General features: G+C 42.8%; 43 protein-coding genes and 2 pseudogenes. 32 read left to right on the forward strand and 13 right to left on the reverse strand.

Annotated elements, in window-relative coordinates:
- From FD12_RS14145 to FD12_RS03800, 5 genes and pseudogenes are all read left to right on the forward strand, one after another.
- Positions 1-2,256, forward strand: a 2,256-nt coding sequence (locus FD12_RS14145; protein ID WP_056981754.1) for a DUF5776 domain-containing protein, incomplete at its 5' end; no start/stop codon positions are given.
- A 77-nt stretch (positions 2,257-2,333) separates the two neighbouring features.
- Positions 2,334-2,609, forward strand: a pseudogene (locus FD12_RS14385) (helix-turn-helix domain-containing protein).
- A 315-nt stretch (positions 2,610-2,924) separates the two neighbouring features.
- Positions 2,925-5,915: a Cna B-type domain-containing protein gene (locus tag FD12_RS14290; protein ID WP_056981756.1), complete on the forward strand. Its 2,991-nt coding sequence runs from the start codon at positions 2,925-2,927 to the stop codon at positions 5,913-5,915.
- 231 nt (positions 5,916-6,146) lie between these two features.
- A complete protein-coding gene (locus tag FD12_RS03795) occupies positions 6,147-7,514 on the forward strand; it encodes an ISLre2 family transposase (RefSeq protein ID WP_056981757.1) in 1,368 nt (455 codons plus the stop codon).
- 28 nt (positions 7,515-7,542) lie between these two features.
- Positions 7,543-7,962, forward strand: a pseudogene (locus FD12_RS03800) (DUF5776 domain-containing protein); the annotation flags it as partial.
- A gap of 100 nt (positions 7,963-8,062) precedes the next feature.
- Here the strand turns inward: FD12_RS03800 and FD12_RS03805 are convergent.
- On the reverse strand, positions 8,063-9,271 hold the full coding sequence (locus FD12_RS03805) for an MFS transporter (protein WP_056981762.1): 1,209 nt from the start codon (positions 9,269-9,271) through the stop codon (positions 8,063-8,065).
- 373 nt (positions 9,272-9,644) lie between these two features.
- Here FD12_RS03805 and FD12_RS03810 point away from each other — a divergent pair, with 373 nt between their 5' ends.
- From FD12_RS03810 to alsE, 7 genes are all read left to right on the forward strand, one after another.
- Complete coding sequence (locus FD12_RS03810; protein WP_186825973.1) at positions 9,645-11,384, forward strand: ABC transporter ATP-binding protein; 1,740 nt, start codon at positions 9,645-9,647, stop codon at positions 11,382-11,384.
- Positions 11,385-11,699: 315 nt separating this feature from the next.
- Positions 11,700-13,190 (forward strand): BglG family transcription antiterminator, encoded by a 1,491-nt coding sequence (locus FD12_RS03815; RefSeq protein WP_054746909.1) that lies wholly within the window; start codon positions 11,700-11,702, stop codon positions 13,188-13,190.
- Positions 13,187-13,630 carry a PTS sugar transporter subunit IIA gene (locus tag FD12_RS03820; protein ID WP_056981766.1) on the forward strand — a complete coding sequence of 148 codons (444 nt, stop codon included), beginning with the start codon at positions 13,187-13,189 and terminating at the stop codon, positions 13,628-13,630. Before FD12_RS03815 ends, FD12_RS03820 begins: the two co-directional genes overlap by 4 nt.
- A gap of 6 nt (positions 13,631-13,636) precedes the next feature.
- Positions 13,637-14,086, forward strand: coding sequence for a PTS sugar transporter subunit IIA (locus FD12_RS03825; RefSeq protein ID WP_056981767.1), 450 nt, complete (start codon positions 13,637-13,639; stop codon positions 14,084-14,086).
- 14 nt (positions 14,087-14,100) lie between these two features.
- Positions 14,101-14,433, forward strand: a complete 333-nt coding sequence (locus tag FD12_RS03830) for a PTS fructose transporter subunit IIB (RefSeq protein WP_054746913.1) — start codon at positions 14,101-14,103, stop codon at positions 14,431-14,433.
- Between the two features lie 14 nt (positions 14,434-14,447).
- Positions 14,448-15,548: a PTS fructose transporter subunit IIC gene (locus tag FD12_RS03835; protein ID WP_056981769.1), complete on the forward strand. Its 1,101-nt coding sequence runs from the start codon at positions 14,448-14,450 to the stop codon at positions 15,546-15,548.
- 14 nt (positions 15,549-15,562) lie between these two features.
- A complete protein-coding gene (alsE, locus tag FD12_RS03840) occupies positions 15,563-16,252 on the forward strand; it encodes a D-allulose 6-phosphate 3-epimerase (protein ID WP_054746915.1) in 690 nt (229 codons plus the stop codon).
- 132 nt (positions 16,253-16,384) lie between these two features.
- Here alsE and FD12_RS03845 read toward each other — a convergent pair whose 3' ends face one another.
- Entirely contained in the window at positions 16,385-18,436 is a 2,052-nt protein-coding gene (locus tag FD12_RS03845; protein WP_056981772.1) for a BglG family transcription antiterminator, read from the reverse strand.
- Between the two features lie 141 nt (positions 18,437-18,577).
- Between FD12_RS03845 and FD12_RS03850 the strand changes: the two genes are divergently transcribed.
- The 6 genes from FD12_RS03850 (at position 18,578) to rpiA (ending at position 25,350) form a co-directional block, all read left to right on the forward strand.
- Positions 18,578-19,045, forward strand: coding sequence for a PTS sugar transporter subunit IIA (locus tag FD12_RS03850; RefSeq protein ID WP_307725454.1), 468 nt, complete (start codon positions 18,578-18,580; stop codon positions 19,043-19,045).
- Between the two features lie 39 nt (positions 19,046-19,084).
- Positions 19,085-19,390 carry a PTS sugar transporter subunit IIB gene (locus FD12_RS03855; protein ID WP_054746925.1) on the forward strand — a complete coding sequence of 102 codons (306 nt, stop codon included), beginning with the start codon at positions 19,085-19,087 and terminating at the stop codon, positions 19,388-19,390.
- A gap of 29 nt (positions 19,391-19,419) precedes the next feature.
- Positions 19,420-20,793, forward strand: a complete 1,374-nt coding sequence (locus FD12_RS03860) for a PTS ascorbate transporter subunit IIC (RefSeq protein ID WP_054746927.1) — start codon at positions 19,420-19,422, stop codon at positions 20,791-20,793.
- Between the two features lie 34 nt (positions 20,794-20,827).
- Positions 20,828-22,801 (forward strand): transketolase, encoded by a 1,974-nt coding sequence (gene tkt / locus FD12_RS03865; RefSeq protein WP_056981774.1) that lies wholly within the window; start codon positions 20,828-20,830, stop codon positions 22,799-22,801.
- Positions 22,802-22,827: 26 nt separating this feature from the next.
- Positions 22,828-24,561: a phosphoenolpyruvate--protein phosphotransferase gene (gene ptsP / locus FD12_RS03870; RefSeq protein WP_056981776.1), complete on the forward strand. Its 1,734-nt coding sequence runs from the start codon at positions 22,828-22,830 to the stop codon at positions 24,559-24,561.
- Between the two features lie 105 nt (positions 24,562-24,666).
- A complete protein-coding gene (rpiA, locus tag FD12_RS03875; RefSeq protein WP_054746929.1) occupies positions 24,667-25,350 on the forward strand; it encodes a ribose-5-phosphate isomerase RpiA in 684 nt (227 codons plus the stop codon).
- Between the two features lie 322 nt (positions 25,351-25,672).
- Here rpiA and FD12_RS14350 read toward each other — a convergent pair whose 3' ends face one another.
- From FD12_RS14350 to FD12_RS03900, 6 genes are all read right to left on the reverse strand, one after another.
- Positions 25,673-25,762 (reverse strand): putative holin-like toxin, encoded by a 90-nt coding sequence (locus tag FD12_RS14350; protein ID WP_021353390.1) that lies wholly within the window; start codon positions 25,760-25,762, stop codon positions 25,673-25,675.
- Positions 25,763-26,169: 407 nt separating this feature from the next.
- The gene (locus FD12_RS03880; protein ID WP_054746933.1) at positions 26,170-26,790 is read right to left on the reverse strand and encodes an orotidine 5'-phosphate decarboxylase / HUMPS family protein; all 621 of its coding nucleotides are present in this window, start codon (positions 26,788-26,790) and stop codon (positions 26,170-26,172) included.
- Positions 26,791-26,814: 24 nt separating this feature from the next.
- Positions 26,815-27,888, reverse strand: a complete 1,074-nt coding sequence (ulaG, locus tag FD12_RS03885) for an L-ascorbate 6-phosphate lactonase (RefSeq protein ID WP_056981778.1) — start codon at positions 27,886-27,888, stop codon at positions 26,815-26,817.
- Between the two features lie 21 nt (positions 27,889-27,909).
- Positions 27,910-28,194, reverse strand: a complete 285-nt coding sequence (locus FD12_RS03890) for a PTS sugar transporter subunit IIB (protein ID WP_054746938.1) — start codon at positions 28,192-28,194, stop codon at positions 27,910-27,912.
- 154 nt (positions 28,195-28,348) lie between these two features.
- The gene (locus tag FD12_RS03895; protein ID WP_056981780.1) at positions 28,349-29,671 is read right to left on the reverse strand and encodes a PTS transporter subunit IIC; all 1,323 of its coding nucleotides are present in this window, start codon (positions 29,669-29,671) and stop codon (positions 28,349-28,351) included.
- Positions 29,658-30,131, reverse strand: coding sequence for a PTS sugar transporter subunit IIA (locus FD12_RS03900; protein ID WP_054746942.1), 474 nt, complete (start codon positions 30,129-30,131; stop codon positions 29,658-29,660). The genes FD12_RS03895 and FD12_RS03900 overlap by 14 nt, the downstream gene beginning before the upstream one ends.
- Before the next feature lie 178 nt (positions 30,132-30,309).
- Between FD12_RS03900 and FD12_RS03905 the strand changes: the two genes are divergently transcribed.
- The 9 genes from FD12_RS03905 (at position 30,310) to aguA (ending at position 40,639) form a co-directional block, all read left to right on the forward strand.
- The gene (locus FD12_RS03905) at positions 30,310-31,158 is read left to right on the forward strand and encodes a MurR/RpiR family transcriptional regulator (protein ID WP_056981782.1); all 849 of its coding nucleotides are present in this window, start codon (positions 30,310-30,312) and stop codon (positions 31,156-31,158) included.
- A gap of 188 nt (positions 31,159-31,346) precedes the next feature.
- Positions 31,347-31,832: a glutathione peroxidase gene (locus FD12_RS03910; RefSeq protein ID WP_056981784.1), complete on the forward strand. Its 486-nt coding sequence runs from the start codon at positions 31,347-31,349 to the stop codon at positions 31,830-31,832.
- Positions 31,833-31,847: 15 nt separating this feature from the next.
- On the forward strand, positions 31,848-34,415 hold the full coding sequence (locus FD12_RS03915; RefSeq protein WP_056981786.1) for an FtsX-like permease family protein: 2,568 nt from the start codon (positions 31,848-31,850) through the stop codon (positions 34,413-34,415).
- A gap of 215 nt (positions 34,416-34,630) precedes the next feature.
- Complete coding sequence (locus tag FD12_RS03920) at positions 34,631-35,731, forward strand: hypothetical protein (RefSeq protein WP_056981788.1); 1,101 nt, start codon at positions 34,631-34,633, stop codon at positions 35,729-35,731.
- Between the two features lie 141 nt (positions 35,732-35,872).
- Positions 35,873-36,928 carry a hypothetical protein gene (locus tag FD12_RS03925; RefSeq protein ID WP_054746946.1) on the forward strand — a complete coding sequence of 352 codons (1,056 nt, stop codon included), beginning with the start codon at positions 35,873-35,875 and terminating at the stop codon, positions 36,926-36,928.
- Positions 36,929-37,157: 229 nt separating this feature from the next.
- Positions 37,158-37,688, forward strand: coding sequence for a TetR/AcrR family transcriptional regulator (locus FD12_RS03930; protein WP_054746948.1), 531 nt, complete (start codon positions 37,158-37,160; stop codon positions 37,686-37,688).
- Entirely contained in the window at positions 37,688-38,752 is a 1,065-nt protein-coding gene (locus FD12_RS03935; protein WP_054746950.1) for an ABC transporter permease, read from the forward strand. The genes FD12_RS03930 and FD12_RS03935 overlap by 1 nt, the downstream gene beginning before the upstream one ends.
- Before the next feature lies 1 nt (position 38,753).
- The gene (locus FD12_RS03940) at positions 38,754-39,446 is read left to right on the forward strand and encodes an ABC transporter ATP-binding protein (protein WP_056981790.1); all 693 of its coding nucleotides are present in this window, start codon (positions 38,754-38,756) and stop codon (positions 39,444-39,446) included.
- Positions 39,447-39,562: 116 nt separating this feature from the next.
- The gene (gene aguA, locus FD12_RS03945; RefSeq protein WP_371862800.1) at positions 39,563-40,639 is read left to right on the forward strand and encodes an agmatine deiminase; all 1,077 of its coding nucleotides are present in this window, start codon (positions 39,563-39,565) and stop codon (positions 40,637-40,639) included.
- A gap of 268 nt (positions 40,640-40,907) precedes the next feature.
- Here the strand turns inward: aguA and FD12_RS03950 are convergent, their stop codons facing one another.
- The gene (locus FD12_RS03950) at positions 40,908-42,746 is read right to left on the reverse strand and encodes a heavy metal translocating P-type ATPase (protein WP_056981794.1); all 1,839 of its coding nucleotides are present in this window, start codon (positions 42,744-42,746) and stop codon (positions 40,908-40,910) included.
- Between the two features lie 175 nt (positions 42,747-42,921).
- Positions 42,922-43,785 carry an aldo/keto reductase gene (locus FD12_RS03955; RefSeq protein ID WP_054747004.1) on the reverse strand — a complete coding sequence of 288 codons (864 nt, stop codon included), beginning with the start codon at positions 43,783-43,785 and terminating at the stop codon, positions 42,922-42,924.
- A 216-nt stretch (positions 43,786-44,001) separates the two neighbouring features.
- On the opposite strand from FD12_RS03955, the gene FD12_RS03960 reads away from it, so the two are divergent.
- Genes FD12_RS03960 through ppx form a run of 3 tightly spaced genes read left to right on the forward strand, consistent with a single transcriptional unit; the run spans position 44,002 to position 48,667 of the window.
- Positions 44,002-45,543 (forward strand): Ppx/GppA phosphatase family protein, encoded by a 1,542-nt coding sequence (locus tag FD12_RS03960; RefSeq protein ID WP_056981796.1) that lies wholly within the window; start codon positions 44,002-44,004, stop codon positions 45,541-45,543.
- Complete coding sequence (locus FD12_RS03965) at positions 45,540-47,720, forward strand: RNA degradosome polyphosphate kinase (RefSeq protein ID WP_056981799.1); 2,181 nt, start codon at positions 45,540-45,542, stop codon at positions 47,718-47,720. The genes FD12_RS03960 and FD12_RS03965 overlap by 4 nt, the downstream gene beginning before the upstream one ends.
- Positions 47,720-48,667, forward strand: coding sequence for an exopolyphosphatase (gene ppx, locus FD12_RS03970; protein WP_056981801.1), 948 nt, complete (start codon positions 47,720-47,722; stop codon positions 48,665-48,667). The genes FD12_RS03965 and ppx overlap by 1 nt, the downstream gene beginning before the upstream one ends.
- A gap of 140 nt (positions 48,668-48,807) precedes the next feature.
- Here the strand turns inward: ppx and FD12_RS03975 are convergent, their stop codons facing one another.
- Both FD12_RS03975 and FD12_RS03980 read right to left on the reverse strand, forming a co-directional pair.
- Positions 48,808-50,958, reverse strand: coding sequence for a YhgE/Pip domain-containing protein (locus FD12_RS03975; protein WP_225427357.1), 2,151 nt, complete (start codon positions 50,956-50,958; stop codon positions 48,808-48,810).
- Positions 50,959-50,988: 30 nt separating this feature from the next.
- Complete coding sequence (locus FD12_RS03980; protein WP_054746955.1) at positions 50,989-51,681, reverse strand: hypothetical protein; 693 nt, start codon at positions 51,679-51,681, stop codon at positions 50,989-50,991.
- 129 nt (positions 51,682-51,810) lie between these two features.
- Here FD12_RS03980 and FD12_RS03985 point away from each other — a divergent pair, with 129 nt between their 5' ends.
- Positions 51,811-53,976: a YhgE/Pip domain-containing protein gene (locus FD12_RS03985; RefSeq protein WP_056981803.1), complete on the forward strand. Its 2,166-nt coding sequence runs from the start codon at positions 51,811-51,813 to the stop codon at positions 53,974-53,976.
- A 325-nt stretch (positions 53,977-54,301) separates the two neighbouring features.
- Here FD12_RS03985 and FD12_RS03990 read toward each other — a convergent pair whose 3' ends face one another.
- On the reverse strand, positions 54,302-54,709 hold the full coding sequence (locus tag FD12_RS03990; RefSeq protein WP_056981804.1) for a Spx/MgsR family RNA polymerase-binding regulatory protein: 408 nt from the start codon (positions 54,707-54,709) through the stop codon (positions 54,302-54,304).
- Between the two features lie 344 nt (positions 54,710-55,053).
- Between FD12_RS03990 and FD12_RS03995 the strand changes: the two genes are divergently transcribed.
- Positions 55,054-56,172: an aminotransferase gene (locus tag FD12_RS03995; protein WP_056981807.1), complete on the forward strand. Its 1,119-nt coding sequence runs from the start codon at positions 55,054-55,056 to the stop codon at positions 56,170-56,172.
- The last annotated feature ends 83 nt before the right edge of the window (positions 56,173-56,255 follow it).

A 56,255-nucleotide genomic window follows, 5' to 3' on the forward strand; every position in this document is an offset into this window, starting at 1 on the left:
GGTGGCACTGATGCTCAGCATAATGCTTGGCTTCATGACAATGTCAATTCAGCCTGGACGACGCAAGAGGCTGCGGACGCCATTGATCCAACGGCCACCGGTAAGATTGATGAATGGATGCCAGATAAGGACTTACAGGCGATTGTTTTGAAGCAATTGCAAAATGATAAAGTTGCTGTAACTTCCGTTGATCAAATTACAAAACAGATGTTAGAGGACCACCTAACTATCATCTATACGGCCGTTAATCCAAGTAGTCAAATGAACAGTAAAGACATATTTCAACATTTGTTGAATGTCCAGTCATTAACTGGATTACAATATGCAAAGAATTTAACGTCAGTATCTTTCCATAGTTATCTTGGAGCATTTGAGCAACACGATTTACCATTCAGAAATGGTTATTTGAGTGATATCAGTAGTTTAGGATTGTTAACCAAAATGAATAGTGTTGATATTCAGAGAAATAATGTTCATGATATTAGTGCTGTTTCCAATATGCAACTGGGATCTGGAAGCGGATTTAGCTGGAACTCAATTACGGATGTATCGCCACTTCAAAAGTCGAAGGATACTATCGGATCGGGTATATCTCTTACTGCAATGATTTATATGCTACCAAGCATTACATTGAATGCAAGTGTTTCAAGTTATACGATGTCATCATTTATCATAAAAAATATTGATGGGGCTAACGTCCCTATTACTCCCTATTACTATGATACCTATCAACAGTCTCTCAGCACAGCATTTGCGAAAAAATATATTAGTACAGCTGAGGGTGGGGCAAGTAATGAGCCTGTCCAGGAAGTTAAATGGACAGATTTGGCCAAAGCTGGTAATTCTGGGTATTTAACAACTTATTGGAGGGACACTCTGTTTGGACTTCCTACCTCTCCATACGAGGGTGTAGTGGTTCAACCATACACACTTGATCCAAACGTTGGGAATCTGACTGTTAGATTCATTCAAAAGAACGTAGATGGTGATAGTGAAAAGGACCTTTACCCACAGCAAACTTTATCCGGAGCTGATGGGGCGTCATTTAACTTGAAGACGAACACTGATATTCAAAACATTATCCAGTATCTTGAACAAAAGTATGGGTTCACTGGTTACACAGTTGATGGTAATGAGTCGGGTAATTACAGTAAGACAGCTACGCCAACTGTTAAATATATTTTTAATAAAGAACCTGCGGCTGCCCAACCAGTAACCGTCAATTACGTTGATGCCGCTAATGGAAATTCAATTGCGACAAGTAAGCAGTTTACCGGTAAAATTGGTGATTCTTATGATGTGGGGTTAACGTCAAGCTACAAGTTAGATGTTTCAGGTTACACTTTTAAAGATATTAAGACCGGATCTGATCCGGTTACAGGTAAATTAGATAATACTCCGAAGACGGTAACGTATGAATATACCAAGAATAGTACGCCAGTAAACCCGGTAAACCCAATCAACCCCGTTAACCCTGTAAATCCGGTTACCCCGGTTAGCCCAACACCGACTCCAACGCCGACTCCATCAACTCCAACAGTAACCACGCAGCCTTCAACCCCAGGCATTGCCAAAAAGGGTGAAGCCGTTTATGCTTTGAAGAAGATCTACATGTATAGTAATAAAGACTTCAAGCAGAGCGAACAAGTTGCGAGTTATGCCAAGAAGCCGCGGATTAATCGGCCGATGTTTGTGGTCACCGATTATGCTAAATCTAAAGCTGGTAACTTACGGTATGTCGTTCGCGATGTCAACCACCACAGCAAGACCGCTGGCAAGAAGGGCTACATCACCGCTGACTATGCCTTTGTTCGCCCAGTTTACTACCACAGTTCTCACAAGACATTGACAGTCATTAATCCACGTGGTGTCAATGAATATAAGAACAAGAACTTGACTGGTAAAGTTAAGAACTTCAAACAAGGCACGCAACTCAAGGTAAAGGGCTTTGTTAAGCATAACTTGACCACTCGTTATCTCTTGAGTAATGGTCATTACATTACTGGAAACCGCAAACTTGTGATTGCTGGTAATCAGAAACAACCTAAGCAAATCAAAGTTAAGAAAGCCATTTACCGCTACAACAATGCTAACTTTGGCAAGCACAACAAACTTATCAAGAAGGGCACCGTGTTGAAAGTGAAGAAGTGGGAATACTCACATCCATACTCAACCACGACCTTTGGTGCTAAACGTTATGCAGTTGCTGGCGGTTATGTAACTGCCAATAGCAAGTATGTGAAAGTAATTAAATAGACTCAATAGTCTTAAACCGACGGGCAAATTGCCTAGTCGGTTTTTGTTAGAAAAAATCTAGAGGAGAAATGAGTTGTATGCCAAAAACAGTAAAAATTGATAAGTATCCATGAATATACCGCTACTCCTAAAGATAAGGCTGAGTATGAGCAGGGAAAAGCTCGGCTTATGGCAGCTTATAAGTTCATGAAAGCTTGTGAGGACGCTGGTCTGACACAAAGAGAATTAGCTGCTGCCGCAGGAGTTCCCCAACGGACGGTTGCCCGAGTTGAGTTGGCAGATAATACTAGTTTGGACACTTTAGATAAATTAGCAACAACTTAGGTAAGAAATTAGACATCTCTTTAACCTAGTGTAGGCTGACTTATAAGCTTGAATTTGAGAATATGTCGCTACCGATAGCTGAAACTTGGTTATGGTGGCGATTTTTTTGCGTTAACATAACCTATTTGATTCAAGGCTTTAATTTTTCATGGCAAGTGAGCAATATAATTAGCTAATTGCTTAACTTAGTCATTATAAATTAGTAGTTTACACATTAATCACTAAAAAGTTATAAAAACAGTGCGTCAATGTTGCAACAAATTGAGTGGGTTGATATATTGATTGTGGTATCAAGGGGATGCCCAGAAAGTTTTATTGTCTCACGCAATTAAGGGGGAGGTACTATGAAAACCTTTTGTCAGCAGACCCAACGGATACGGCGTTTATTGATATCCGTTGGGGTTGCGATTGTGACATTGCTACTATTGTTAGGAGGGGGAATGACACTTGCCAGAGCTGAGCCGGTTGCTGAAACGACTCAGTCTAGCCAAGTGACAACTGGTGAACCGGCGGCCACACAGCAAGCCGTTGAGCAAACGGTGAATGAAACGAGCCCACCGGCAACTCAGCCGACAGCCGAGCCTCAAGTTGAAGCACAAGCATCGACGCCGGCTCAAGCTGAAACACCAGTCGTTCCGACCGAACAAACCAAAGAACAATCAGCTCCTGAAGCATCGGCAACACCAACCGCTCAACCAGCTGATCAGACAGACGTTTCTCAATCAGAAGCGCCAGTCGACGTTGAACCGGTCAGCGAAACGCCACAAGCCGCACCTAAGCAAGTGGTTAAAGAAGCAGCGGATCAAGTAACCAACCAATCAGCACCAACTGCGACTCAACCAACTCAGGATAAAAATACGGTTGGCAGCAGTGAAGTACCAACAGTGAAACCTGCAGCATCGCAGAAGGCACCGGCTGCTCCCGCAATGAAAGCCAAAGCAGCTCTTGCGGCAGCGGAAGTAACTGTTACGAACGAACAAGAATTAAATGATGCCTTGAATAACGCACCAATTGACGGCACCGTTCAGACGATTACCCTTGGTAGTTCGTTCCAAACAGTTAAAGGATTTTTCATCAAACAGGGTCAAAATGTGACCTTTGTAAACCAAGGTGATCCCGTTCAAATCGATCTCGGGTCCCAGATTAAGGTTGAAAAGGGCGGAACATTGACCTTCAAGGGAAATCAAAAAGATGGCATTTTAATTGTGCCAGCTAAAGATTTCCAGGTTCCTCGAAATAATAAGCTTGGTGCAACTTATGGCGCGCTTTGTATCGATGGCACCGTTGAAATGACCAACACCACCATCAAGAATTTTACGATCACACCGCCACCACCATCTAGTAATGATGCGGTTGTGACCGTCAACGGCGGTAAGTTGACAATGAATGAAAATGCGATCATTACGCATAATCATTTATACGTGGAGACTGACTCCGGTAGCTTGGGGGCTGGCGGCATTTCCGTTACTAATGGCGGCACGGTTATTATGAATAAAGACAGTTATGTAACTCATAATTCAACCGAGTGGGGTATCCAGAATTCTGCAGGTGGGATTTCCGTCCATAAAGGATCCCAGTTAATCATCAACGGAGGCCATATTGACAATAATGCTGGTCCGGACGCTGGCGGAATTGAAGTGGGCTACGTTAATGAACCTAAGTGGAATAGAGATACACTTTCCACCGTCATCATGAACGGTGGTTCTGTGGACGAAAATATCTCTTGGAATCATTCTGGTGGTATTTTCATCAATGGCCATGCCGACGTGACAATTAATGGCGGTTCAATCAGCCGAAATCAAACCGGCTTGATTGGCCTTCAACCAAATCCATATGCCTCAGGAGGTGCCATTGTTGTCCATCAAGGCAATGTGCCAGACGGAAGATTAACGGCCGAAGAGTATAACAAGCTCAATCTTGCTAAATTAACTATCAACGATGCGATCATCGATGGGAACCACGCTGCAGCCGCAGGTGGCGGGATTTACGTTAATTCGAACAACGTCACAATCAATAAAGCCACGATTACCAATAACGTTGCCGATATTTATGGCGGCGGGATATATGTTAGTACCGCAGAATATACCCTGCATCTTGGTAACAGCTTAATTACCGGCAACGAAGCAACTGACGGCTCACCCCGAGGAACAATGATCGCCGGCTCTGGTGGTGGCATTTGGTTCTGCCCAACTGGCGATGCCGAAATCTACGTAACAGACGGCACGGCAATCTATGGTAACAAGGCCCTCAACCAAGGCGATGAAGTGTTGAGCGAAGCGAAAGCTGAAGGCGAAGTGACCACACTTGCCAACAGAATGCTCGGTGGTGGCGGCGTTAAATGGTATCATGACCGGGATGGTCAATCAGAAACAGATCCAGTTAATGTTGACCACGAGACTGCCTTTATTGGCCTGAAAAATGTCACCAGTGATGCCGCTAAAGCAATTGCTGCTAGTTTGGCAACTGTCCTGATCACAGGAAACAAATCACCTCGAGGCGGCGGGATTGGTTCCAATGGCTCAGTTATTTTCGGTAACCAGCTTGTTGGGACTAAGACGATTAAGGTGACTAAGGACTGGCAAATCGAAGGATCGACTACCAAGCCTGACAAAGTCATCATCAACATTGTTCTAGACGATCCTAAGAGCCCACAAAATGGCGGGATTGTTGATTCGATTGAATTGGACGCAAACAGTCATTGGCAAGGTGCCTTTGAAGGGTTGCCAACCAATATTCAATATAAAGTGACTGAAAATGAAATTGAAGGATTTACACCGCTGTACGGTGAATTGAAGGACTTAGGTAATAATGTCTTTGAAATAACTGTGACTAACAAGGCAGGCAAAAAAGACCCGACACCAGATAAGCCCGGCACACCTGACAAGCCAACGACACCACCAGACACACCAAATGTACCAATCGTTCCGGGAACACCTCCAGTAACTCCCGAAACACCAGCAACACCAATTCCAACGCCAGTGAACCCAACCTCAGATACATCAACGCAAGTGACTGAGCCTAGTGATCCAGAGGTGACGGCAACTGAGAATAAAGTGGATGAACCAGCAAAAGTTGTTGATGAAAAAGATGATGCTGTCACACCAAAGCAACAAGTAACTGACAATAAGGTGAATTCACCGGTTGATTTGAGTAAGGACCCTGTAGCAGTTGCGACACCTAAGCAAGCTGTTTCAACTGCCAACCCGGCAGCCAAACAGACTGTTGCGACCTTACCACAGACGGGTGATCAAGAATCACTCAGCATCGTCTTACTGGGAATCTTGCTGCTCATGGTAGCCCTCGGCGGCATTGGCTTGAATAAAAAGTTTAACTAGATAGACGAAACAATATCCCTTCAGGATAAAATGAATTGAAATGCCCGCCAGTCGTAACAGATGATAACCATCACGACTGGTGGGTATTTTTTCCAAAGTTAGTGTAAAGTTTAACTCGGTAAGACCTCCGGCCTTAACAAAATAAAAGAAGACCGTTAATCTTCTAATTGAGTCACCACAAACAATTAGGAAAGAGGAACGGTCTTCCATGTCACAATTGTAGCAGTTATTTTGAATAGTTTAAAGTCTCATCAGTCATTTTTAGAAGCTGAACAAGATATTATGATTCAGGTATCGCAGCTGTTTACGAAGGCTTTTGGGACAGCATTAGAAGAATTGGATCGAGAGCTTTGTTTGGAGCAGAGTGATCAACCGATCCTGCATCGAGATCAACGAACTATTCAGCTAGTTTGTGGCAACGTTAGTTACCGGCGGCGATTAGTTGAACAGGAGGATGGTCGTCACAGTTATTTACTTGATGAATATCTAGGATTAAAACCGCGGGTTAGATATTCAGATTTATTGATTCAACGAGTTTCCCAGTTAGCTTCTAAGGGTGTCTTAAGGTCAGTGGCCGAGGCCGTTTCAGTCTTAACGCCAGTTTCAATGAGCCATCAGACGGTTTGGAAAATTACCCAGGTAGCGGGTCAAGCGATTGATGAGATTCGGATAGCGGAAGCCGATTATCGAGAAACGACAGTGGCTGAACGGAAACAGTTACCTGTCCTTTTCGTTGAAGGCGATGCTTTTATGATTAAGGGTAAAGGTAAATTCCCTAAGCAGCTGATGGTCCACCGCTTTCAAGTTTATGAAGGGGTTAAACTCAATGGTCAGCGTCGTCGTTTGATCAATCGCCATGTGATTAGCAGTTTGAGCCATTCAACGGTGTTAAAGGAGCTTAAGGCATACTTGGATCAGCATTATGATTTAAGTAAAACTAAGTTAATTACCGGCAGCGATAACGGTAGTGGCTATACGCCGAGCGTGTTTGATGATATTGCCGGCATGGCCCAAAGTCACCAACATATTTTGGACCGTTATCACCTGAACCGTAAGATTCGAACGCGGCTAAGTACTTTGCCTAAGCAATTGGTCAATGGGTTAATCAAAACGATTAATCATGGTCATTTTAACCAGATTCCAGCTTATTTGGATACCGCTGAGAGTTTGGCAGTTGATCGGGAAGCGTTAGCGGACGTGCAACTGTTACGAGCTTATTTCAGGCGAAATTGGCCGTCGATTGAGCCATTAGGGAATCCAGGCTTTGCGCACGTCGTGCATAGCTTGGGGAGCTGTGAAAGCAATCATCGCCGGTATACTTACCGCTTGAAGCATCAGGGGCGTAGTTGGACTAAAGCTGGCCTAACGGCCATGCTTAGAGTGATTGATGCGCAACAGAACAATGATTTAGAAGCCACGTTAATTAAGCGCCCAGATTTTGCCAAACCATTAGCACCGAAAATTCCGCGACTAATTCCCAAATTATTAAAGCAAGTGAAAACGACTCATCAGGGAATTCACCACGGATCAATTGTCGCCGACGCGGCATATTCATCGCCCATTGGGCATTTGGCTCAGATTTTTAACAACTCAATTTGAAGTTACCGAGTAAAACTTGACACATACGCACGCGCAAGTGACCGTTATTTCTCCTAAGGGTGTTAATGCATACAACCATAAGAATCTAACGGGGAAGGTTGCCAACTACAAGCAAGGAACGGTGCTCAAGGTTAAGGGAATTGTTAAACATAATTTGACGACTCGCTACATTTTGACAAACGGCAAATACGTCACGGCTAACCGCAAGCTCGTTAAGATGGGCCGCCACGCCCACGTCACAAAGGTGCGGGCTAAAGCGGCGATTAATCGCTACCAGGATGTTAACTTGACCAAGCGCAACCGCCATCTTAAAAAAGGAACAACCTTGAAAGTTCACCGGTATGAGTATTCCCAACCCACTAATCTGAGCCAACATGGGACGCTCCGATATCGGGTTGCTGGCGGCTATATTACTGGTAATGCGAAGTATGTAAAGGCGATTCGATAATAATCAACAAATAATTTGAGGAATCCCCCTAAAGCTTTTGATTCTGGCTTTGGGGGGATTCCTCATTATGGCTTTGCACTTGTTAATGAAATTGAATCACTTATTTATCGACTACGGGATTAACATCAGTAGATTTGGCAGTATGATGTCGTTTGATCGCTCGGTTCGTCAGCATCACAAACAGCATTGCCAAGGCTGCGTAAACGGCACCGCCCAAGCTGATCTTATCTAAGCCAACCAGGCCGGTCATGCTGGAAGCGGTGGCGGATCCAAGCGAAATGCCGAAATTGAAGAAGATGGAACTGAGGGATGACGCCAATACCAATGATTGCGGGTAATCCGATTCTGCCGTATTCAGAAAATGAATCTGGATTGGAGAGTTCATAATCGTGACAATTAAGGTTAAGACGAGCAGGATGCCAAAGCCGGAAACCTTGTTGAGGAGGGCAAACGGCATGAGCAGCAACAAAATAATGTCCACCGTGTAAAATCTGGGCATCAGCCGTAACCCATTCGGCCGGGCAGCGACTGCCCCAGAGAGTCGGTTGCCAAAGATGCTGACAATTCCAAGGACAAACAGCAGCCAATTTAAGCTGGTAGTACTGAAACCAAGCAAGGTGGTTAATAGCGGCCGAACATACGTGTAGTAAGCGTACATCGTTGCGGCCATGAACAGCGTGGAAAAGATAGCAAAATAAATGCGGGGATCCAGCAGGAGGGTCAGCTGATTTTTGATTGAACCTTGAGTTTGTTTGAGGTTGCGGGGCAAGATGAAGACTAACAGGATAAAGGTAATGATGGTTAGCACGGAAATAACATAAAAGGCATAACGCCAACCGAGACTGGTACTGACAGTTACCCCAATTGGGACACCAAAGACCGAAGCGATGCTGAAGCCGGCGAAAATCCAGGAGACTAAGCCAGCTCGTTTATCACGCGGAGCAATCGTGCTGGCAAAGGTCATGACCAGAGAGATGATTGAACCAGCTGTCGTAGCGGTGATCATCCGCGAAATGACCATAAATAGATAATTAGGGGCCAAGCCACTCAGCGTATTACCAATAAAGAAGACGACAATCAATGATAATAAGGTCTTATAGCGACTGTAGCGGCTGGTCAAAACGGTTACGAAGGGGGTGCTGATTGCGTAAACTGTCGCAAAGATGGTGACCAAGTAACCGATTGTTGACAACTTGACGTCAAAGGTGCGGGAGAGATCAGATAACACCCCGACAACAATAAACTCGTTGCAGCCCAGCATAAAAGCAACGAGGACGAAAATGATTGATTGTAATTTGAAACGGCTCATATGTAAATTTCTCTCCTTATGTTAGCTATAAAACGAATTGCACACCGTATTAAATATTAGCATAGAAGATGAGGACAGGGAAGATTAGTTTTTGATGTGAACTAACGATAAAATGAGCGGATCAAAGCGATTAGAGATCGGAGTGTAAGTCGCCTCGAACGGAAATTCCGGTTTGGGGAATTTTTGTTCGAGGTGCTTGCATGCAGATCTCTGCTTTGAGGAGCTGTCCTAACTTGAGCAATTCCTTTGACAGAGTACCTATAACCGTGATGTAATTGATTGTCTTAAAGTTTATCGAATTGTTCATTAAGGGGGCGGGGGCGTGCAAACTAAATCAAAAGCCGCAACAACCAACGATGATAATGCCATCACGATGACAGCGATGTTCAAATTTGTCTTCGGGACCGTTCTCAAACGGCCGTGGATCTTGGCACTCAATGTTGTTGTCCTAACGGTGTTATCGTTTATGGACTTCTTGTTGCCGCAATTTAACCAGTACATTATTGATCATGTCATCCCGAATAAGGATACGGGGCGGTTGGTCATTGTCGTTGGGTTATTACTATTAACCGTGACGATTTCAGGAATTTTCACGTACCTTTCAACATATTTTATGGGGGTGATGAGTCAAGGGGCCATCACGAATCTAAGAAATCAGTTGTACCAATATCTGATTCGGTTGGATACGCACTTCTTTGAATCCAGTAAGACTGGTGATCTCATGGTGCGGCTCACTTCTGATATCAATAACCTGCAAAATTTGATTTCGCCCAACATGCTGTCACTGATTGGGAGCTTATTTACCTTTATCGGCGTGTTGGTCTTCATTTTCTACGTCAATTGGATCATGGCACTGGCGGTCAGTTTAACCTTCCCGTTGATTTTTCTAGTGGTGCGGATTTTTCGGACCCGAATTCGAAATTCTTACCAGAAAGCTCGGCAATCCCAAGCATTGATGACCAATCAGCTGCAAAATACCTTGACCCAAATTCAATTGATTAAGAGTTACACAACTGAAGACTTGGAATCCAGCCGCTTTAGTAAATTGGCTAACCAGAATAAGGATAATATCATTGAAGCAACCCGCAATCAGGCGATTTTCTCGCCACTCATTACTTTTATTCAGTATTTGGGAACGGCGATTGTCTTGCTGCTGGGAACGCTGTTTGTTTTCAAAAGTCAGTTGACAATTGGTCAGTTGGTGGCGTACTTGAGCTATGTGAGCATCCTGCAAAGCCCAATCAGTGCCTTCTCCAGATTACTGAATCAATTCCAGCAATCACTTGTGTCATATGGGCGGATTGTCCATATTATTGGACTGAAACCAGAGATTGTTGACGCGCCGGATGCAGTTAGTTTTCCAACAATCAAGGCTGGCGTCAAGTTTGATCACGTGACCTTCGCGTATGCCTCGGAGGATGCTGAAGATCCGCATAAGGCAGCAATCCAGGACGTGACGTTTGATGTTCCCTTTGGTAAACAGACCGCGTTGGTTGGCCATTCAGGAGCTGGTAAGTCGACGATCACTGACCTGCTTGATCGCTTGTATGACGTGACTAGCGGCCAGATCTACTTTGATGGGGTACCAATTAATCACATTAAATTAAAGTCGTTGCGGCAAAATATTGCCATCGTATCTCAGGACATTTTCATTATCGACGGGACGATTGCGGATAATATTCGGTATGGGACGCCCGGAGCGAGCGATGAAAAAATATGGGATGTTGCCAAGTTGGCCGATATCGATGACTTTATCCATGGCCTGCCAGAACAGTTGCAGACCCAAGTGGGTGAACGGGGAATCAAATTATCCGGCGGCCAAAAACAACGAATCGCAATTGCCCGGGCACTACTAAAAGACGCCCAGATTGTCGTTTTGGATGAAGCCACTGCCTCACTGGACAATGAATCCGAAAAGACCATCCAGCACGCCCTAGAAAATCTGATGGAACAACGAACGTCACTCGTGATTGCCCACCGGTTGTCCACGATTCATAATGCCGACCAGATCCTCGTCGTCGATAATGGCAAGATTGTCGAACGGGGAACGCACGATGAACTGATGCAGATGAATGGGTATTATAAGCAGTTGTATGAGGCGCAGTTTGAGTAGGGGTGCGTGCAATGTAGTATTCTCGTACGGAATTCAATTGAACTAGATGTTCTGAAAAAAGCCCCAGAGTTGCACTAGTTGCGGCTTTAGGGCTTTTAACTTTAGATAATCAATCTTGGATAGACTGATTATCGCATGTGAATTTCTAATTAAATAATTGAAATTTAGAAGTATCTGGATCTCAATTATAAGAGTGGATAAGATGTGATGGCGGACTTTTGTGAAATATGCAAATTGTCCATTACTGTGGACACAAGACGAGAAAACGGTTACATTGAAATGAGCTAAACTTATTAAGTGAAGGGAGGGATAAAGATGGTAAAGGTAAAATTAGATCGTGAAATATTGAATTTGCTGGAGCAAACAGCAAATTTTATGACAGCCAAGGAACTATCAACTAAATTAAATGTTTCGACCAAAACGATTTATAGAGCAATTAATCAAATTAACGATAAAGTTGGAGATCCCAAATTAATTGTCGCTTCAAAAGGAAAAGGAATCCAATTGAATCAAGATCGTTCAACTGATCAATTAACTCAGATGCCAAGTGCCAATTTATCCGCAATGAATTCGTTATCCCCTAGTCGCCGGAGGGAACAAGTTCTCCTACGATTACTATATGTATCATCGCGTGCAATCAAAATTAGTTCAATTTATGAACGATTTTATGTAAGCGATTCCGTAATTAATAATGATGAGAAGGTGATGGAGGACTGGCTTAAGAAGTTCAATTTGACATTGAGAAGAGCTAATAGGGAAATATCAATTTTAGGTGCAGAAGCTGATGTAAGGCGTGCCATTTCAGCCTTAACTGATGTTAGTGGTGTTATTGATTTTAACAATATATTTAGCAAATCAAATGTCTCTTTGAACCAACGAGATGTCAACTTCGTTATTAGGTTGGTCAGAGAGGCAGAAAAAGACTTGGGAGTAGATATTCCTTATCCGTATGATATTAATATTTTTTCTCATATTTATATTTTGATTAATAGGTATAAGAACGTTGGCCATAATGGTGCGATGCCCGAGGGAATGCAAGAGTCAAAACAAAATTACAATTTTGATTTATTGCACTGTGCCCAAAATATCACTCGAAAGATTGAAAAATATGCAAACATTAAATTGCCGTTGTCTGAAACATTATATATTTACGAATATTTAGAGTCTTCTAGAATTTATAATTTTGATGAAACTACCGAAAAAATTCCCTTTAAGGTGTTATCAATTGCTGAGGAATATATTTCAAACGTTTCAAGAATTCTAGATCAGAATATTGAAAAAGGTGATATTCTACTGGACCTTGTAAAACACATCAGGCCAATGCTTAACCGACTTACGAACGGTATCTACGCTAACAATGAATTACTTGGACAAATCAAGAATGAATATCCAAAAATTTTTGACGCCGTTCAGCATACTTCTCACCTCATTTCGAATAAATTTGACCTACCCGAGATTCCTGATGGCGAGAGTGGATTTATCTCGATTTACTTTGCACGAGAGATTGAGGACAAGCGTCAACCAACCCGAGTGTTAATTACCTGTACAACGGGCGTTGGAACTGCTCAACTGCTCAAAGTTAAGGTTAATAAATCATTCCCGAATTTTATTATTGATGATGTTCTCTCGATTGGTCAGTATGAAGAGAATAAGTTCAACTATAAAGATGTGGACTTCATTATTTCAACCGTTCCTTTTAAAAGTGATTCTAAAATTCCAATTATTGTTGTGAGTGCGCTATTCACACAACGTGATCAAAACGCAATTCGGGAAACGATTAACTCGTTAAAAGGGGCAAAGGTATGAAACTAATGAACGAAGATTCTGTTATCTTTGCTGAAAAACAATACACCAAGCGGGAATTGTTCGAATCTGTTTGTAATCAGTTAGCTAAATCCAGGGTATTATCTGATGCTTCTGAAGTGGTCAAACAATTACTTGAACGAGAAGAAATATCGGATACCCGAATTGATGATTTAATTGCGATGCCTCATTGTGAGAGTTCAGCCGTTATTTTTCCCAAAATCATATTAGTGAATTGCAGAAAATTTCCGATTTTTTGGGATCATGACGTGATGGTTACCGGGATTGTGTTCTTGTTTATCCCCACGAGCGATTCCGATGAAATTAAGGAAATACCACATTTTGTTAAAAAGTTAGCGGATCCAAATGTCACAAAAGAATTGTTTGAATCTAACAACCGAACACAATTTATCGCAGATGTACACTTATTTGAAAGAAGATGATCATTGATGGATGTTAAAAGCTCAATCAATCCAAAAACAATTGTTGTAAATAGTAATGCACAATCAAAAGATGAAGTATTAAAAGAAATTGTCCATTATTTGTATGAAGCGGGAAATGTGAATGATGAATCCGAATTTTTGAAAGCTGTTTATAAGCGTGAATCTCAAGGAGTAACTGGTATTGGTAATGGAGTCGCAATTCCTCATGGACAGAGCAGCAGTGTTATTGATCCTGGTGTTGCGATTGTTACTTTGAAGCATCCAATTGCTTGGGAAAGTTTGGATGATCAAAAAATTAAAATTGTTGTATTATTCGCAGTTTCGGATAATTCAGAGGGTGCTAAATTACACCTGCAACTTTTAGCGCAATTTGCGAAAAAGCTTGGAAATGACGATGTTTTAGAATCGCTGAAGTCAGCCGAAGATGTTCAAGAAATCACTGAAGCATTTGAATAGAGGAGGAAATTAAAATGAAAATTGTTGGTGTATGTGCTTGTACTGTTGGGATTGCCCACACTTATATTGCTCAAGAGAAGCTCGAAAAAGCAGCTGAAAAGCTAGGCTATGATATCCATTTGGAAACACAAGGAACAATTGGGACTGAAAATCCATTAACTCAAGAAGAAATTGATAGCGCTGACATTGCAATCTTAGCCATTGACGTAAAAATCAAGGGAATGGAACGATTCCAGAATATCACTAAATTAACCGTTCCAACTGATATAGCTATCAAATCGCCAACTAAACTGATTGAAAAGTCAGTTGAAGTTGCCAAATCACGAATGAGTGGTACGAAAGCATAATGGAGGAATGAGCTATGAAGAGTTTTGTTAAGTCATTGCGATTAAAAAATCATTTGTTAACAGCCATTTCGTTCTTAATCCCGGTTGTGTGTGGAGCAGGATTTATGATAGCCATTGGGTTAGCTATGGGTGGCAACTCATCAGCAGATTTAACCAAGAGTTTCACTTTCTGGGATGCTTTGGCTAAGCTTGGGGGAACAGGGCTTGGAATGCTTCCAATGATTATTTCGACTGGGATTGCTTTTTCCATTGCTGATAAGCCTGGTATTGCACCCGGACTAGTTGTTGGTCTTGCTGCTGAAGCGATTGGTGCAGGATTTATTGGTGGACTGATTGGTGGATACATGGCCGGCTGGCTCGTTTTAGCAACAATCAAGTATGTAAAATTACCAAGTTGGGCTAATGGCTTAATGCCGATGCTGATTGTGCCATTCATTGCATCCTTTATTGGAAGTATCATCATGGTATACGTCATTGGAAGCCCAATTGGCTGGCTCACAGCAGGATTGACCCACTATCTTAGCACGCTTAACGGAACTTCTAAATTGTTCTATGGCCTGATGATTGGCGTCTTAGCAAGTGTTGATTATGGTGGCCCGATTAATAAGACAGTGTTTGCCTTTGTATTAACAATGCAAGCTTCAGGCGTTAATGAACCCATCACTGCATTAATTCTTGTAAATATGGCCACCCCTCTTGGTTTTACGGCGGCATACTTCTTTGGAAAAATGTTCAGAAAGACTATCTACACGAAGGTTGAAGTTGAGACCATCAAGACCGCATTTCCAATGGGAATCTTTGAAATTGTCGAAGGAGTTCTCCCGATTGTATTAAATGACATTGTTCGTTGTGTTGTTGCGACAGGAATTGGTGGAGCAGTCGGTGGTGCAATTTCAATGTACTTTAGTGCAAATAGCAAAGTTCCATTTGGTGGATTATTAGCAATTCCAACAATGACAAGACCAATTGGATTTATCATTGGCTTGGTCGCAAATGTCATCGTAACTGGCCTTGCATTAGCATTACTCAAGAAACGAGTAACGGCAGAAGATGAAGAAAAAGAAGATACAGCGACAGAAGCTGATCTGAACATGGATGACATTCAAATTTCTTAGTGGAGGGATAATTTATGAACGTAAAATTTTCACCATCGTTGATGACAATGGACTTGGATGATTTTAAAAATCAAATTGACTTTTTAAGTGATAAAGTAGATTCATTTCATGTAGACATTATGGATGGCCATTTTGTCCCCAATTTGACCCTTTCACCCTGGTTTATTGAACAAGTTAAAAAGATTTCTGACACCCCAATCTCCTCTCATTTGATGGTTGAGGACCCATCGTTTTGGGTAGACGAATTAATCAAAGTTCATAGTGAATACATCTGTTTCCCTGCTGAACGGGCAAACGGGATTGCATTCCGATTGATTAACAAAATTCATGCAGCGGGCTTGAAAGCAGGGGTTGTGTTAAATCCTGAAACTCAAATTGATCAGATTAAGCCGTACTTAGAGGCCCTCGATAAGGTCACAGTCATGACAGTGGATCCAGGATTTGCTGGTGAAAAGTTCATTCAAAGCAGCCTTCAAAAGATTCGCGATTTACGAACCGTTAGAGAAGAGGGCGGCTATAACTACCTGATTGAAATGGATGGATCATCAAATCGACGATCATTTAAGCGTATCTTTGATGCTCAACCAGATATTTATATTGTTGGAAGAAGTGGCTTGTTCGGCCTAAGTGATGATATTGAAACATCTTGGAATATGATGACACAAAACTTCCTCGATGCAACCGGTGTGAGTGTAATGCAATAGTTGTAGGCAAAAAGGTAAGTTGAGTGATCAAAAAAGTGATCCGCCATTATAAATCCCTGAAATACAACTTTATTCCCGGGATTACTAATGATAGATCACTTTTTTGCGTTCTCGGAGTGTCTTTTTAGCCCACTATTTATTGGCTGTTTCCAAAAGATCACTTTGCTTTAGAATTTTGATGAGTTCCGTTTCACTTGAAGCCTCATACAAGTTATCTAGCCATTTTTTATCCTGTAATTTTTTCATTAATAATCCTAAATAGGACAGATGCCGTTGCTCGTCAATTGGGGCTAGACCAATTATGAGTTTGATTTTTTTACTTGGATCCACCAAATCAAAAGGCTGCTTGAACATAGTGAAACTAATTCCCAATTTATTCACTCCATCATTTGGGGATGCATGAGCTAACATAATGCCATTTCCTAGAGCCATATATGGACCGTGCTTTTTTGTTAAGGTAATAATTTTATTAACATACTTCGGTTCAATCTGACCATCTTTTTGCAGAGGGGCCATTGAGTACTTAATGGCTTGACCCCAATCCGCATTTTGATCAACAAGTTGAACATCATTTGGAAATAAGACAGTTGAATCTTCTGTATTGTTCTTAATGCTTTGATCTTTATGGCTGACGCGTGAGATATAAGTTTTTAAAGCATCTTTTAACCCATCTGGGTCAACGATTCTCGAATATGTGGAAATAATATCCATCAATGTACCAACATTTATTTGGGGGAGCGTATCGTCAGTGATTAGATTCGTGCGAACTAATGCTTGATTAATGGTATTCCATTCCGTATCGGATGGGAGTGCTGATACGTGAATAATGGGAATTTCTTTCTTGGGGTGCAAATGAATGGTACTAATCACGAGTTGAACTTTATCAAGGGTACTATTTTCGTATTGAATCACATTCATTGGGCCAGAGAAATTGACGGTTGGGTAGGTTGTTTTGAGCTTTCTTAATAGCAATTGGGACGTTCCAATTCCACTTGAGCACACAACAAGAACTTGTCCGGAGCTTGAAACCGTTGAATATGCATTTCTCAAGACACCACCAAAGTACAATGCAATTAAGGCAACTTCATCGTCAGAAATTTTTTTCTTGAGAAATGCTTCAAATGGTTGAACGGCAATCCTTGTTAGATCAAAGGTTTCTTGATAACTCACTTTAATTTGATCAAGACTGGGATGGCGGTAATTAATATTGAATTTAGCTCGATAATAAGTCGAAAGTAAGTGGACAGTTAAATTGCTTACTAACGAATTCTCGTTTGGATTAATAGAAACACCTGCTACCTCGTTAAACCTTTGAATAATCGAATTTGTAATTGGCTTTAGGGTTTTAATCAATGGATCGTCCCAATTTACAAATGAAAATTGGCGTGAATTTACAATCCGGGTTAAATACTCTGCTTCAGAACGATTATGAACACCACTATCTTGGAGTAAGCTGTTGGCCCAAGTAAATGCAAGTGAAAAATGGGAGTCTGGATTTTTATCAACCAAGTTCATACTTGGATTTTTGACGCGTTTCAAATACCAAGTGAGATAACATTTAAGCATCACTTTTGCATCATCAGTTAATGAATTGCCAGTTATTTTCTCCAGTAGTTCCAACTGCTTCGGCACAATAGGATTAATTGCGATTTTGGTCTGTTGTTCATATATCTGAATAAGATCATCTGAGTTTTCATAGACCCATCGTCTTTTGTCCAGTTCTTCACCTTTGACGGTTTTCCCTTTATTGGTGTTAATAATTTCCAAGTGTTGTTTCTTTAAAGTATCTTCAACTGACGACAAGTCTCTGATGATTGTATTTTTTGAGACTGATAAATATGATGAGAGGTAGGATAAAGACGAATAATTCCGAGAAATTAAAATGAACGGAATGATTAAGGTTCGCTGAACAAGCGTCAAGCCATTAAATACCGGTGCTTCTCGAACGGTTTGGAGTTCCTTTGCGGTTTCTTCAGGAAGATAATAACCCATATTTTGAATATTCGTAATGCCAAATAACTCATGACTATCCAATTCCTTATTGACTTTATTAATTAAATAAAAAACACTTCGTCGTGATAAGTGCAACTTATCCATCAAATCGGTTGCTGGGATGAAGGAATCAGATTCCTCTAAAATATTTAAAAGCTCGTTACCATGTTTGTACTTACTAAATTTAATCATTGTTATAATCTCCGCTCAAATAAATTAGCTGTTACAATCTTGCACTTTTTATGATGCTATTATTGCACTTGTGAAGAGATGAATCAACAGATATACTCTTCATTGTAATCAAGTAAAGATTTAGACGACTATTTTTTGGAGGTGAGAAGTTTGCTATCCGATTTATTGAATGCGCATACAATACAGGTTGAAGATGGAAGCGCATATACTTGGGAAGATGCTATTCGCAAGGCGGCCCAGCCATTAATTGATCTGAAATTTGTAGAAACTGCTTATGTTGATTCAATGATTGACGTTGTTAAAGAAGAAGGCCCATATATCAATATTGGACCCCAAGTTGCACTTGCTCATGCGAGACCAAATGATAGTGTTCACAAAATTGGATTGTCACTATTAAAGACGAATTCATCAGTAGATTTAGTAAGTGAAGATCATCCTGTGAAACTCTGGTTTGTTTTAGCTGCAACTGATAGTAATAGCCATTTGAGCGTGATACAACAATTGATGACCGTACTGACCAACAACGATATTCTTAATAAGCTGTTGGAAGCACCAACTGTAGATGCTGTGATGGATGCCTTAGATGAGGCTGACGAAGCAGAACAGTAATTGATAATTTGATACTTGATAAATTTAGGAGGAACAATTATGAAAATTTTAGCTGTTTGCCAAAGTGGTTTAGGAACAAGCTTTATGGTTCAGATGAATATCCAATCAATATTGAAAGATGAAAACGTTGATACCAGTGATATCCAAGTAGATCATTCTGATGTTGGTAGTGCTTCAGCTAACGCAGCCGACTATTTCTTTGTAGAATCAACACTTGCTAATGCTGTAGGTTCACTTCCAAAAGATAAAGTTGTTCTACTGAAGAGCTTAATTGACAAGAATGAAACTAAAGAACATGTTAACGATATTTTAGATAGAGAAAACATTAAATACGATGCTAAGTAGGCTGGCAGTCGTTATGGGGGTCCTAAGTTATGAAGGCAATATTAAATTTATTTGTTAGTATTGCGACTCAACCAGCCATTCTGGTTGCCTTGATCGCGATGCTAGGATTATTACTTCAAAAGAAAAAGAGTACAGAAGTTATTCAAGGAACAATCAAAACATTTGCAGGTTTCCTTGTTCTGATCGGTGGTGCTGGAATTTTAAGTAATTCCCTAACACCTTTTGCCTCAATGTTCAAGTTTGCACTGCATGTTCAAGGGGTTGTACCAAGTAATGAAGCCGTGGTTGCCATTGCTTTAGTAAAGTACGGAACAACAACTGCATTGATTATGTTAGTAGGTATGATCGTTAATGTCTTGTTGGCAAGATTTACACGATTCAAGTACATTTTCTTGACTGGACAAGCAATGCTTTATGTTTCATGTTTGACAGCCGTTATCTTAGTAAGCGCACACCTTGGCCGAGGATGGGAAACGATCGTATTAGGTGGAATTTTCGAAGGTACTTTGCTTACTGTAACACCAGCTCTATGTCAGCCATTTATGCGTAAAATTACCGGTGGTGATGAAGTTGCCATGGGGCATACAGGTAACATTGGCTATGCTATTTCTGGATTGATGGGCAAGTGGTTCGGAGATCCTAAGAAGAGTACAGAAGACCTAAACATTCCAAAGAGCTTAGGGTTCTTACGTGATTCAACCGTTTCAATCACATTGTTGATGGGAATTGTTTATATTATTTTAGCTATTATAGCTGGTCCACAATTTGTTGAGAAAAACTTGAGTGCCGGAAATAACTATATTATTTACGCGATCATTCAAGCTGGTACATTCGCAGCCGGATTTGTTGTTGTGCTTCAAGGTGTACGTATGATTTTGGGCGAAATCATTCCAGCATTTCAAGGAATTGCTCAAAAACTTGTACCAAACTCAAAACCAGCTCTTGATGTTCCTATCATTTTCCCATACGCACCAAATGCTGTTTTATTGGGATTCTTCGTTAGTTTCATTGTTGGTACCTTATCAATGTTTGGCATGATTGCCATGGGAACTACTGTTATTATTCCTGGAGTTGTAGGTCATTTCTTCTGTGGCGCCGCAGCCGGTATTTACGGGAACGCTGCTGGTGGTCGTCGTGGAGCGATCATCGGTGCAACTGTTAACAGTTTGATTATTAGCTGGTTGCCATTGTTTATTCTTCCAGTTCTTGGTGGGTTGAAACTAGCAGCATCGACGTTTGCCGATACAGATTACTTGATCCCAGGGATTTTACTAGGAAACTTAGGTGGATTCGGTAAAATTGCGGTTGTTGTTGGAATTTTAGGCTTCTTCGCTTGCGTTCTTATCCTCAGCGCAATTCTTACTCAGAGAGCAAAATCTAAAGCAAAACAAGCACAAGATTAATGCACCAACATAACGGACAATAGGAGGTAATTTAATGAATTCGTCGAATGAAATGAAAGCGGTGAATGCAATACGGTTCTTAAGTATTGACATGATTGAAAAGGCCAAGAGTGGTCATCCGGGGTTGCCCATTGATGCCGCCCCAATGGCATATGTCCTTTGGGAGAAGCTGATGAACTTTAATCCCAAAGATCCTCAATGGTTAAACCGTGATCGATTCGTACTTTCAGCAGGACATGGTTCAGCTTTGCTCTACAGTTTGTTATATTTCAATCAATATCATGTTTCTATTGATGATATTAAGCAATTCCGTCAGCTAGGTTCACTAACTCCAGGACATCCAGAATATGGTCATACTGAAGGGGTGGATGCTACCACTGGCCCGTTAGCCCAAGGGCTTGGGATGGCTGTTGGAATGGCAATTGCCGAACGTCATCTGGCCAACTTGTACAATCGTCCAAGTTATAAAATTATTGATCATTATACCTATGCATTGGTAGGTGATGGTGACTTGATGGAAGGCCTGAGTCATGAAGCTTTGAATATTGCTGGAGATAAAAAGCTTGGCAAGTTGATTGTCCTTTATGATTCAAACGACATTTCATTAGATGGCCCATTAAGCCTAAGTACTGAAGAAAATGTTGAAGAACGCGTTAAGGCAGCCGGTTGGGATTATAGCTATGTGAAAGATGGCAATGATTTGGAAGCGCTTGAAGCTGCGATTAAATCTGCAAAGCGAACTGACCAGCCTTCGTTCATTGAAGTTAAAACGATCATTGGTTATGGAACACCACTTGCTGGAACCAATAAAGTTCATGGTGCGGCAATGGGGCCTGAAAACGTTGAAAAAACGCGAGAAAACTATGGTTGGGATTTAGCACCCTTTGAATTCTCTCAGGATATCTATGATATCTATGATAATTATGTCAACTTAAAGAGTGTTAACTACAGTGACTGGAAAGACTTATTTGATAAGTATTCTTATGAGTACCCGGCAGAAGCCGGCCAACTCAAGGCCAAAAAGCTCGATACCAAGAGCATTGAAACATCTTACAAACCAGGAAATGAAATCGCTACCCGGGTTGCTAGCTCAGAATTACTGCAACAGATTGCTGATAAGAACCCGCAATTCTGGGGTGGCGCAGCCGACCTATCTTCATCCAATAAGACTTATCTGACGGATGATGGCGATTTTACAGATGAGAATCCTAGCGGACGAAATATTTTCTTTGGTGTTCGGGAGTTCGGAATGGGGGCTGCAGTTAATGGAATTAACCTCCATGGGGGAAGCCGGGCATTTGGAAGCACTTTCTTCGTATTTAGTGATTACATGAAAGCTGCCATTCGACTGGCCGCTATTCAACACTTACCATCGATCTTCATCTATTCTCACGATTCGTTAGCTGTTGGTGAAGATGGTCCAACTCATGAACCAATTGAACAATTAGTTGGTTTACGAGCCATCCCGAATGTTAATGTGATCCGGCCAGCAGATGCCAACGAGACGGTGGCTGCTTGGAAGGTCATTGGGGACACCACGGATAAACCCAATATATTGGTAACATCACGGCAGAAGTTACCTGTATTAAAAGAAACGCTTAATGCACCAGTTGATAAGGGTGGTTATATCCTGTCAGATTCGAACAGCACCACTCCAGATGGGATCTTAATTGCCAGTGGCTCCGAGGTTCACCTTGCATTAGAAGCCCAAGACAAATTGAACGAACAAAACTTTGATGTTCGAGTTGTTTCGATGCCAAGTATTGAGCTATTTAATCGTCAGTCACAAGATTATAAGGATTCGGTTCTGCCGCCAGATGTTGAACATCGGGTTGCGATTGAAATGGGAACCAGCTTCGTTTGGTCACAATTTACCGGCCTTAAAGGTGCAATTATAGGTGTTGATCGATTCGGAGCTAGTGGAAAAGGCCCACAAGTTGTTGATAGCTATGGCTTTAACACTGAAAATATTGTTAAAACGTTCAAAAAACTATGGAATAAATTTTAAATAATAGCTTAGAAAGGGGGATCATTATGTCTAAGACAATTAGTGGCATTGCTGCCAGTGATGGAATTGGTATTGCTAAAGCTTACCTGTTAGTTGACCCGGATTTAAGTTTTGAAAAGCAGACGATTTCCGATGTTGATGCTGAGATCAAACGAATTCATGATTCCTTTAATGCATCAACCGCGGAATTACAAAAGATTAAAGAAAATGCGAAAGCAAGTCTTGGCGATGAAGAAGTCGCCGTATTCGACGCCCACATCGCCATGTTATCCGACCCAGACATGATCAAACAAATTGAAGATGAGATCAAAAATGATAAGGTGAATGCAGAACAGGCCTTGACTGATGTCACGACTAATTTTGCTGAAACTTTAGCAGCCATGAAGGATAACAAGTATATGCAGGAACGGGCGGCTGACGTCAAAGACGTTGCCAAACGAGCTTTGAGCCACTTGCTGGGTAAGGAATTACCCAACTTGGCCTCGATTAACAGCCCTGTAATCATCGTTGCCCATGAAATTACGCCTTCGGATACATCACAGATGAACAAGAAGTACATCAAAGGAATGATCACTGATATGGGTGGTCGAACGAGTCATTCGGCAATCATGTCACGAACCTTGGAGATTCCAGCTGTTGTCGGTTCTGAAACCGCAACTTCAGAAATTTCCAATGGTGACCAACTCATTCTTGACGGTCTGAACGGGGTTGCGATTGTTGCTCCTTCTCAAGAAGAAGTAAATGATTATGAGCAAAAGGCTAAGCACTTCGCTGCTCAACGGGCAGAATGGGCTAAGTTAGTTGATGCCCCATCCGTTTCTAAAGATGGCAAAGAGTTTGAAATTGCTGCTAATATTGGGACTCCGGCAGATATGGACGATGTCCACAAAGCTGGTGCTGATGCAGTTGGGTTGTTCCGAACCGAGTTTCTTTATATGGATAGCGATGCGTTACCAACCGAAGATCAGCAATTTAATGCCTATAAAACAGTTGCTGAATCCATGAATGGCAAGCCGGTCGTTATTCGAACGATGGATATTGGTGGTGACAAACCATTGCCATACCTGCCATTACCAGAAGAAATGAACCCATTTTTGGGCTACCGGGCCATTCGGATTTCCTTGGATCGGCAGAATATCTTCCGAACTCAGTTGCGTGCTTTAATTCGGGCATCCAAGTATGGCCAAATCCGAATTATGTTCCCAATGATTGCAACGCTTGACGAATTCCGAAAAGCCAAGAAAGTCTTTATGGAAGAGAAACAAAACCTTCAAAAAGATGATCCTAAAATTGGTGACGATATCAAGCTTGGTATCATGATTGAAATTCCAGCGGCAGCGATCTTTGCTGATCAATTTGCCAAGGAAGTTGATTTCTTCAGTATTGGAACCAATGATTTGATTCAGTATTCATTTGCTGCCGACCGTGGTAATGATGCAGTGTCATATCTGTATCAACCATTGAATCCAGCATTATTGAGATTAATCAAGCACGTCATTGATTCAGCTCATGCAGAAGGTAAAATTGCTGCAATGTGTGGTGAAATGGCCGGCGACCAACGGGCATTGCCACTCTTGCTGGGCATGGGGCTTGATGAATACTCAATGAGTGCCAGTTCCATTTTAAGGTCTCGAAGCCAGATGAGAGGCCTGACGACAGACGAATGCGCCGCAATTGTTGACGAAGTCCTCGCTAAGTGCCAAACAGCGGACGAAGTTGAAACACTTGTGAACAGCCGCCTATCGGGTGTTACCCAGTAATATTCAGCAACAGTCATACCAGCAAGAGGTTGAAACAAATTTGAATTCAATTAGAATTTGTTTCAACCTCTTGTTGTACATAAAAAAGCAAAGGAGAGGTTCAAGATGACTCATCAAGATGAATTAAAAAAATTAGTTGGTGAAGAAGCTGTCAAATTTATTGAAAATAATACGGTAGTTGGATTAGGCACGGGATCAACTGTTAAATTCATGGTTGATGCACTGGGCAAACGAGTAAAAGATGAAGGGTTATCAATCATTGGAGTTCCGACCTCTGAACGGACTAAACAGCAAGCAAACAGCTTAGGAATCATAACTAAGGGAATTGATGAAGTCGACCACATCGATTTAACCATCGACGGTGCCGATCAGATTGACAAGAATTTCCAGGGAATTAAAGGTGGTGGCGGCGCTCATTTGTGGGAAAAAATTGTTGCCATCAATTCTGATAAAAATATGTGGATCGTTGATGAAAGTAAAATGGCTGATCACTTGGGTTCGTTTCCGCTGCCACTTGAAGTAATTCCTTATGGTAGTCAGCAGCTCTTTAAGCGCTTAAAAGACAAGGGTTATTCCCCTGAGTTTCGGATAAAGGATGGTCATCACGTCAAAACTGATTCAGATAATGATATTATTGATTTGCACCTGCATGAAATTGATCATCCTCAAGAAATTGCCAACACTTTAGATCACATGACAGGGATTGTGGAACATGGTCTGTTCCTGGACATAGTGAATACAGTAATTGTCGGGCATGAAGATGGACCAGAGGTTTTACATGCAAGGTAGTGGGATAAAACTTACAATAAGTTCAGCGCTCAATTAACCCCAAACGCATCAAATAACATTTATCAAGAGGTCAGTAATCATGACCAAAATCGGCTCAAAGATTTTGCTAACCATAATGCAGAAGTCAAATAACCAATGCCAGAATCTGATCTAGGCATGAAACGTTAGCCAGTTTTAATTAGGTATGCTACAATAAAGAAGAAAAAGGAAGCCTTGGATTAACAGGGCTTCCTATACAAGCCGCTTCAAAGGCGGTGGCATTAGCTAACTAAACGATACTGTCGTCCCGTAACTCGCCAAAGTTATGATCGGGGCGGCTTTTTTATTTGTGGTGCTTGTCGATATAGCTGAGTAGCGCGATTAAAAACGTGCCAAACAGCAACATCAATGAGAGTGTCTGGAAGACGCTCATTGACTGTGAAACCTTCCTGAAGATTATTCCATGTTCCCATGGGCCTCACCTCGCAAGGGAAAAGACAGCCACCGCCCTTAAAACTTCCTGCTTGATTTATTATACAGAGGATTCATCACATTAACCATCCTAATCAACGACGCAATACTCATACCAACCAATTAATATCTAGATGTTTAATATAATAATTAAAAAAAGATAACCAACTATATATAATCAAGTGATATTCCAGATACGAAGTGGCTAAGACATTAGTCAGCAAACCGTCTATAAATACAACTTAATTGATCATTCTTATATCGACCAAGCTTGCGATAAATAGCTGATCCCAGAATTTAAGCAAAAACGGCAATGCATCCAAGACTAGAGGATACATTGCCGTTTTCACTTAAATTAGATTTAAATAGTTACTTAACAATATTTAAGAATTGTTTCAATTTTTCTTCTGGATCAGGATCGTTGGTGATCGAGCCACCAACGATAATCGTTTCAACAATTCCTTGTTTCTTTAAGTTTGCAGCAGCTTCCAAATCAATCCCACCTGCTATTGCAATGTGTTTAACTTTTGGATGATTTTGGACAAATGTCGATACCATTGCAGTTGCATCAATGGGAACGCCGAGATCGTTGTTATGGTGTAACAAGTAGATTGCAGAATTGAATTGATCAATTTTTGCGATTTGTGATTCAGATACATCGGTTAAGTCAATTACCATTCTTTGATGTAATGAGGTTTCATTCGAACAAAGCTGAATTGTTTTTGGAGAAGCAGACCCCATTACTGTTAAATAGTCAGCACCAAATTGAAACCCGGACTTAAATTCATACTGCCCTTCATCAACAGTCTTAGTGTCATATAGAATCTGACTGGAACTAATCTGTCGAACGATTGGCTGAATATCATTAAATCCAAAATCTTTAATAAGAGAAGTTCCAAACTCAATGATATTTGCGAGCCCGTCAAATAACGATATGAATCTCTTGGTATCATCTAAAGATTTTCTGTCTATGGCAACTTGAATTTTCATGATAGTTCACCTTCGTCCCAGTTACTACAGGAATGACTTGTACGGGAGGTTAATTGGATGGGTGTAGCGATCCTCAAATCCTCTGTCATGATAGTATTGTAACTTCGTTCGGTCATCTGGAAAGGTGAATCGTCCTCCAGGAAGCCAGAGAAATGGGTAAAATTGATAGTTAAAACGCTCTCGGCGCAATTTCCATAGCGCTTCGATCTCATTAGGATCTCCAAGCATATTACTCCAAACATCCCAGTGGAGGGGAATAACAACTTTTGTGTTCAAACTTTCTGCGGCTCGTAGCACGTCAACCGAAGTCATTTTATCCTGGACACCAATCGGATTTTCTCCATATGCAACGAGTGCAACATCGATATTAAAGTCTTTACCGTGTTTTGCAAAATAAGCAGAATAATGGGAGTCAGCGGCGTCATAGATGGTACCAGCATCTGTTTTGATGACAAAGTTGACTGCCCGATCATCCATGTCGGGAACAGTTGAGTCAGCTGGTAGCTCTTTAGAATCTGGATCTGTAATTAATACTGATCGATCAAAACTATCTGTTGCTTCAATTTCAATGTCCTTTATTTTGATCACATCTCCAGGCTTCACAACGTGACAACGGTCTTTTGGAACTCCCCAGTCGAGCCACTGCTGTACGACATATTTTGGCCCAATAAATGGAACGGTATCAGGAGTATTTTGTAGTACGGCTGCGGCGACGTTCATGTCAATATGATCGTGATGGAAATGGGTGACTAACAATGCATCCAAGTGATGAATTGCAAACGGATTAATGACCATCGGCTGATTTCTGAGATTTGGTTGGATTTTCCGTCCACCCGTGAGTCTAGACCATTGATGCCGAGGTGACATATCCGGCTTATCATGAGTTGTCTTTCCAGTTCCACACCATAAATCAATTGCAAGATTTGTTTGTTGATCTGATTTGATCCAGACCCCCATGTTAACAAGCCACCACATCATAAATTTATGACTTGGAACTGTGGTCCGATCTATCTCTTCGTTTAACCAAGTTCCCCATTCAGGGAAAACTTCATCTTTCCATGTTTGTTCAGTTACTTCGTTAACATTTTTTGCTCCCATTGTTAAAACCTTCCCAGATGTTTATTTGTCGAGTTCTTCTAATTTTGGATCAAGATGTGCTTTGATATCGTTTTTATCCACAAAGTTTGTCAATACAATGGTTTTGTCTCGATCTTCATCCGGAAATCCTTCAAATAGTTCTCTAGTCGTAACATAAATATCAGCAGGAGCGCTTGTAATACTTCCCAAATCTACAGTATCAACATCAATGTCATCGCGTTTTTCTTCTGATAAAATACTCTCAATGTTCATCTTAGCAATAACGCTTGAACCAACGCCTAAGCCACATACTGCTACAATTTTCATAATAATTTCCTCCATAAAAGTAAGTGAGCGGATCCAAGCGGGAATAATCGGAATATAAGTCTCCTTCTGTGAAAATTTCGGATTGGGTGATTCCCACAGAAGGTGCTCACATGCAGATTATCGCTTGGAGGAGCTGTCCTAAAAGTAATTTTCATTAAATAAATGCAAGGATTAATGTTCGTAAGAACTTTAATAGATACATTAAAGGCATCCAAACGATTGCGTAATCAATGTTCGACCATGTGAGCCCACTTCCGTAAACGGCTCCAGTTAATGGATAGAATAGGATTACGGCTGCAGATGAAATGATACCGGTGATTAACCCAGCAGCGATTGCGCCGCGCCATCCACCTGCCTTGTTACCAAATACACCCATGACATTACCATCAAAATACATAATAATTGGACTAGGGAAAACAATAACTGGGGAGTGAAATACGATTGTCAAGAAAGTAACCAGAATACAGCCGACAGTTGATCCTAAGAAGCCGAACATACCTCCCATCGGTGAATACGGAAAGATTGTTGGGGCATCTAAAGCTGGAATTGCACCCGGCAAGAATTTATCTGAAATTCCTTTAAATGCTGGAACAATTGAGCCAATAAACATCCGAACACCAGCAAGTAGGACAACGATACCTGCGGTGAAAGTAAATCCTTGGAGAATGAGCCACAGAATCCAATTAACGGCTCCTGCACCAGTCCCTGCAAGTGATTCAATGCCGGTTTTACCAACTGCAATCCCGATGCCAACGAATATTATAGGCATCAAGAAAAATAATACAATTGTATTGTCTCGGAACATGGATGCCCACTTTGGAAGCTTCATATTATCGGCATCCTGATTAGGATCACTGCTACCGAACCATTTTCCGATAAAGTGGGCTAGTATCGATCCAACTTGATCCATAAAGCCGAGTGTCGAAACGTCATGCATCCACGGACGAGATATCACTCGAGGGATCGCTGGTGAATAGGTGTAGTAAAGTGCATTTAAAATTGTCCCGACAGTCACTGTCCAGAAACTTCCAGTATGAAGAACAACTGGCAAGGTGACATTCATGAAGGCAGCGTGGTAAAGCATTAAATGTGCTGTTAAGTAAGCATTTTTAAAATTCTTACCAGGTGTCAATCGAACGAGTAATAAGTGCAGAAAAAAGGCTAAAAGAAAAGTGATAACAGTATCTTTTGCAATGGTATTAAATCTTAAGACAACCCCAAACACCGCATCGTTCGTTGGTAAAACACCCCGAACGTGAAGCGTCTCATTTAACTTTGTTACAACGGGTGATAGGGAATTGATTAGGATTCCGGCACCTGACGCAAGAATTGTGAGACCAATAACAGTCTTAACAGTGCCATCAATAACTTTTGGAAACGACTTTCTTTGGAGCAGCAAACCAAGGAGAGCAACCAATCCAAGGAAAATAGTTTCATTGCTTAAAATCTGGAAAACAAAAAAATTAAGAACTTTCATGCTGATTGCCCCCGTTAATCTTATTCGCAATTAGAACAGCGTCTGCATGGGTTGTTGCCCCTCGTAAAGTATCCAAGTTTTTGCTGTCATTTAGAAATGTAACAATTTTTTGAAGCAGTGACAGGTGAGCGGTATCACTCGTCGAGGCCAGAATGACAACAAGGTCAACTGGATCGTTGTCTTTATTTCCAAATTTAATGCCATTCTGGAACGTTGTTATCGCAAACGATGTTTCTTTGACAGCTTCTGAAGGCCTTGCGTGGCCTAATGCTAACCCTGGAGCTATGACGATATAGGGACCAAGCTTTTTGACTGATTCAATCATGTTGTTCACGTAAGCATCGGTTATGCGGTTACTATCAACTAAGGGTTTAGAAGCTACTTTGATTGCATCTTCCCAATTGCTTGCAGTTGCATTGAGCTGTATTTCTTGCGGTGTTATCTCTAAAGTGTCAGACATATTTATCACCTCCAATGTAAAAACATGTCATAATATCTATAAAATTAATGATCGATGTTTACAATGATTATTATATCCGAAACCGTTTTCATTTCAACTATAAATACTTGGAAGGATCATTTTTTATTGTGGTATGATGCAATATAAAGGACTTAAGAACAAGGGAGTTATAAAATCAATGGATTTAGATATTTCAAAAAGGATTAAACACTTATATCCTCAACTGGGAAAACAAAGTAAAAAACTTGCTGATTATATCATTGAGAATGGATCGAAGTTATCAGCGATTACGGTTTCTGAACTTGCAAATCAAAGTGACGTGTCGATTGCAACGGTGTCTCGGTTCCCACAACAACTTGGTTATTCAAGCTTTTCACAGTTCAAGTGGTCGATGGTAAATGATTTAGCAGCTACGTCGAGCGTGCAAGAAGTTGAGGCGGAGGATGCCCCAAAGGTAGTTGCGAAGAAGACGTTGGAATCGAATATAGAAACCCTCAATGGTACATTTAATTTGATGCAGGGAAAGGATTTGGAAAATGCCCGTGATTTACTAGTTCATGCTAAAAACATTGAGTTCTTTGGCCTTGGGGGTTCAAATATCGTAGCGCTGGATGCTTATCACAAATTTTTGCGAGTCCCATTGAATGTGTTACATGACTCGGAATATCATATGGCGCTAATGCAATCCACCAGGATGGATAAAAACGATTGTGCGGTTGTGATTTCTCATACTGGTAACGACAGTGATACTTTGCTGTTGGCTGAGTCATTAAAAAACAACCATGTCCCAATGATTGTGATCACAAGCTTTCCAGAATCACCCCTGGCAAGCTATGGAGATGTAAAATTCTTCTCAATTTCCGAGGACTCTAAGTTCAGATCTGAAGCCTTATTATCACTCACGTCACAATTAGCGATCAATGATTGTCTATATATGCTTACAGCGCAATATTTTGGCAAAAAAGCCGATAAAGTATTGGCAAATATGCGAAAGACAATCTTAAAGAAACATCCGGAGAATAATTAAGTACATCTGAGAATGGAGGCTTAATTTTAAACCAGTAATCATGAATTTGGATTACTACCGATATTTGGACTGAAGCTGTGATGAATGGTTGCTCCAAGTCACGGCTTTTTTCTACATACCCCGGTTCCGTTTTCCCTTCACATAAGCTACACTCAATATATAAACTAAAAATAAGACAGGTGACCCCAATGACTTCAATTTATGATTTTTCTGAACAAGAAATGAACGGTACGCCGATTGACCTCAAGCAGTTCAAAGATAAAGTCGTGCTGATCGTCAATACGGCAAGTAAATGTGGCTTGGCCCCACAACTTGAAGGGTTGGAATCGCTATACAAGAAATATAAGGATCAAGGCTTCGTCGTTCTTGGCCTGCCATCAAATCAATTTCATCAAGAATTGGCGACCGACGAAGAAGCTGACGATTACTGTCGGCTCCATTACGGCGTGACTTTCCCAATGACCAAACGCGTGGTTGTCAATGGTGAAGGCGAAGATCCGCTCTTTGCCTACCTGAAACAACAGTCTGGTCACGGCCGCATCAAGTGGAACTACACCAAATTTTTAATTGGCAAAGACGGTCAGTTGATTCACCGATTTGCGCCGATTACCAAGCCTGATGCAATGGAGGAAGAAATCTATTCTGCCTTGAACAAAAAAGAAATTTTGAAATAGCAGGTGATGGATTAAATGAATACGACCTATTTTAAAGCGACTTTGCGAGAGATTACCTATTCTTGGGGCAAGTTTATTTCGATTGTCCTGATTATTTTGTTGGGATCTTTGCTATACGTCGGTATCCGGGCAACTGGCCCTGACTTGGACAATTCGGCGGCTCGATATTTCAATCAACATAACCTGGGAGATTTGACTGTCACCTCAACCCTTGGCCTCACTGGGAAAGACTTACGACTCATCAAAAATGCGCCGCATGTTGCAACGGCGGAAGCCAATCACATGGTTGTGACCAAGAAATCTCAAGATGAGGTCGTTTCAGTGTCGTCATTTTCTCAATCGACCAAGCTGAATCGACTCAAGCTGGTGTCGGGCCATTTGCCACGATCCCGTGACCAAATTGTATTGGATTCAAAGGCCAAACAGCGTGGTTACAAACTTGGGCAAGCCTATCGTGTCCCAAAAACAGCAGGACTTCGCCAGCAAACGTACAAAATTGTCGGCTTCGTTAATTCGCCATTATTTGTGAGTTCGACCGATCGGGGAACGACAAATCTAGGTAGTGGGGAGATTGACTATTTCGCTTACTTGCCGAAGCAGGCATTTAATCAAAGTACTTATGGCTCAATCGCTGTCAAATTTAACAATACCGCCGGCTTAGCTGCAGGAACTGACAAGTATAATGAGCGGGTACAAAGTGACCAAGCCCAATTGGAAAAGCGACTCAAACAGCGTCCTGAACAACGTCAAAAAGAGATCGTTCAACCTCAACTAGCAACAATCAATTCAAAGCTTAACCAACTCGACAAACAAACCAGCCAGTTATCGCAAGTGCCGGCAGCTTATCAAACAACTCAAATGAAGACGGCTGCTAACAAGCTGAAAGCGGGTCGGCAACAGCTCGTTTCTGCCAAGACAAAGCTTCTTAAGACGCCTACTGCAGTCTATATGTATGGTGATCGGACGACCAACGTTGGTTATCAGGATTACTTTGACGAATCGAAGAGTATCGCGGCGATTGCGGTTATTTTCCCAGGCTTTTTCCTGTTCATTGCCGTGCTAATTACCTTTACAACAATTTCTAGAATGATTGAAAAAAATCGGCGGGAGATTGGGCTGATGCGCGCTCTTGGCTATACAAAGGGTGTCATTTCGATGAAGTATGTGATCTATTCACTTCTCGCGGGCATTTTAGGCTCGTTAATCGGCGGGGTAGCGGGAATGCTGACGTTGCCAAAGTTTATTTTCAGCATGCTGAGTAATAACAATCTGACCCACTATGTTGGGGTTATTCCGTGGGGCTATTTAGTCGAAGCCCTCGTTGCCGGACTGATTGCCACGCTCGGCAGCGCAGCCGTTGTGCTCATCATCAACCTGCGAGAAAAGCCAATGGATCTGATGCGCGAACGGGCACCCAAGGCTGGAAAGCGCATTTTGCTGGAGCGGATTAAGCCCCTTTGGCGACGCTTGAGCTTTAATCAAAAAGTCAGCTACCGGAATTTGTTCAGGTACAAGGGCCGCATGATCATGACAATCGTTGGAATTGCCGGGTGTACTGGGTTAATGCTGGCGGGATTTGGCATTCGTAATTCAGTGAACGATTTACTGCCAGATCAATTTAGCCAAGTTCAGCATTATCAAGGGATTGTGACCTTGTCGGCTGCCAATAAACGGATCCACGACAAGAATATTAGTGCCCAAAAGCAAGCCCTCGTTAAATCTGTGACGGTCTCGCCAACCAAGGGAACCAAGCGGAATGCGACGGTGACGATGATTTCGCCGAAGTCCAACACTAATTTTGACAAGTACGTGACATTGACAAACCCCCATACGAATCGCAAAGAGCACCTCACAAATGACGGTGTGATCATTACCGAAAAATTGGCAACTGATATGAATGCCAAAAAGGGCAGTCACTTGTCAGTCAAGGTTGGTAATAAATTGGTGAAAGTAAAAGTAAGTGGGATAACCAAAAACTACGCCGGTCATTACCTTTATCTGACGCCAAAGTATTATGAACAGGCGGCCAATGCCAACTACCAGCCAACTTCCCGACTGATTAAAATTAAAGATGGCAATGCAACTGCCCGCCATGATACGAATCAGCGCTTGTTCAAACAAGCTGGCGTGTTAAATGTCAGCTATCCGAGGTATGCCGGCGGTTCGCTGACGACCGGTGGGCTGAGTTCAGTTGTTCTAATCTTCATTGCATTATCGGGTGCCCTAGGATTAGTGGTTCTTTATAATTTGACCAACGTTAATATTTCCGAACGAATGCGGGAACTATCAACGGTTAAAGTGTTGGGATTTTATGACAACGAAGTCACGGCCTACGTTGCGAGAGAAAATGTTATTTTGACAATTTTGGGCATCATTTTTGGCTGGTTCATTGGAATTGTGCTGCATCATTTCATTATGATTAAGGCACAAACCGGGGCAATCCTCTTCCCACTGACCATTCATTATCCCAGTTATATTTGGTCGGCCATCTTGACGATTGTGTTCAGCTTGATCGTGGGAGTCATTACCCATTACAAGTTAAAAAACATCGATATGATGGATTCGCTGGCTGCGCAGGAATAGCGTGAGCGGAGTGGTTTGACCAAGTTTGAACGACAAATCATGTTTCAAGATACCCCCTGCTTTATAATCTAATAAGCATTAAGGCTTGACGCCGACTCATCTTTGAGAGTTGGCGTCATTTTGCTGTTTACAACGGTTTAGTATTGTCATAACATATAACTATTGACTTATTTTATAAAATCTTAATATTTTCATACCTGAGGGGGTATTGTTCCATGAAGTTCCTTAAAACATTTCTTTGCTTTGTATTGGCGATGGCGCTGGGGGCGCCGATTGTTGCTCACGCCAAATACAAGGTTTATTATCAGCGGTCATCAGGGCTGTATCGAGGCCGTTTACGCACATTGAACAATAAAAAAGTTCATTACGTTAAAGTTCCCCATAAGTATTACCACGTTGCCCATACTTCCAAAGTGCATAAAATCAAGTCGGAGCGGGGTAAGAAAGTGACATTTACCACTCGATATATTTTGCCGTCACCTGGAAAAAACGGCCAGCACTGGGGTAACCCTCAGTCTATTGCCATGACTGGGAAAAAGTATATGTATATCGTTTATTGCCCAACTCATTTGCGCAACAAGGGTCGGATTGTTCGATTTAATACGCAAATGTTGGACGAAATAGGGGTTCGATTACATCCAAAGGAGTTGCGGGATGCCTACGTGAAGCATCACAATAAGTATTCGACAACTCAAAAACGCGTTCAAAAGGCCATCAAAGTGGGGCCAATTTTCACAACTGGTCACGGTCAATCGTTGGCATATAACTGGAAGAACAAGGGTCTTTATATGTGGCGTGACAAGGAAAAGGCCCCAAGAGTGCCTGTCAGCAATTGGGGTTATATCCAGCACATTAAGACGAAAACATTACGTCCCGATCACTCAATTCGGTTTTCACTACACAGTCACGGGACCCATGTTCCTGGTGGTCATGACCTAACGTTTGATCGTTCTGGAAATGCCTATTTTTGGTCATTTCCAGGTTGGGGCGCTTACATCTTCAAAGGTAAGATTCACAAGCGCTCGGTTAAGTTCCGATTGACGCACCAAGTGCTGAAACACCTGCCCGGAACCCGAATCCAAAGTATGGGGTATAACCCAGTCCGCAAGCGCCTGCTGATGTTGTCAGATGCTTCAATTGCCAGTTTCCCAGCCAAGGGATTACGGGGTCATGGGCATTTGACCAACCACAGTTTTGAATGGACCCAATTCGGCCCGAAACGGGAATTTGAAGGAATCGCCTATGATGGCAGTTCACGTGGAAATTTACTGGTTAACCATTGTCCAGAGGTATTACAAGCGGATCGGTCGTATTAGGTCGTGAACGGCTGCTATAAGAGCTTCCATGTTATCCTGATGGCCCAAAATGACTTTAAAAAAATTAGCAGCAAGCTATAGTATTTTCTGATAATAATAGTACAATTTAGTTATTCTAAAAAATATATCTGGAGGGGTATTATGAAATTTAGAAATCTATTATTGGGGGTAGCTGCCAGCCTATCTTTGGCTGCAGTTGCTGGTACCACGGCCAATGCGGCTACATATGTCCAGCATAGCAATGCTATCAGTCGTTATTCTGGCTTGCGGGTTGTGAATAACAGCAAGGTTAAGTTTGTCAAAGCCAATCCGAACTACGGCTGGTCTAAAAATCCAACCGGCGTCGATACAATTAAAAGTGTCAGTGGGACTAAATGGACTTTGAAGACCAAGTATCTATTGCCGAACACTCACATGGCATTGGGAAAGTCGAGTCGTGATTTGACCAACCCACAGGCGGCAGCATTCGCAGGTAAGTATTTATTTGTGCTGTATGCGCCACACCAATTTCATGGTAAGGGATTCGTTGTCCGATATAACAAGAGTACCCTGAACAATTGGAGCCTTTCAAAAGTTCAAGGATCGCTCATTAAGAGCACGCCGGGGATGAAAGTGGGGCCAATGTTCAACGTCGGTCATGGTCAATCACTAGCATACAACAAGAAGCAGCACGCAATTTGGATGTGGCGTGATCGGGCTGATATGAAGCCAACGACCTGGTCAACGATTCAACGGATCAGCATGTCATCATTGAAGCCTAATCGGGCAATCAAGTTCCACATGAGTAATGGTGGAGCCAACGTTCCTGCCGGCCATGATTTGACATTTGATAACTCGGGTTATGCCTATTGGTGGGGCATTTCAGGTGGAATGGTTAAGATTTATAAAGCTAAACTGGGTTCTAAATCGATTCATGTTACCTTGGCTAAGCAGATGTTGAGACACCGGACGGGAACTCACGAACAGTCAATGGGTTATAACCCACACAACGGTCGGCTGTACTTGGTCTCAGATGATTCAATCCAAACCTTGCCGGCAAGGAAATTGAATGGCCGCGGCAGTTTACGACCAAGTGACATCAAGTATACCAAGTTCCGGTCTCACCGAGAATTTGAAAGTATGATTTTCGATGGCGGTCACGCATTTTTGTTGAGTAACCGAAATCCTGAATTACTTCGTTCGACAACTGCGTATTAACTTGAACTAATTTCAAATGTTTGGTTGTTTGGAGAAGCTGTTTCAAGCGAAGTATCAGTTGCGGCTGAGTGATTTTCGATGTCGAGAATAATCAAATAAACTAAGAGAGGTTGCCCTAAACCTGGCGTTTTGCGGGTCAACCTCTTTTTTGTTCTAAAGGGTTGACACGGTGTCAGTCACCATGTATACTTTAGAAAAAGTGACGCGATGTCATTAGAAGGAGAAACTCATGGTAACAACAACATTTTTAAATCTCAACCCCGAAAAACGGACCAAAATTCAAGAAGCATTGTTAACAGAATTTAGCACTCACCCGCTAGCCGAGGCCCAAGTCGCCCCGATCGTGAAGGGAGCCAGAATTGCCCGGGGAGCGTTTTACAAGTATTTTGATGATCTCACCGATGCCTATCGATATATTTATGGAGTGGCGATGAAGGATATCCATACACGGATCGATCAAGAGGTCGCTACCCAAACATTTAATCCCGAAGTTTACGTGCAACAGGTCAGCTCATTTGTGGATGGTGTCATGAGCAGTCATTACCGCCAGTTGATCGAAATGCACCTCACCCGAAATGAGTCACTGGTCGGCAACAATGATGACTCGCAGGCAGATCGACTCAGCAGTCGGGAATGGGCGGCCATGATTTTAAGCCACGAAGCCATTAAGCAAATTTTGATCAATCCCGATCGCAGAGAAATGGTTCTCAGCCGATTTAGAGACGCACTGAACTTATTAGCAGGAAAGGGGAACATCTAATGTATCTTGCACTAAAAGAAATTCGGCACGAAAAGCTCAGATATGGGTTAATCATTTCAATGATTGTCTTAATTGCCTACTTGATTTTCATTTTGACGGGGTTGGCGTTTGGCCTTGCCGGTGAGAACAGTCAGGCAGTTGATTCTTGGCATGCGAAAAGTATTGTGTTAAACAAAGATTCGAATGTCAGCCTTACCCAATCAGTCATTACCACTGATCAGGCAAAGGACGCTAAACTGTCTTCTAAAGAAGCAGTGATTGGCTCGACGCCGGTGGTTGCTAAACACAAAGGTAAAGAGAAAGTTTCTGCATCATTCATTGGTGCCAAGAAAAGCCAATTTATTATTAATGATTTAAAAATTTCAGCTGGTCGCAAGGCTCGTGGTAATCATGAAGTCGTCGTTGATCAAAAGTTCAAGGACGATGGCTACAAGTTAGGTGATAAGGTCACGTTAAACTCGTTTAATGATCAATATCAAATTGTCGGGTTCACTAAAAATGCCAAATTAAACGTTGCCCCGGTTATTTATGGAACGATCCCAAGCTGGAAACATTTACGGGCAATGGAAGGTGTGCCGGTTGTTGGGAGTGCAATTGTGTCTAAGAATGCCAAGTATCATGCCAAAGATGGCCACTTGAAGACCTATTCAATTTCGTACTTTATTTCGAAACTACCGGGCTATTCTGCTGAAAATACCACCTTTGGATTCATGATCGGCTTCTTGATGATTATTTCACTTATCATCATCGCGGTGTTCCTGTATATTTTGACGATGCAGGCCTTGCCGATTTACGCGGTTCTGCGGGCGCAGGGGATTCCTGCCAGAACGCTTGTGTCGACCATTACCAGCCAATCGCTGATTCTCATGGTCGCCGGGTTAGTGATCGGAGCGGTCTTAACCGCCGCAACTGCCAGCGTGATTCCAATTGGAGTACCAATGTCGTTTAATTTACCCGTCTTAACTTGGATCTCGATTGGCCTGCTGATTATGGGCTTCATTGGATCGGCCATCCCCGCCCAGAAGATTGCCACCGTTGATCCCGTTAAAGTGATTGGAGGATAACATGTCAGTAATTGAACTTAACAATATTAACAAATACTTTGGATCAGGCGTCAGTAAGGTTCACGTGCTCCACGATATCAATTTTTCCGCCGATCGCGGTGAGTTAATCTTGGTGGTGGGCCCATCTGGATCCGGGAAAAGTACGTTCTTGACGATTGCCGGTGGCCTGCAGACGCCGACCTCAGGCGAAGTTTCAGTTGAAGGAAAATCGATGGCCAAATTGTCCACTGCTCAACGAGATAAGCTGCGGTTAAACCAAATTGGCTTCGTGTTGCAATCATACAGCTTAGTGCCCTACCTGAAAGTCAAGGAGCAGTTTGACTTCGTGAACAAGGTCAAGCGGCAAGGCAATCTTAATCAGGCTGAATTAAAAGAATTGCTAGTGCAACTGGGTATCGAAAATTTGACCAACAAATTTCCTGGCGAGTTGTCAGGTGGCCAAACACAGCGGGTCGCCATTGCCCGGGCGTTGTTTGCCAACCCAGATATTGTCTTGGCAGACGAACCGACGGCTGCTTTGGATAGTGCCAGGGTGGCTGAAGTTGGTAAGTTGTTCAAAGAGTTGGCCAAAACTCGTGATAAAGCCGTGGTCGTGGTCACTCATGATGTCCGATTGATGGAATTTGCCGATAAAACGTATCAAATTATGGATGGTAAAATGACCCAAGCCACTAATAAGCAACCGGCCAAATAAGCGTTATTGGAAGAACGGATTCCTTTGTTAGCCATGGGGAATTTGGTATAATTTTGCCAACTAAGAAATTGCTGACCAGCCGGAAGGGATGACAACTATTGCGAACTTTACAAACAATGCCAACTGCAGACGGCTTTAGAATGCCCGCTGAATTTGAAGCACACCAAGGGGTTTATATGCTTTGGCCACAGCGCCCGGATAATTGGCGAAACGGGGCCAGACCGGCGCAACGAACCTTTGCCAATGTCGCCAAGTCAATTGCCAAATTTGAGCATGTGACAATGGGGGTTTCTGATGATCAGTACCTAAATGCCCGCCATTTGTTACCACCAGAGGTTGAAGTGGTGGAACTTTCTACCAATGATGCCTGGGTACGGGATTGCGGCCCGACATTTGTGAAGAACGATGAAGGTGAGCTAAGAGGCGTTGATTGGCAGTTCAATGCTTGGGGCGGCCTCGTGGATGGCTTGTATTTCCCTTGGGACAAGGACGATCGCGTTGCCCAGAAGATCACCGAATTGGCGCAGGTCGACCGGTATCGATTGGCTGACTTCGTTTTGGAAGGCGGGTCAATCCACGTTGATGGCCAAGGCACCTTGATCACGACCGAGGAGTGTCTGCTCTCAAAGGGTCGCAATCCGGAATTGTCTAAAGGGCAGATTGAAACGATTTTGAAGCAATCTTTAGGGGTGACCAAGGTGATTTGGTTAAAGCGTGGTATTTATCACGACGAAACCAACGGCCACGTTGATAACATTGCCAACTTTGTGAAGCCCGGTGTCGTGGCTTTGGCGTGGACGGATGATCCTACTGATCCCCAATATGAAATTTCAAAGGAAAACGCCGATATTTTAGCTCATTCAACGGATGCCCAGGGCCGGCGAATTCAAGTGGAGAAGCTTTATTTACCCACCCCAGTGACGATTACTGAAGCCGAAAGTGAGGGCGTTGATGCAGTGGCCGGAACCCTCCCGAGAAAGGCCGGTGATCGCTTAGCTGCCAGTTATGTGAATTACTATACGGCCAATGGTGGGCTTGTCTTCCCAATGTTTGATGACCCAAACGATCAGCGAGCCAAGGAGACCCTGCAGCGCTTGTATCCTGATCGAGAAGTGGTTGGGGTGGCAGCCAGGGAAATTATTCTTGGCGGTGGCAACATTCACTGCATCACCCAACAGGTACCAGAGCGTTGAGCCATTAGTCAGCAAATTGGTTTTACATTAATAAAACTTGCGCCAAACGGCTGGTCCCTGCCATTTAAGCCAAAAAGTAATGCAAGATATTAAGAAAAGCGTTTATAAATGCAGCTTGGCTTGCCCTTCTTACATTGATAAAACCTGCGACAAACGGCTGATCCCTGCCATTTAAGCAAAAAAAGTAATGCATTCCACAAACCAGAATGCATTACTTTTTTCACTTAAATTCTGGGATCAAAACGCCTTTCGTCCCAATCTCCGACGACTAACCAAAGGCTTGGGATGTCCCACTCGGCTTCATCTTCACGGTTCGTTTATCGCTACGAGCTCGTAATGCCCAAAGGATTGTGACCGTATCAACAACTTCCTGGAAAAGAGCCCCGATGATTGCCGGAATCACCCCAAAGCTGGCAATCAACATTAGGATTGTACAGATTGCAATCCCAATCAATACGGATTCTTTGGCAACTGTCATGGTCCCCTTGGAGATGTTAACGGCTTTACTAACTAAGCTTAAATCGTCTTTCAGAACAACGGCGTCCGCGGATTCACTTGCTGCGGTTGCTCCGTGAGCCCCCATGGCAATGCCCACATCTGCCAATGCGAGGGATGGCGCGTCGTTAACGCCGTCGCCAACCATGACAACTGGGCGTAATTTTTTCTCAACTTTTTTGATCACATCAATTTTTTCCTGGGGGAGCCGATCAGCATAAACCTTGTCGATCCCCACTCGTTTGGCAATGTCTTCTGCGATGGATTGCCGATCTCCAGAGATCATCATAATTTGACTAGCTCCCATGCCGTGCAATTCGTCCATCACAGTCTTAGCTTCTGGGCGCAATTCATCCGAGAAGGACACGGAGCCGACGTAATGGCCGTCAACGGACACGTAGACGGTCGTTTTGTCGATTGCCTTAATTGGGTCATTGGAAACGAACGCTGGTTTTCCAGCTCTGATGAGTTTGCCATCAATGGTTGCTTGGACGCCTTCAGCAGTGGTCTCCTCCACGTTGGTTGCGGTGGGGATGTTATCCGGGGTGGCGGCAACTAATGACCGCGCCAAAATATGACTGGATTGCTGTTCAGCTCCGGCCGCCAATGAGAGCACTTGATCTTTGGTGTAACCGGCTGTTGCAAAAACCTCATCAACGGTTAAATGTCCCTTGGTGATGGTGCCGGTCTTATCAAAGGCAAAGGTTCTGGCATTCGCGAGTTTTTCGATAATTGTCCCACTTTTAACGATAATGCCGTTTCGACTGGCACGGCTCATCCCTGACACTAAAGCAATTGGCGCCGCTAAAATCAGCGGGCAGGGGGAGGCGACAACCAGCACTTCGGCAAAGCGAACCGGATCCTTTGAAACGTACCAGGCAATTCCGGCAATTAAGTAAGCCAGAATCGTGAACGGAACTGCATAACGGTCAGCCATTCTCACAAAATGAGCGGGCGTACTTTCCGCTTGTTTAACCAGTCGAATAATATTCTGATATTGACTTTCATCCGCGGTCTTATCAGCAATCATGTCAAATGAATGATCACCGTTGACGGCACCGGACATGACCGCCTCACCGACTGCTTTGTCAATTGGCCGGGATTCCCCGGTTAGAGAAGCTTCGTCAACGGTCGTGGTTCCTTGAGTAATCGTCCCATCAACTGGGATCACTTCACCGGGCTTCACCACGATGCGATCGCCAACTTTGACTTGGTCAATTTTAACATCCACGATTTTGTCACCCTGCATCAAATGTGCGGATTGCGGCGAATTTTCAAGCAATGATTGTAATTCAGAATTTGCCTTGTTGGCAGCATAATCTTCCAGGGTATCGCCACCTGTCAGCATCAACAGCACGATTAAGGCTGCCCAATACTCGCCAACGGCAATGGTCGCGATAACGGCTGTGATTGCCAGCAGATCAACACCGAATTTACCAGACCGGAGCGTTTTCACCATGTCGATAAACATCAAGAGTGCGATCAGTGAGCCCATCGTTGAAATGACAATTTGTGAATAAAGCGGCAATTTTAGGCCAAATTCAAGGATGAGCGAAATCAAGCCAACGACGAGGACGCTGGTCAATCGCATATAATTTGTTAATTTACTCATAGCGAAACCTCCCATTTTTCTTCTTATCTAGATTATAACAATTCTAAACTAGAGAGTCCAATTAAGGGACTGACTTTGAAATTAAATGAGCATACTAAAACAAGCAACTTGCTGGCCATGTTACTTTTGGCCATCAAGCTGCTTGTTTTAAGTGATGTTAAATCATGCTACTGACTCACAATTGACTGAGTTGGTTGAAATCTGCGTCACTCAAATCAACGTTGGCTGCCGCCACATTATCTTCCAAATGTTGAATTGAACTGGTTCCTGGAATTGGAAGAATATTTGGTGAGCGTTTTAACAACCAAGCTAAGGCAATCTGGGCTTCAGAAACATTGTATTTCTTAGCGATGTTGCTGAGTGGGCTGTTAGCGCCGACTAGTTTACCGGTGTTGAGCGGGAACCAAGGAACGAAGGCCATATGCTGGGATTCACAGTAGTCCACCACATCGTCGTCTTTGTGGTTGGCGACATTATAGAGGTTCTCAACCGCATCAATCTTAGCGTATTTCTGCGCTTCTTTGATCTCTTCAACGGTGACTTGGCTGAGGCCGATGTGCTTAATTTTGCCTTCATCCTGCATCTTTTTGAGTTCCCCAACTTGTTCAGCTACTGGGAAATGCGAATCAATTCGATGCAAGAACAGCAGGTCTTCATGGTCAAGCCCCAACGTCATCATTGAAACTTCAACTTGTTGACGAAGGTAGCCAGGCTCACCATGGGGCGTCCAAATGCTTGGGCCTTGCCGAGTTTGACCAACTTTATCCGAAATGAAAATTTGATCGCGGTTGGCTGCCTTCTTCAGGCCAGCTGCCAAGTAGTGGTCAGCAAACCACGGGCCGTAAGAATCAGCGGTATCAAAGAAATTAACCCCAAGTTCAGTCGCGTGTTCAACGACACTCACGGCTTGATTCCAATCCTTGTATGGCCCCCAGGTTCCCGGCCCGGTGAGTTGCATGGTGCCGTATCCTAACCGATTAATTTTAAACTGATCATCAAATTGATAAGTACCAGAATTTGCTGCATTCAGTTCTGCCATTATTTCCACTTCTTTCATGTAAAGAGTATGATCCATCTCCATTATAGTCAGAAATTAAATTAAATTTAATTTTAAATCGTTTCACTTTGTAAAAGTTTTGTAAACTTCAAAAACAGACGCGCTTAGCAAACCTGACCATTAGAATTATTGTATACTAGCTTTGATAATAATATTGGCGGCCCCACAACCGTGGTAACGCGTGTAGAGGATGATAATATGGCAGGCAAATACTTTGGAGCAATTATTGTAAATGTTTCCGGCTTGGAACTATTGATTGTGAATTTGAAGAATTTCAAGGCTTTGGAACGAGTGAAGAAAGATATCAATCTCGGTGACGATGTGTATCAAGATAAACCAGTGAGTTTTGATTCAGTCGAGCGGGTATCCGAGGCTTTAACCGGTTTTGTGCAGATTTTAAACGATTATGGGGTAACCAATTATAAACTATGGGGCAGTCAAGCCTTGTCAGAGTCGATTAACGCCGATTTCATTGCTGATCAATTGTTTCTCCATACGGGCTTGAATATCCAATGGCTTTCAACCAGTGAAGAAACATATTATCGCAATCAGAAGATCTCCGTTAAGTTAACTCAGGATGAAGATAATCATCAGAAAACTGTTTTTTTGGTTGGGATTACCTCGGGAAATACGGCCATTACAGAATTTGATAGCGGCCAATTTGTGTCGTCCACTAATTTTGCCTTGGGACCAATTAAAATTGCCGAAGACCTGCAAAGCCTCCGCCAAACGGCCCCTAACTCAATTGGGCTCTTGAATGATTATATCGATAGTAAATTAAATGATTTTTATATCGGCAATCCATCCAGTGTTGTTCAAGATCCAGCTCCCAGTAAGATTATTTTACTGGGAACCTTGCCGCTTAAGCAGATGATTGACAATTACTTGGGGGATCCCCGAAAAAATTTGACCGTTGATGAATTCAATGAGTTGATTGATAAGTTGGTGGACTCTTCGGATCAATACGTCGTTGAAGAATTACATGTTGATGAAGAATACGTCCCGCTTATTTTACCGGAGTTGTTGTTAATTCGGCGGGTTATTCGGCTAACCAACGCAACCGAAATTGGCTTTTCCAATTCCAGTGTCGTTGACGGCTTGGTTAACAGTGAGGCGGTTCGGGAAGGCTATTCCAAGCTTGACTTTGTCCCACAAACAATCATCATGGCCAACAATTTGGCGATTCATTATGGTGTTGAACCGGTGCATCAGCAATTGGTTACCAAGTTTGCCCTACACCTGTTTGATCAGCTGAAGCCGTTGCATAAGTTAGGCAATCGCGAGCGGGTATTACTCCAAGTGGCGTCGATTTTACATGATGTTGGTAACTACATTGGCATTCATGAGCATTATTTACATTCTGAATATATCATTCAGCACTCCGATATCATTGGCCTGTCAGACATTGAACGGCGCACCATCGCGGCAATTGCCCGTTACCACAGCTCGACGACCCCGAGTGAAGATCTTAGTCACTTTCAGCACATTTCTGCCGAAAATCGGCGACTGATTTCCAAGTTGGCTGCAATTTTGCGGCTGGCTGATGCCTTGGACGATGACCGCCAGCAAAAGATCAAGAAGATCTCGGTCTCCGTTCGGGCACCAAAGGTCATTATTACCGTTTATAGCAATTCAAACCTGGCCTATGAAAATTGGATATTTAATTCAAAGAGCCAATTCTTCACGGAAGCCTATGGATTTAAAGCTATCTTGAAACAAAGGAGCGTGAAAACGAAATGAGTTCAAAAGTAGATTTCAAAGATCCCCATTATTATACAAACCGCGAACTCAGCTGGTTGGATTTTAATTACCGAGTATTAGATGAAGCTCGAGATAAGGTAAATCCGTTGCTGGAACGAGTGAAATTCCTAGGGATCACCCAGAGTAATCTTGATGAATTTTTCATGGTTCGGGTGGCGTCACTTGCTAAGCTAACTGAGGTTAAGTATGAAGGCACCGATGCTTCAGGATTAACGCCAGCCCAACAATTGAAGGCCGTTAACGACAAATCACATGATATGCTGATTAAGCAGTACAGTACTTTAAATCGATCCTTATTGCCTGCCATTAACCAAGTTGGCATTCATCTGCTTAGTCTTGATGAGCTCAATGACAAGCAGTTTCAATTCATCAAGGGCTACTTTCATGATGAACTCTATCCAGTGTTGACGCCGATGGCTGATGACAGTTCACGGCCGTTTCCATTTATCAGTAATGATTCTCTGAACTTGTCCTTGAGAATTACTAAAAATGACGATGAGGATGGCAAAACGCTTTATGCTACTCTGCAGGTACCAAGCATCTTTCCGCGGGTGGTTCGTTTGCCGGGTGCGCCAAATGACTTTATCTTGATTGAAGAAATCATTAAACGCTTCGTCAATCAGCTGTTCATCAACTATGACATTAAGGAAGTTTCCACGTTCCGGGTCATTCGAGATATGGATTTGGATGTGGCCGAGGAAGATACTTCGGACTTGCTTAAAAAAGTCCAGCAACAGCTTAAACTTCGGGAACACGGTCAAGTCATCCGCTTGGAAGTGGATTCGAATATCAGCAAGAAACTCCGTAAACGGCTCGTCAAAGAACTCCAAACCGAAGAAGATTCCGTTTATGAGGTTAATGGACCCATTGACTTGACGTTCCTGAATAAATTGGCCAGTGCTGTGGTTGGTCACGACGACTTGAAGTATCCGCCATTTACGGCTTATCAACCAGAAGAACTCAATTCCGATCATAATATTTTTGATGCCATCAAGGAACACGATTGGCTGATGCAACACCCTTATGATAAATTTGATTCGGTCGTGGAATTCATCCGTCAGGCATCAATTGACAAAGAAGTTTTGGCCATTAAAATGACCCTGTATCGGGTATCGGGCGATTCACCAATCATCAAATACTTGGGTCGAGCTGCTCAAAACGGCAAACAAGTGACTGTATTGGTTGAAGTAAAGGCTCGATTCGATGAGGAAAACAACGTTCATTGGGCTCGGCAGCTTGAAAAAATGGGGTGTCATGTTATTTATGGCCTGGTTGGGTTAAAAACCCACTCCAAATTATCGCTGGTCGTTCGCCGGGAAGAAAATGGCATCCGGCGCTACATTCATATGGGAACCGGTAACTATAACGACGTGACTGCTCATTTCTATACGGACTTAGGCTTGCTAACCTGCAACAATGACATCGGGATTGATGTCACGAATATCTTTAATATGTTATCCGGGTATTCCAGACCGCCATATTTCCATCAACTGCACATTTCCCCTCATGGCATTCGTGACTTTATCATGGATCGCTTGGATGAGGCAATTAAGTACGTTAAAGCTGACCGCCCCGTCCACATTCAAATGAAAATGAACTCTTTGTCTGATCAAGATATGATTGCTAAACTTTATGAGGCTTCTGCAGCCGGCGTGGCAATTGATCTGATTGTTCGAGGGATTTGCTGCCTGAAGACGGGAATTCCCGGGGTCAGCGAGAACATTACGGTTCATTCGATTGTTGGCCGTTTCTTGGAACACAGTCGGATTTATTTGTTTAACTTTGACGGCGATCAGCAGGTCTATCTTTCCAGCGCCGATTTGATGACTCGGAATCTGAACCGGCGGGTTGAACAGCTCTTTCCAGTGCTGCAGCCAGACTTGGCTAAGCGGGTTGTCGCGATTTATGAGACAATGTGGACGGATAATGTTAAGACGCGAACGTTGGATAAAGATGGTGTTTATAACCGCGTTGATCGTCGGGGCCGCGCACCACTTGATTCTCAGGAATACTTTGCAGCTCAAGCAACTAAGCTCGCTAAAGCGCAACAGAGTTCTCACCGACCTAAAGGTGGCGCTCAGTTCCAACCAATGTTAAGTCCTCAAAACCAACCCGATCCATTTAACGATGACGATGATGGGAGTGACAATCAGTAATGGAAAATTTTGCTGTAATCGATTTAGGCTCCAACTCGGTGCGGATGACAATCAGTCAAATTGGTAAAGATGCGACCTACCAAACTGTTACGCAAATGAAAGACTACGTCCGCCTTTCTGAAAATATGGGAGTTGAGAAGATTCTCCAGCCTGATGCGATTGAACGGACAATGGCTGCCTTAAAGGGATTTAAGGACGTTTATTCCAAATTGGACCATTTAACGATTAAGGCGGTTGCCACCGCGGCAGTTCGGCAAGCCACTAACCAGAAGCAATTTTTGAAACGTGTTAAGAATGATCTCGGCATTGATCTTGAAGTGATCTCGGGTTCACAAGAGGCCTATTATGATTATGTGGGCGTCAGTGAAACCTTGCCAGCCACGAACTCGGTCATTATCGATACGGGTGGTGCCAGCGCAGAAATTATTCTCGTTCAAAATGGGCGGGTCACCAACTTGATTAGCATTCCGGTTGGGTCAGTAACTTTATCATCCAAATTTGCATTAGCTGATGAAGTATCTGCCCAAGAATTCTTTAAAGCAGTCATGTATGTCGAGAAAATGTTTCAGAATGTTTGGTGGCTGAAAAACGGGATTAATTTACCAATTATTGGTTTGGGTGGCAGTAATCGGACCCTTGCCAAGATTAATCGGCGTTACAACAATTTATTGGATACTGATGACATTCATGGTTATCAACTGAGGGATGACCAAGTCAACGATACCTTCCAACGAATGCTCGGCGAGAATCTCGAAGAGCGCAAAAAGGTGCCTGGCATCAGCAAGGACCGGGCAGACATCATTATTGGTGGCTTGATCCCAGCAGTGTTGTTGATGAATTACTTGGATTCCGATCGAATTACATTCTCAACAAGTGGCTTGCGGGAAGGAATTCTATTTGAGAAGCTCCACAGTTTGATTAAGGAAAATGTTGAAAAAAGTGAGTGAAGCGGAAACGTCGGAAGTCAAAATGTCGAAGGGGAAACCCCGTCTCCGCGTGACGATTTAAGAAACGGTTCCAATCTCACCATCACCAAAAAAGGAAGTTGGACAAAAATGTCTAACCTCCTTTTTTGATTGACGTTCACTTACAGCTTGGAACTATGGAAGCCTTCTTCCAATTCGCTGATTGGCTTCTGGAACACTCGTCTCAATGGCGCGATCAGCAAGAACCCAACTGCAAACAGTGCCAGGATCAGCAACGAATGCCAGAAAACCGCCGGGATTGGGCCGGCAATGGCTTCACGGAATCCTTGGATTGCATACGTAAATGGCAGGTAAGGCGCTAAAGCAGCCAGGTATGGCGGAATGGTTTCCAATGGGTAAATGCCACCTGTTCCAAATAATTGGACGATCATCAACAAGACGCTAATGACCTTACCGACATTGCCAAACATGTAAACCAACGTGAACATGATGATTGTAAAGACGATTGTTGCAGTATAGGCGGTTGCCAACATCGCCAAAACGCTGACCGGCCTGATGCCAAGAATCAGTAGCTCCCCAATCATGGTGAAGCTGGTTTGGGTGAGTGAAATTGAAAGGTAGAGCAATAATTTGCCCACGTATTTCTCAATCATATTAGCTTTCGGGAATCGCTCATTCTTAGGGGTTCGATATTTCCAGGAAACAATCGTTGTCAGCAACAAAATTCCGATCCAAATTGATAGGGTCGTGTAAAATGGGGTGACACCATACCCAAACTTGCTCATGTTATAAAGATCTGCTTGTTTGAGGGTAATGGGCGATGACAAGAGACTTGCTGCTTTAGGATTTTCGCCCAGTAAATTAATCAGGCGGTTCAAATTTTGTTCATTGATAAATTTAGTTTGGTCATTCAGATTGGTTAACTTGTCCTGAATTTCAGCCAATCTGCTGTGAATTTGGTTGACTCGCGAAATTGATAGTTTACTAATCGAATTACCGGCAGTTGCCAGCGCGTTGAGTTGGGGCACTAGGCTGCGCAATGATTCTAGAACTTGATCATCACCGGTCATGCCAGTATCAAGCGTGTTACCCAGGTCGTCCAGGTTCTGACTGAGGGTATCATTGAACGCTGAATTTGCGTCATCAATGTTATCAGCGAGTTGGTCGCCGGTCTTTGACAGCTGAGCAACCAAGTGATTAAGGGACTTTTTAGAAGCACCCGAGTTAGCAGCGGATTTCAACGAGGAGAGGCTTCGTTGTTGTTGGCGAATATTTTTCTTGGCGTTACTCAGTGAGCGGATGAGTGACGTGGTTTGGTTGCTTGGCAAGATATTATTCACCACATCAATCACTCGTAATGCGTTGTTGATGTGGTCAACGGTGGTATTTCCAAGACTTTGCATTTGGTTGATTTCAGTTTTGAGCAGCCCATTAGTTGAAGTATCGCCAGTGCCAAGATTAGTCGCGAGTGATTGGAGCCGCTCGCCATCTGATTGGAGTTGGGTTAAGCCGTTTGCTAAATCACTGCGAGCGTTATCCAAAGTGGTTTTTGTTGATCGGGTTAAAGCTTTACCATGATTGACGACTCGCTGAAGATCGGTGATTTGCGCAGAAATTTTCGGCAAGTCGGTTTTGACGGTCTTCAAATACTGTTGCATGTCTTTTGAATCGCCATTGACCCGTCCAAGGTAGCCTTGAGTTTTCTTAATAGTCTTAATCGCATTGAGTAAGGATGATCGAATTTCCAAAATTTGCGGTTTGTGGGTATCCAGCTTTTCGCCGGCAGCATTCATTTCTTTCAAAGCCGCCTTACTGCTGATCTTGATAAAATTATCCCGAACCTGCTCAGTCAATGTGTCTTTGGCTTGACCAGTGATCTTAGTGGCTGCCGGGTTCAACTTCTCATTTGATTTGTAAACGATATTTGGCTTTTGGGGATTCGTGGTGACCAGCGTTCCTAATTTACTTGAAAAATCGGTTGGAATCTCGATTAGGGCATAATATTTTCCTTGGTCAAGGCCGTTATTGCCTTGCCAGCTGTTGGTGATGACCCAATGGATGTCTTGACTCTTCTTGAGTTGACCGACAATTTGTTTCCCAACATCAATTGATCGACCATTAACGGTGCTGCCTTCGTCGCCGTTGACCACAGCGATCGGGAGTCGACTGGTATTTGCTTTGGAGTATGGATCCCAGGAAGCTTTGATATTAGGAATCGCGTAAATCGCTGGGATCAGACAAAAAGCCAGCAGGGTAATCCATACCGGCCGGCTGTGAAAAATTCGTTTAAAGTCACGTGTAATTAAGGTCAATATTGTTCTCATAGAAAAATTGAGTCCTCATTAATTCAGACGATCGAGCAATCCTTGGGCGAGGGCAAACACCTTGTCATTCAGGTTGTGAATGGCCACGACCTTTGGATAGAGTTTATTAATCCCTTGGCTAAATAAATAGTTGAGTTCCTGCCCGTCAGACTTGATCATCTGGATGATTTCATTGAGCTTGGCAATGTCGTCGTTGTTACTAATCGAATTCTTGAGATCACTCAGTTGATTGAGTAAATCAGTGATGGTATTTGTCCGGTTCATGGATTCGAGAATTGAAATCAACTGATTCTTGTTGTTAATTGATAGCGTGTCAATCAGGCCAATGATTTGGTTGACTTGTTGGCGTTGCTTGGACACATTCAGCATCCGAACTAAATGACCCCGCCAAATCCAGCCCTTGACCTTGCCATTACCATTCTTCACATAATAATAAACTGCTTTGTTGCCATTTGCACGGGTAATGTTTGCTGACTTATAGGTATAAAATGTGGTCAATGGGTAATTGTCGGCATTGTGAGCTTTTTTCGTTAATTTGGCAGAGGTATACATATAACCGCTGACTGCCCGGTACGGATCCTTGGTCAAAGTTTTGGAACTGGTTACTTTGGCGGCTTTGGATTTGGCAGCAGTGGGAGTCGACTGTGATAGGCTGATCCCGGCAATAACGAGCAGGCCGATCAGCAATGATTTGATTAATGAACGTTTCATCTGTAAAATCTCCTTGGAAGTAAAAATGTATTGGTTAACTATTGTTAATGGTTAATAGACGCGTTATTATCATTGTAATGCATTTTCGTGAAGAAAAAAACCGGTTATTCAGATTTTGGGGTACAAATTATGGTTAAGAACATCAAGCTTATTTATCAACGGGACTTAAAATCAATTTTCAAATACAAGGCGGCATTGCTGACAATTACGGCGCTCTGTGTGCTCCCGTGTCTGTATACACTGGTCAACGTCAAGGCACTCTGGAACCCATACAATACCCAAGAGGTTAGCCGAATTCCAGTGGCGGTGGTGAATAACGATCAGGGCGCTAAGCTGCAGGGAAAGCAGTTTAACTTTGGTGATAAAATTGTCGCGAATATGAAACAAAATCACCAAATTGGTTGGCGCTTCGTTGATTCCAAGACAGCCAAAACCAAGTTGCGGGCTGGCAAATACTATGCGGAAGTCGAAATTCCCAGCAATTTTTCTGCAGATCTGACGAGTATCACGTCCAGTAACCCAACAAAGGCTCAAATCAATTATACTGCCAATACCAAATCCAGCCCAATGGGAGATAAGATTACTGAAACAGCAGCCAAAACACTGGTTAGTACGGTCAAAAAGCAGTTTGTGTATCAAGTCAACGCGACCATCTTTTCCTATTTAAATGTGGCGGGTGATAAAGCCAGCAGCAAGCAAGCTGAAATTTTGAACCTGAAGGATTTGATCATTTCTCTTGGTGACAGCATGGAATTGGCAACCGGGTCTCTTGGGGATATCAGTGATACCTCCAACAGTTTGGCGATGGCTTTTTCAGAATTAAAGCCGGTGATTTCTGCCTCACAGAACGTCAATGTGGCCGGGACAATCGGCTCAACCAATGGCGAACTGATCAACTCAATTGATCAATCGGTGAATCGGTCATTTAATAACGTTGGCACAGAATTAAAAGGTGCCCAGGCCAATGCCAAGCGATTGGCTACCTTATCGAAACAATTGAGTGCGGCCAGCGCAGCTCATAACCGCAGCCAGGTTAACAATTTGGCCGGCAAGATGGTTGCCCAAATTAATTTGGTGCGAGGACAGCTAACCCCGTTGATATCGTACTTAAAGACGGTTAACAAAAGTCACCCAACAACTTCAGTCACTAACTTGATTAACAGCTTAACCAGTGTTGAACAGCTGTTGAATACGCAACATCAACAGGTCACGGCATTGAAGCGAGGGTTGAATTCTGGGAGTACGGTCAATGCTGGTGCTCAACAACGCGTTGTGAACCATGCTTATTCGACAATGGCGAAGCTCAATGGCTCATTGCAGCAATACAATAATCACGTTCATAATGATCTGAACGCCATTCAGCGGCAATTGAATTCAACTACCAATCGGACGGCCGGCATCTTGAGTGATGTTAAAAAAGTCCGCAATTTAAACGAAAAATCTTTGGATACCGTTATTCGGGGTAATCAGCTGATTGGTGATTCGACTGGCAAGCTGGAGAATCAGTTGTTGCAGTACAAAGACGTGATTCTGAATGCCAGCAATCAATTGAAGCTGACCTCGGACAATAATATTGCGGATATCATCAGTGTTTTGCAAAACAACCCCAAGTTGATGGGAAATGCCTTGGCTGAACCCTTTAATGTGAAGGATGAAAATATCTATCCGGTGAGCACATTTGGATCTGCCTTTTCGCCGACTTATATGGCTTTGTCAATTTGGGTTGGGTGTGCCATGTTGGTGGCGGTCCTCCATACCAGCGTGCCCAAATACCATAAGTTTAAGAATTTAAAGCCTCGAGAAGAATATATTGGTAAAATGTTACTGTTTAACACCTTATCAATGATTCAAACAGTCATTATTATTTTGACGACCGTCTTTATCCTGCACGTTCACGTGGAAAGTTTGTTCTTAATGCTGATGGTCGGGGTGGTGACATCACTGACGTTCTCGGTGATTGTTTACACGATGGCGTCGGTGTTTGGCAACCTGGGAAAGGCCCTAGCAGTCATGATGGTGGCCGTTCAGTTGGCCGGCAGTGGCGCCATGTATCCAGTCCAGTTGAACCCACTGATTTTTAGGATCATGCAGCCAATTTTTCCGTTTTCATATAGCGTCAGCGGCTTCCGGGAAGCGATCGGTGGTCCAAATGTTGGAACGGTTATTGTCGACTTTTCGGTCTTGATATGTATGCTGATCGGCGGATTGTTAATCGGTTTGTTCCTCAAGAAGTCACTAAAACGAGTGACCGATCGACTGTTAGGCGATTTTGTGAGAAGCGGAATTGGCCAATGACCTTATCGAAGCAGGTCTAACCTGTAGGCGGCCAAATTAAACTAAAGCCTTGATTATTTAAGTGAAAGCGGCTGGGAAATTAGTTGGTAAAGAGTTTATAAGGGTAACTTGGTTTTTTCTTTCTTATATTGATAAAATTTGCGACAAACGGCTGATCCCGGCCATTTAAGCAAAAAAGTAATGCATTCCAAAACCAGAATGCATTACTTTTTTCACTTAAATTCTGGGATCAAATCGCCTATTGTTCCAATCTCTGAAATTAAAAGCCTTCTCAATCTTTTCAACAGCAACTCGTTTATTCATTCCACACCCAATAATGATCGAACTACACTTGCGCGCCAACCTGATTATTCATCAATGCCTTGAGATTTTCTCTTCTTACTTCACGTGGTAAAAAGCTTCTGATATCATCCTCGCTGAAGCCAACTTGAAGTTGTTCATCGTTGTACATCATTGGGCGGCGGATTAGATCCTGATTTTTTACCATTAGATCGACTAACTGTGATACAGTTAAATCATCGATATCAACTTTTAATTTGTGGTAAGCGTTACAACGGGTGGAAATGAGGTCCATCGTCCCGTTTTCTGTTAATCGAAGAAGTTTCTTAATCTCATCGGCGTTTAGCGGCCTGCGGGCAAGGTTTCTTTCCTTGAACTCGATCCCATGGTCGATAAGCCATTGGCGAGCCTGACGACTAGAAGAGCTGCTAGGTGCTACCAGTAAGTTCAACATAAGAACCATCTCCCTTGGCAAACCGGTGAGAGTGTGGCAAAGGGTGCTGTGATCTCGGAGGGTAACTGACTTGAATAGTAAAGCGAGTTGGTTACACGGTAAGAATCAGCCCTTTGGAACACGTTTCAACAATATAGAGGCAGTGAATCATGTGACAAGTTTAGCCTCTATCCCCACATTTATCTTATCATGAATATAAGAAAAAATAAATATGAAGGATTCTGGTATGGGTTTGATAACCCTTGATATAACTGGTATTTTGACGAGTAAAAGTTGTACCGTAAATTTAAGAATTTCATAATAAATACTGACAAAAAGTGACTTTAGTAAGGAGCAAAAATGATATGAAAATCGCTGGTTTTGGTGTTGAAGAATGGTTAAATAAGTGGGAAAAGTCGGCCACTTATGATATTTCGCAAAGTACAATTTCGTCAATGACGATGGCAGAAGCCCTGGCCCTTGATGGCAATGATGGCGCGAGTTTTTATGACCTGCTGAACAGCCAAAAAATGAATTACGGTTGGATTGAAGGCTCACCTGATTTTAAGGCTGAAGTCAGTAAATTATACAAACACGTTGATCCGGATAATGTTTTGCAAACTAATGGGGCCACGGGGGCAAACCACTTAGCGTTGTATGCGCTGGTGGAACCTGGTGACCATGTTATTTCAGAATATCCATCTTATCAGCAGTTATATGACATTCCGAAGTCATTGGGCGCAGAGGTGGACTTCTGGCATATTCGTGAAGATAAGGATTGGTATCCGGATATTGCCGAACTTAAATCATTAATTCGTCCGGATACGAAGCTGATTTGCTTGAATAATGCCAACAATCCAACCGGCACCCTGCTCGATGAGGCCTTCTTAAAACAGGTAGTCGCGCTTGCCGAGGAGGTTGGGGCTTATGTATTGGTTGATGAGGTTTATTTGCCATTGGATCACCCCGAAAACTTCACTTCGATTGTCGATCTTTACGATAAAGGGATCGCGACAAATTCGCTTTCGAAGACGTATTCGATGCCCGGCATTCGAGTGGGCTGGACGGCCAGCAATCATGAACTCGCCGATCGATTCCGAAAGTATCGGGACTACACAATGATCTGCTGTGGGGTATTTAATGACTTGATGGCGACTTACATTTTGAAACATCGTGATAAAGTCTTAGCCCGCAATCGCCAGCTTGTCCTGAATAATTTGAATATCTATAAAGACTGGATTGATTCTGAACCACGGGCAAGTGTTGTGATGCCCCAAGCGGTGTCAACCTCATTTCCAAAGCTGGATATTCCAGAAGACATTGAATCGTTTTGTGTCCAATTGTTGCAGGAGCAGGGCGTCTTACTGGTTCCCGGAAGCCGCTTTGATATGCCTGGCCATGTGCGTTTGGGATATTGCGCTGATGAGGCAACCTTGAAAGAGGGGTTGAAGCGATTGTCTGAATTTTTGAGGCAATACGATTAGGCAGTTTGAGACTGGGAATAGGCGTTTTGATCCCAGAATTTAACGAAAAGAACCAATTATTCCAAAATCAGGAATAATTGGTT

The organism is Lentilactobacillus rapi DSM 19907 = JCM 15042 (assembly GCF_001436255.1).
Taxonomy (GTDB): Bacteria; Bacillota; Bacilli; order Lactobacillales; family Lactobacillaceae; genus Lentilactobacillus; species Lentilactobacillus rapi.

Coding starts and splice junctions, on each gene's coding strand:
- FD12_RS14290 (WP_056981756.1), top strand. CDS start 2,925: ATGAAAACCTTTTGTCAGCAGACCCAACGGATACGGCGTTTATTGATA.
- FD12_RS03805 (WP_056981762.1), bottom strand. CDS start 9,271: ATGAGCCGTTTCAAATTACAATCAATCATTTTCGTCCTCGTTGCTTTT.
- FD12_RS03810 (WP_186825973.1), top strand. CDS start 9,645: ATGACAGCGATGTTCAAATTTGTCTTCGGGACCGTTCTCAAACGGCCG.
- FD12_RS03815 (WP_054746909.1), top strand. CDS start 11,700: ATGGTAAAGGTAAAATTAGATCGTGAAATATTGAATTTGCTGGAGCAA.
- FD12_RS03820 (WP_056981766.1), top strand. CDS start 13,187: ATGAAACTAATGAACGAAGATTCTGTTATCTTTGCTGAAAAACAATAC.
- FD12_RS03825 (WP_056981767.1), top strand. CDS start 13,637: ATGGATGTTAAAAGCTCAATCAATCCAAAAACAATTGTTGTAAATAGT.
- FD12_RS03830 (WP_054746913.1), top strand. CDS start 14,101: ATGAAAATTGTTGGTGTATGTGCTTGTACTGTTGGGATTGCCCACACT.
- FD12_RS03835 (WP_056981769.1), top strand. CDS start 14,448: ATGAAGAGTTTTGTTAAGTCATTGCGATTAAAAAATCATTTGTTAACA.
- alsE (WP_054746915.1), top strand. CDS start 15,563: ATGAACGTAAAATTTTCACCATCGTTGATGACAATGGACTTGGATGAT.
- FD12_RS03845 (WP_056981772.1), bottom strand. CDS start 18,436: ATGATTAAATTTAGTAAGTACAAACATGGTAACGAGCTTTTAAATATT.
- FD12_RS03855 (WP_054746925.1), top strand. CDS start 19,085: ATGAAAATTTTAGCTGTTTGCCAAAGTGGTTTAGGAACAAGCTTTATG.
- FD12_RS03860 (WP_054746927.1), top strand. CDS start 19,420: ATGAAGGCAATATTAAATTTATTTGTTAGTATTGCGACTCAACCAGCC.
- tkt (WP_056981774.1), top strand. CDS start 20,828: ATGAATTCGTCGAATGAAATGAAAGCGGTGAATGCAATACGGTTCTTA.
- ptsP (WP_056981776.1), top strand. CDS start 22,828: ATGTCTAAGACAATTAGTGGCATTGCTGCCAGTGATGGAATTGGTATT.
- rpiA (WP_054746929.1), top strand. CDS start 24,667: ATGACTCATCAAGATGAATTAAAAAAATTAGTTGGTGAAGAAGCTGTC.
- FD12_RS14350 (WP_021353390.1), bottom strand. CDS start 25,762: ATGAGCGTCTTCCAGACACTCTCATTGATGTTGCTGTTTGGCACGTTT.
- FD12_RS03880 (WP_054746933.1), bottom strand. CDS start 26,790: ATGAAAATTCAAGTTGCCATAGACAGAAAATCTTTAGATGATACCAAG.
- ulaG (WP_056981778.1), bottom strand. CDS start 27,888: ATGGGAGCAAAAAATGTTAACGAAGTAACTGAACAAACATGGAAAGAT.
- FD12_RS03890 (WP_054746938.1), bottom strand. CDS start 28,194: ATGAAAATTGTAGCAGTATGTGGCTTAGGCGTTGGTTCAAGCGTTATT.
- FD12_RS03895 (WP_056981780.1), bottom strand. CDS start 29,671: ATGAAAGTTCTTAATTTTTTTGTTTTCCAGATTTTAAGCAATGAAACT.
- FD12_RS03900 (WP_054746942.1), bottom strand. CDS start 30,131: ATGTCTGACACTTTAGAGATAACACCGCAAGAAATACAGCTCAATGCA.
- FD12_RS03905 (WP_056981782.1), top strand. CDS start 30,310: ATGGATTTAGATATTTCAAAAAGGATTAAACACTTATATCCTCAACTG.
- FD12_RS03910 (WP_056981784.1), top strand. CDS start 31,347: ATGACTTCAATTTATGATTTTTCTGAACAAGAAATGAACGGTACGCCG.
- FD12_RS03915 (WP_056981786.1), top strand. CDS start 31,848: ATGAATACGACCTATTTTAAAGCGACTTTGCGAGAGATTACCTATTCT.
- FD12_RS03920 (WP_056981788.1), top strand. CDS start 34,631: ATGAAGTTCCTTAAAACATTTCTTTGCTTTGTATTGGCGATGGCGCTG.
- FD12_RS03925 (WP_054746946.1), top strand. CDS start 35,873: ATGAAATTTAGAAATCTATTATTGGGGGTAGCTGCCAGCCTATCTTTG.
- FD12_RS03930 (WP_054746948.1), top strand. CDS start 37,158: ATGGTAACAACAACATTTTTAAATCTCAACCCCGAAAAACGGACCAAA.
- FD12_RS03935 (WP_054746950.1), top strand. CDS start 37,688: ATGTATCTTGCACTAAAAGAAATTCGGCACGAAAAGCTCAGATATGGG.
- FD12_RS03940 (WP_056981790.1), top strand. CDS start 38,754: ATGTCAGTAATTGAACTTAACAATATTAACAAATACTTTGGATCAGGC.
- aguA (WP_371862800.1), top strand. CDS start 39,563: ATGCCAACTGCAGACGGCTTTAGAATGCCCGCTGAATTTGAAGCACAC.
- FD12_RS03950 (WP_056981794.1), bottom strand. CDS start 42,746: ATGAGTAAATTAACAAATTATATGCGATTGACCAGCGTCCTCGTCGTT.
- FD12_RS03955 (WP_054747004.1), bottom strand. CDS start 43,785: ATGGCAGAACTGAATGCAGCAAATTCTGGTACTTATCAATTTGATGAT.
- FD12_RS03960 (WP_056981796.1), top strand. CDS start 44,002: ATGGCAGGCAAATACTTTGGAGCAATTATTGTAAATGTTTCCGGCTTG.
- FD12_RS03965 (WP_056981799.1), top strand. CDS start 45,540: ATGAGTTCAAAAGTAGATTTCAAAGATCCCCATTATTATACAAACCGC.
- ppx (WP_056981801.1), top strand. CDS start 47,720: ATGGAAAATTTTGCTGTAATCGATTTAGGCTCCAACTCGGTGCGGATG.
- FD12_RS03980 (WP_054746955.1), bottom strand. CDS start 51,681: ATGAAACGTTCATTAATCAAATCATTGCTGATCGGCCTGCTCGTTATT.
- FD12_RS03985 (WP_056981803.1), top strand. CDS start 51,811: ATGGTTAAGAACATCAAGCTTATTTATCAACGGGACTTAAAATCAATT.
- FD12_RS03990 (WP_056981804.1), bottom strand. CDS start 54,709: ATGTTGAACTTACTGGTAGCACCTAGCAGCTCTTCTAGTCGTCAGGCT.
- FD12_RS03995 (WP_056981807.1), top strand. CDS start 55,054: ATGAAAATCGCTGGTTTTGGTGTTGAAGAATGGTTAAATAAGTGGGAA.